Origin of the sequence: Nitrosospira sp. NpAV, assembly GCF_000832065.1 — a bacterium.
Taxonomy (GTDB): Bacteria; Pseudomonadota; Gammaproteobacteria; order Burkholderiales; family Nitrosomonadaceae; genus Nitrosospira.
In genome coordinates, this window is the sequence record NZ_JXQM01000022.1 from 1 (window position 1) to 47,939 (window position 47,939).

General features: G+C 52.2%; 43 protein-coding genes, 1 tRNA gene, 1 other RNA gene, 2 pseudogenes and 1 riboswitch. Of the genes and pseudogenes, 22 read left to right on the forward strand and 25 right to left on the reverse strand.

Annotation, left to right across the window (positions count from 1 at the left end; all coding sequences use genetic code 11):
* The coding region (locus SQ11_RS13895; RefSeq protein WP_041514801.1) for a cytochrome c oxidase subunit 3 at positions 1-267 on the forward strand (267 nt) is incomplete at its 5' end.
* A 56-nt stretch (positions 268-323) separates the two neighbouring features.
* Here the strand turns inward: SQ11_RS13895 and SQ11_RS13900 are convergent.
* Entirely contained in the window at positions 324-515 is a 192-nt protein-coding gene (locus SQ11_RS13900) for a twin transmembrane helix small protein (protein ID WP_041514802.1), read from the reverse strand.
* A gap of 115 nt (positions 516-630) precedes the next feature.
* Here SQ11_RS13900 and SQ11_RS13905 point away from each other — a divergent pair, with 115 nt between their 5' ends.
* From SQ11_RS13905 to SQ11_RS13920, 4 genes are all read left to right on the forward strand, one after another.
* Positions 631-1,299, forward strand: a complete 669-nt coding sequence (locus SQ11_RS13905) for an SURF1 family protein (RefSeq protein WP_269746054.1) — start codon at positions 631-633, stop codon at positions 1,297-1,299.
* Between the two features lie 37 nt (positions 1,300-1,336).
* Entirely contained in the window at positions 1,337-1,882 is a 546-nt protein-coding gene (locus tag SQ11_RS13910) for a hypothetical protein (protein WP_232298017.1), read from the forward strand.
* A 131-nt stretch (positions 1,883-2,013) separates the two neighbouring features.
* Positions 2,014-2,907 (forward strand): heme o synthase, encoded by an 894-nt coding sequence (gene cyoE, locus SQ11_RS13915; protein WP_041514805.1) that lies wholly within the window; start codon positions 2,014-2,016, stop codon positions 2,905-2,907.
* 10 nt (positions 2,908-2,917) lie between these two features.
* Positions 2,918-3,517: an SCO family protein gene (locus tag SQ11_RS13920; RefSeq protein WP_041514806.1), complete on the forward strand. Its 600-nt coding sequence runs from the start codon at positions 2,918-2,920 to the stop codon at positions 3,515-3,517.
* A gap of 75 nt (positions 3,518-3,592) precedes the next feature.
* Here the strand turns inward: SQ11_RS13920 and SQ11_RS13925 are convergent, their stop codons facing one another.
* The 3 genes from SQ11_RS13925 to SQ11_RS13935 form a co-directional block, all read right to left on the reverse strand.
* On the reverse strand, positions 3,593-4,963 hold the full coding sequence (locus SQ11_RS13925) for an FAD-binding oxidoreductase (RefSeq protein ID WP_041514807.1): 1,371 nt from the start codon (positions 4,961-4,963) through the stop codon (positions 3,593-3,595).
* Positions 4,964-5,025: 62 nt separating this feature from the next.
* Positions 5,026-5,613: a BON domain-containing protein gene (locus SQ11_RS13930; RefSeq protein ID WP_041514808.1), complete on the reverse strand. Its 588-nt coding sequence runs from the start codon at positions 5,611-5,613 to the stop codon at positions 5,026-5,028.
* Positions 5,614-5,727: 114 nt separating this feature from the next.
* Complete coding sequence (locus SQ11_RS13935; RefSeq protein ID WP_041514809.1) at positions 5,728-6,066, reverse strand: YraN family protein; 339 nt, start codon at positions 6,064-6,066, stop codon at positions 5,728-5,730.
* A gap of 385 nt (positions 6,067-6,451) precedes the next feature.
* On the opposite strand from SQ11_RS13935, the gene rsmI reads away from it, so the two are divergent.
* The 3 genes from rsmI to sixA all read left to right on the forward strand — a co-directional run bounded on the left by rsmI (position 6,452) and on the right by sixA (position 8,715).
* On the forward strand, positions 6,452-7,306 hold the full coding sequence (rsmI, locus tag SQ11_RS13945; protein WP_041514811.1) for a 16S rRNA (cytidine(1402)-2'-O)-methyltransferase: 855 nt from the start codon (positions 6,452-6,454) through the stop codon (positions 7,304-7,306).
* Between the two features lie 205 nt (positions 7,307-7,511).
* The gene (locus SQ11_RS13950) at positions 7,512-7,751 is read left to right on the forward strand and encodes a thioredoxin (RefSeq protein ID WP_041514812.1); all 240 of its coding nucleotides are present in this window, start codon (positions 7,512-7,514) and stop codon (positions 7,749-7,751) included.
* Between the two features lie 511 nt (positions 7,752-8,262).
* Positions 8,263-8,715: a phosphohistidine phosphatase SixA gene (sixA, locus tag SQ11_RS13955; RefSeq protein ID WP_041514813.1), complete on the forward strand. Its 453-nt coding sequence runs from the start codon at positions 8,263-8,265 to the stop codon at positions 8,713-8,715.
* 44 nt (positions 8,716-8,759) lie between these two features.
* Here sixA and SQ11_RS13960 read toward each other — a convergent pair whose 3' ends face one another.
* Complete coding sequence (locus tag SQ11_RS13960) at positions 8,760-11,282, reverse strand: NAD-dependent epimerase/dehydratase family protein (RefSeq protein ID WP_041514814.1); 2,523 nt, start codon at positions 11,280-11,282, stop codon at positions 8,760-8,762.
* Positions 11,283-12,145: 863 nt separating this feature from the next.
* On the opposite strand from SQ11_RS13960, the gene SQ11_RS13965 reads away from it, so the two are divergent.
* Positions 12,146-14,044: a potassium transporter Kup gene (locus SQ11_RS13965; protein ID WP_041514815.1), complete on the forward strand. Its 1,899-nt coding sequence runs from the start codon at positions 12,146-12,148 to the stop codon at positions 14,042-14,044.
* Between the two features lie 136 nt (positions 14,045-14,180).
* Here SQ11_RS13965 and SQ11_RS13970 read toward each other — a convergent pair whose 3' ends face one another.
* The 3 genes from SQ11_RS13970 to SQ11_RS13980 form a co-directional block, all read right to left on the reverse strand.
* Positions 14,181-16,613 (reverse strand): EAL domain-containing protein, encoded by a 2,433-nt coding sequence (locus SQ11_RS13970; protein WP_052494279.1) that lies wholly within the window; start codon positions 16,611-16,613, stop codon positions 14,181-14,183.
* Positions 16,614-16,762: 149 nt separating this feature from the next.
* Entirely contained in the window at positions 16,763-18,073 is a 1,311-nt protein-coding gene (locus tag SQ11_RS13975) for an OmpP1/FadL family transporter (RefSeq protein WP_232298018.1), read from the reverse strand.
* A 415-nt stretch (positions 18,074-18,488) separates the two neighbouring features.
* A tRNA-Arg gene (locus SQ11_RS13980) sits at positions 18,489-18,565 on the reverse strand.
* 147 nt (positions 18,566-18,712) lie between these two features.
* Here SQ11_RS13980 and SQ11_RS13985 point away from each other — a divergent pair.
* Together SQ11_RS13985 and SQ11_RS13990 are read left to right on the forward strand one after the other, a co-directional pair.
* Positions 18,713-19,264 (forward strand): cytochrome c5 family protein, encoded by a 552-nt coding sequence (locus tag SQ11_RS13985; RefSeq protein ID WP_041514816.1) that lies wholly within the window; start codon positions 18,713-18,715, stop codon positions 19,262-19,264.
* A gap of 177 nt (positions 19,265-19,441) precedes the next feature.
* Positions 19,442-20,269 (forward strand): symmetrical bis(5'-nucleosyl)-tetraphosphatase, encoded by an 828-nt coding sequence (locus SQ11_RS13990; RefSeq protein WP_041514817.1) that lies wholly within the window; start codon positions 19,442-19,444, stop codon positions 20,267-20,269.
* Here the strand turns inward: SQ11_RS13990 and SQ11_RS13995 are convergent.
* The 8 genes from SQ11_RS13995 to gcvT form a co-directional block, all read right to left on the reverse strand.
* A complete protein-coding gene (locus SQ11_RS13995) occupies positions 20,190-20,993 on the reverse strand; it encodes a 1-acyl-sn-glycerol-3-phosphate acyltransferase (RefSeq protein WP_041514818.1) in 804 nt (267 codons plus the stop codon). The two genes, SQ11_RS13990 and SQ11_RS13995, sit on opposite strands and share 80 nt — an antisense overlap.
* A gap of 103 nt (positions 20,994-21,096) precedes the next feature.
* Positions 21,097-21,555, reverse strand: coding sequence for a membrane protein (locus SQ11_RS14000; protein WP_041514819.1), 459 nt, complete (start codon positions 21,553-21,555; stop codon positions 21,097-21,099).
* Between the two features lie 11 nt (positions 21,556-21,566).
* The gene (locus SQ11_RS14005) at positions 21,567-22,502 is read right to left on the reverse strand and encodes a carbohydrate kinase family protein (RefSeq protein WP_041514820.1); all 936 of its coding nucleotides are present in this window, start codon (positions 22,500-22,502) and stop codon (positions 21,567-21,569) included.
* A gap of 57 nt (positions 22,503-22,559) precedes the next feature.
* On the reverse strand, positions 22,560-24,017 hold the full coding sequence (gene gcvPB, locus SQ11_RS14010) for an aminomethyl-transferring glycine dehydrogenase subunit GcvPB (RefSeq protein ID WP_269746056.1): 1,458 nt from the start codon (positions 24,015-24,017) through the stop codon (positions 22,560-22,562).
* Between the two features lie 52 nt (positions 24,018-24,069).
* Entirely contained in the window at positions 24,070-24,564 is a 495-nt protein-coding gene (gene tpx, locus SQ11_RS14015; RefSeq protein ID WP_041514822.1) for a thiol peroxidase, read from the reverse strand.
* Positions 24,565-24,574: 10 nt separating this feature from the next.
* Positions 24,575-25,984, reverse strand: a complete 1,410-nt coding sequence (gene gcvPA, locus SQ11_RS14020; RefSeq protein ID WP_041514823.1) for an aminomethyl-transferring glycine dehydrogenase subunit GcvPA — start codon at positions 25,982-25,984, stop codon at positions 24,575-24,577.
* A gap of 104 nt (positions 25,985-26,088) precedes the next feature.
* Complete coding sequence (gene gcvH / locus SQ11_RS14025; RefSeq protein WP_041514824.1) at positions 26,089-26,478, reverse strand: glycine cleavage system protein GcvH; 390 nt, start codon at positions 26,476-26,478, stop codon at positions 26,089-26,091.
* A gap of 43 nt (positions 26,479-26,521) precedes the next feature.
* A complete protein-coding gene (gene gcvT, locus SQ11_RS14030) occupies positions 26,522-27,610 on the reverse strand; it encodes a glycine cleavage system aminomethyltransferase GcvT (protein ID WP_041514844.1) in 1,089 nt (362 codons plus the stop codon).
* A gap of 45 nt (positions 27,611-27,655) precedes the next feature.
* A riboswitch (glycine riboswitch) is annotated at positions 27,656-27,757 on the reverse strand.
* Between the two features lie 559 nt (positions 27,758-28,316).
* Here gcvT and SQ11_RS16565 point away from each other — a divergent pair.
* From SQ11_RS16565 to SQ11_RS14065, 6 genes are all read left to right on the forward strand, one after another.
* Positions 28,317-29,879, forward strand: a complete 1,563-nt coding sequence (locus SQ11_RS16565) for an AAA family ATPase (protein ID WP_052494280.1) — start codon at positions 28,317-28,319, stop codon at positions 29,877-29,879.
* 483 nt (positions 29,880-30,362) lie between these two features.
* Positions 30,363-31,316 carry a glutathione synthase gene (gene gshB / locus SQ11_RS14040; protein ID WP_041514825.1) on the forward strand — a complete coding sequence of 318 codons (954 nt, stop codon included), beginning with the start codon at positions 30,363-30,365 and terminating at the stop codon, positions 31,314-31,316.
* Between the two features lie 36 nt (positions 31,317-31,352).
* Entirely contained in the window at positions 31,353-31,754 is a 402-nt protein-coding gene (locus SQ11_RS14045) for a PTS sugar transporter subunit IIA (protein ID WP_041514826.1), read from the forward strand.
* On the forward strand, positions 31,744-32,013 hold the full coding sequence (locus tag SQ11_RS14050) for an HPr family phosphocarrier protein (RefSeq protein WP_041514827.1): 270 nt from the start codon (positions 31,744-31,746) through the stop codon (positions 32,011-32,013). The genes SQ11_RS14045 and SQ11_RS14050 overlap by 11 nt, the downstream gene beginning before the upstream one ends.
* A complete protein-coding gene (gene ptsP / locus SQ11_RS14055; protein WP_041514828.1) occupies positions 32,010-33,737 on the forward strand; it encodes a phosphoenolpyruvate--protein phosphotransferase in 1,728 nt (575 codons plus the stop codon). The genes SQ11_RS14050 and ptsP overlap by 4 nt, the downstream gene beginning before the upstream one ends.
* A gap of 331 nt (positions 33,738-34,068) precedes the next feature.
* Positions 34,069-35,196 carry a homoserine O-acetyltransferase gene (locus SQ11_RS14065; RefSeq protein WP_041514830.1) on the forward strand — a complete coding sequence of 376 codons (1,128 nt, stop codon included), beginning with the start codon at positions 34,069-34,071 and terminating at the stop codon, positions 35,194-35,196.
* A gap of 582 nt (positions 35,197-35,778) precedes the next feature.
* Here SQ11_RS14065 and SQ11_RS14070 read toward each other — a convergent pair.
* The 3 genes and pseudogenes from SQ11_RS14070 to SQ11_RS17370 form a co-directional block, all read right to left on the reverse strand.
* On the reverse strand, positions 35,779-36,423 hold the full coding sequence (locus SQ11_RS14070) for a hypothetical protein (RefSeq protein ID WP_041514831.1): 645 nt from the start codon (positions 36,421-36,423) through the stop codon (positions 35,779-35,781).
* A gap of 85 nt (positions 36,424-36,508) precedes the next feature.
* Positions 36,509-37,573: pseudogene (locus SQ11_RS16915) on the reverse strand (transposase); the annotation flags it as partial.
* A 7-nt stretch (positions 37,574-37,580) separates the two neighbouring features.
* Positions 37,581-37,733, reverse strand: coding sequence for a hypothetical protein (locus SQ11_RS17370; RefSeq protein WP_156972520.1), 153 nt, complete (start codon positions 37,731-37,733; stop codon positions 37,581-37,583).
* 102 nt (positions 37,734-37,835) lie between these two features.
* Between SQ11_RS17370 and SQ11_RS14090 the strand changes: the two genes are divergently transcribed.
* Positions 37,836-38,723, forward strand: coding sequence for a LysR family transcriptional regulator (locus tag SQ11_RS14090; RefSeq protein WP_041514834.1), 888 nt, complete (start codon positions 37,836-37,838; stop codon positions 38,721-38,723).
* 539 nt (positions 38,724-39,262) lie between these two features.
* Here SQ11_RS14090 and SQ11_RS17920 read toward each other — a convergent pair.
* Together SQ11_RS17920 and SQ11_RS14100 are read right to left on the reverse strand one after the other, a co-directional pair.
* Positions 39,263-40,189, reverse strand: a pseudogene (locus SQ11_RS17920) (transporter).
* Positions 40,190-40,324: 135 nt separating this feature from the next.
* Positions 40,325-40,843 (reverse strand): hypothetical protein, encoded by a 519-nt coding sequence (locus tag SQ11_RS14100; RefSeq protein ID WP_156972521.1) that lies wholly within the window; start codon positions 40,841-40,843, stop codon positions 40,325-40,327.
* Between the two features lie 195 nt (positions 40,844-41,038).
* Between SQ11_RS14100 and SQ11_RS14105 the strand changes: the two genes are divergently transcribed.
* Positions 41,039-41,734, forward strand: coding sequence for a HugZ family protein (locus SQ11_RS14105; protein ID WP_041514836.1), 696 nt, complete (start codon positions 41,039-41,041; stop codon positions 41,732-41,734).
* A gap of 176 nt (positions 41,735-41,910) precedes the next feature.
* A complete protein-coding gene (gene metW, locus SQ11_RS14110) occupies positions 41,911-42,522 on the forward strand; it encodes a methionine biosynthesis protein MetW (protein WP_041514837.1) in 612 nt (203 codons plus the stop codon).
* A 9-nt stretch (positions 42,523-42,531) separates the two neighbouring features.
* Here metW and SQ11_RS14115 read toward each other — a convergent pair whose 3' ends face one another.
* Positions 42,532-43,920 (reverse strand): MFS transporter, encoded by a 1,389-nt coding sequence (locus tag SQ11_RS14115; RefSeq protein ID WP_041514838.1) that lies wholly within the window; start codon positions 43,918-43,920, stop codon positions 42,532-42,534.
* Positions 43,921-43,989: 69 nt separating this feature from the next.
* Entirely contained in the window at positions 43,990-44,763 is a 774-nt protein-coding gene (locus SQ11_RS14120) for an exodeoxyribonuclease III (protein WP_041514839.1), read from the reverse strand.
* A 29-nt stretch (positions 44,764-44,792) separates the two neighbouring features.
* Between SQ11_RS14120 and pyrE the strand changes: the two genes are divergently transcribed.
* Entirely contained in the window at positions 44,793-45,467 is a 675-nt protein-coding gene (gene pyrE / locus SQ11_RS14125) for an orotate phosphoribosyltransferase (RefSeq protein WP_041514840.1), read from the forward strand.
* 41 nt (positions 45,468-45,508) lie between these two features.
* Here the strand turns inward: pyrE and SQ11_RS14130 are convergent, their stop codons facing one another.
* Positions 45,509-45,982, reverse strand: coding sequence for an LEA type 2 family protein (locus SQ11_RS14130; protein WP_041514841.1), 474 nt, complete (start codon positions 45,980-45,982; stop codon positions 45,509-45,511).
* A 183-nt stretch (positions 45,983-46,165) separates the two neighbouring features.
* Here SQ11_RS14130 and rnpB point away from each other — a divergent pair.
* An RNA gene (gene rnpB, locus SQ11_RS16575) (RNase P RNA component class A) lies at positions 46,166-46,469 on the forward strand.
* 90 nt (positions 46,470-46,559) lie between these two features.
* Here the strand turns inward: rnpB and nirK are convergent.
* Positions 46,560-47,660 carry a copper-containing nitrite reductase gene (gene nirK, locus SQ11_RS14135; protein ID WP_041514846.1) on the reverse strand — a complete coding sequence of 367 codons (1,101 nt, stop codon included), beginning with the start codon at positions 47,658-47,660 and terminating at the stop codon, positions 46,560-46,562.
* Positions 47,661-47,939: the final 279 nt, after the last annotated feature.

The window sequence follows — 47,939 nt, forward strand, 5'->3', positions numbered from 1 at the left end:
CAGGCGTATGAATACGGACATGCCTATTCCGACCTCAACCTCAAGCTGACGACCGGCGCCTATGGTGCGTCGTTTTTCATGCTGACCGGTTTTCACGGCTTCCATGTGACACTGGGCTCCATCATGCTGCTGGTGATATGGTTTCGGGTCATGGCGGGCCACTTCACGCCCGAGAATCACTTTGGCTTTGAAGGGGTCGCCTGGTACTGGCACTTTGTGGACGTGGTCTGGCTGGGACTGTTTATCTTTGTCTACTGGTTGATATAAGGTAGCTGTCCGGACTTGAGGAATCGAGCTTTGCGGCCGTCCTTAAGTCCGGCGAATCACTGCAGCGGTATGAAGCCTAGATAAGTACCCGTCATCAGCAAGGCAAAGAGGAACATTGACAAACCAATGCGAAAGGTCAGGGACCTGACAGTGCGCGTACCCTGTCCCTTGTCCTTGACCAGGTAATACAAAGCGGATGCCAAGCTGGTGAGTATGAAGAACAGAAATAGTGCGACGACGATTTTCAAGGCTAATTCCGGTTGTTGTAGGATTCAGGAACAAGTTTAGCCGAGTTCCACACACTATCCAATGACTATTTCAGGCTGGCGGTTCACGCCGCGATTATGGTCAACAGTGACTGCGATGGTTGTTATAGTAATTATGTTGCAACTTGGTAACTGGCAACTCTCCCGAGCTCGGGAAAAGGAATCAAGGCAGGAGCAGCTGGATTTGCGCTCCCGGCAACCGGCAGTAGCGTTGCCTGCAGTACCTGTCAAGTTTGAGGACATGCAATACCGGCATATAGAGGCTAGTGGCGTTTATGTACCGGAACATACGATTTACCTAGATAATAAGATATATCAGGGAGTTGCAGGTTACCACATTATTACCCCCCTGAGGATCGGCGCAAGTTCCATGCATGTTCTGGTAAATCGTGGCTGGGTAGCCGCGGACCGCGACCGTAGCAAGTTACCGCAGGTATCCACACCTGAGGGTCCGGTAGCGGTTTCAGGGGTAGCAGCATCCGCAACACAGAAAACGCTTGAGCTTTCCGATGAATTGGTATCCGGCCAGGTATGGGAAAATCTCGATCTGGAACGCTACCGCACAGTCACGGGGTTAACACTGCAGCCCGTGATGATATTGCAGCAGGATGATATAAAGGACGGCCTAGCGCGTCAGTGGACCCGGCCGGACTCGGGTGCGAGCAGGAACCTCGGTTATGCGTTTCAATGGTTCGCGATGGCATTCGCCGTATCGATTATTTATTTGGTGTTAAGTGTCAAACGAGAGCGCTCCGAAAGCAAATAGAACAAATAGGCGTACGCTGATCTTGTTGGTGATACTGATGGCTGCGCCGATTATTGCTTCTTATACGCTTTACTTTTGGGAGGTGAAACCTGAGAGCATTAACTATGGTGAATTGCTCGAAGTAAAACCCCTGGCGGGGGATGGTTTGAATCAATCCAACAATACCATTTTCCGCATGCGTGACCTACGCGGGAAATGGGCGCTGATATCAGTAGATTCAGGAAAATGCGATGAGTATTGCCGGAAAAAACTCTACTACATGCGCCAGGTCCGACTGATCCAGAATACCGAAAAAAACCGCATAGAGCGGGTATGGTTAATAGACGATCCGGAAATACCGGCGCCTGAAATTGCGAGCGAATTTGAAGGCACATGGTTGGTTAATGCGAAAAATAGCGAAATACTCACCCAAATTCCGGCGAAAGCATCGCGGCATGATCACATATACCTCATAGATCCCATTGGAAATTTGATGATGCGTTTTCCCAAAAATCCGGATCCTGCACTCATGGCTAAAGATATCAAACGGCTGCTCAAGGTGTCTCAACTGGAACACGCGATGGGGACGGATTCAAAGCATTAAGGCATACCAAGGCTTCAGCTCCATCCGGGAGGTAACGCATTGAGCAATAGATTACAACCGCAAGTAATTTGGTTTTCGTCAGATAGAGCAGGCGGATGTACCTGCGACAGATGAATTAGGAGATAACAATTATGGCTACTACACTGGCTTGGCAACAAACCGCTTCGCGTCTGCAGGAATTTTACCGGCTAACCAAACCGAGGGTCGTGTCACTCATCGTTTTTACCGCGTTCATCGGCATGTTTCTCTCGGTCCCTGGCGCGGTTCCATTAAACGCGCTGATATTCGGTACGCTGGGAATTGCGCTCGTGGCAGGTGCGGCGGCGGCGGTAAACTGCCTGGTGGAACAAAAGCTCGATGCCGTCATGGCACGCACACGTGCCAGGCCGTTACCGCGGGGAAAGGTAACTTCTCCGGAAACCTTATTTTTTCTGGCACTCGTCGGCGGGGCGGGATTGCTGATTCTTCATGAACTGGTAAATCCCTTGACCATGTGGCTTACACTTGGCACATTTGTCGGTTACGCCATCATCTATACCGTCATATTGAAACCAATGACACCGCAGAATATCGTCATTGGCGGTGCTTCCGGTGCGATGCCGCCTGTGCTGGGTTGGGCGGCGGTGACGGGTGAAGTGACTGCCGATGCGCTGCTCCTGTTTCTCATCATCTTCGCATGGACACCTCCCCATTTCTGGGCGCTGGCGCTTTACCGCAAGCTGGAATACGCCAAAGTAGGAATGCCGATGTTGCCGGTAACCCATGGCGACAAATTTACGCGCCTGCATGTTCTCTTGTACACGCTGATACTGATTGGCGTGACGCTCATGCCCTACGCCACGCAAATGAGCGGACTCATCTATCTAATCGGCGCAGGAGTATTGGATGCGGTATTTCTATACTATGCGGTAAAGATCTATCTTGACTATAGCGATCAGCTTGCGCGGAGAACCTTTCGCTACTCGATACTTTATCTGACGGCATTGTTCGCCGTGTTGCTGGTAGATCATTACATCCGATTCTGAAACTATTTGCATGAGGTCTCGTACCTTCTATGCGATCATAATATGGTCGGCGGTCCTTGCGATGGCCGCTTGCGGGAATACCGCAAAGCCAACTTTCCTGGCAACGGATGTCACAGGGGCCGAATTCGGTAGGGATTTCAAACTCGCCGACCATAAGGGTACATCCAGAACTCTCGCTGATTTCAAGGGTAAAGCGGTAGTTCTCTTTTTTGGATATACACACTGTCCCGACATATGTCCCGCCACCATGGGAGAAATTGCCGCCGCCCTGCAGAAGTTGGGTAAAGACGCGGCGCGTGTGCAGGTGTTATTCGTTACCGTTGATCCGGAACGCGATACCCCAGAGCGGTTGGCGCAATATTTATCGGCATTCAGTCCGGCATTCCTGGGACTTCATGGCGATCCGCAAACAACCAAAGATATCGCCGGCGAATTTAAGGTTGTTTATCAGAAACAGATGGGAGATCAACCGGATCACCACACCATGGATCATTCTTCCGGGACCTATATTTTTGATCCGAAAGGAAAACTCAGGTTGTACGTGAGTAACGGCGCGGGCCGCGATGTTTTTGCCCATGACATCACGGAACTATTGAGAACGTCCGCGTAGCGTGCCTGCGTTATGCGGGAGACGCAGGTTCAAAGCGCTTATTTGCATTGTTCCAGAGTGATATGTGATACGTCTTTACCCGGGAAATAATTTTCCCGGGTTAAGAATATTGCGTGGATCAAATACCCGCTTGATATCTTTCATCAGTACCAGTGTTGTCGAGTCGATCTCCTTGCTCACATATGCGCGTTTTTCGCTACCCACTCCATGCTCGCCCGATAATGTGCCATTGAGCCTGATTACCAGATCGAACATCTCATTCAGACATTTTTCCGCCCGGCTCATTTCATCCCCTGCGTCAGGATTTACCAGCAGATTGACATGGATATTGCCGTTGCCGGCATGACCAAAATTGACGTTGGCAATTCCGTACCTGCTGGTTAACTGCGCCAGCTCTTCCAGAAATTCCGGTAATGCCGAAACGGGAACTACAATATCTTCATTAATTTTCTTTGGTGCAATATCGCGCAACAGCGGGGATAGCGTCTTACGCGCCAACCACAAAGTAGCGGCGTCCGCAACTTCCTCCACAAGAATCAGTCCCGTATTGCGGCAGGCTTCGCGGATGGACGCGCTTAATGCCGAAATATAACGAGAAGGTCCATCTACCTCAATCATCAGCATGGCACCGGTATCCGCAGGTACCATGTCGGGAAAGCGTCCGCGTATTAGATTAAGCGCGCCTGCATCCAGGAACTCCAGCGCACTAGGGGTTTCGGGAAGTGCCATAATCCTGACGATGGCTGAAGCGCAGCTTCTGGCATCGCGATAATGCGCGGTAAGCCCGCTACGGGCCTGAGGAAGCGGGGTAAGTTTGAGAGTCGCCTCCGTGATGACAGCCAGCGTGCCCTCGGAACCGACCAGAAGCCGCGTTAAATCGTAGCCTACGACACCTTTAGTGGTATAGCATCCGGTTTTAATAAATTTCCCCGCTCCCGTCACCGCCCTCAGCCCCAGCACATGGTCCCGAGTCGTTCCATACTTCACCGCATGGGGACCCCCTGCGGAGGTAGCAAGATTCCCGCCTATGCTCGAATAGGCGGCACTGGACGGATCGGGAGGCCAAAAAAAACCATGGGGCTTAGCCGCCTCCTGTATTGATTGATTGAGAACGCCCGGCTCGGCGACAATCACCCGATTTGCCGGATCCACCGAAATAACACGCAGCATGCGTTCCAGCGACAATGCCACCCCACCTTGTTCGGGAAGGCTTCCTCCTGACGTACCTGTGCCGCGCCCGCGTGGAGTGAGGGGGACGCAGTGATCGTTGCAAAGCGCTACGATGGCTTGAACTTCCTCTGCTGTCACCGGGAAAGCAACCGCCGCAGGCGGAAATATCTTTCGGCTATTGTCGTAGGCGTAGGTATAACAGTCTACCGGATCCGTAAGCAGCCGATCGGATGGCAGAAGATTCCGGAGCTGAACAATGAAGTCAACGGGAAGCATTCTTAGAAAACAGCTAAACGGCGCCGCCGGTAGCCAACGATTTAATGATAAAAATAGCGGGGTCAACCTTGGTATTCAAAAACTTTCACCACCTTTTTTACGCCACTGGTCGAACTCGCAACTTCCACCGCGCTCTCGGCCTCCTTGCGGCTTACCATGCCCAGAAGGAACACGACACCGTTTTCCGTAACGACTTTTACATGATTAACCTGGAATTTCCCGGCGTCGATAAAGCGTCCTTTAACTTTAGACGTAATCAATGCATCATTACTGCGAGACATGAATGAGCTTATCCCGGCTACGGCTATTTCGTTAGTCACGTTGCGTACATTTTCGACACCCGTGACCAGATCTCCAATTTCCTTTTTTATATTTTCAGACGGAACTTCTCCCGTGAGCAGCACGTTGCGATTAAAGCTTGTCACATTCACGTGAACATTACTCCCAAATTTCTCACTGATGCGCCGCCCACCTTTTATTTCGATGCCCTCGTCTTCGACAAAAATACCTCCAGTACGCCGATCCTGAGATACTGCTACACCTGTTCCAACACCGGATACCACACCGGCCGCGATCAACGCGGCACACCCGGGCAGAAACGGAAACAGCAACGCCAGCAAAAACAGCCATCCTCCACCCAAACTTCTCATCAATACTCTCCTATGTAAAAAACATCTGCCATATTCTCCAGCCGCATCAAGCGGTCTATCGAGGGTTACCGAAAAAAGTACCAGGATGGTAATGTCCCCGACCCGATAATAAAGTTACTCATCAAAGGCATTTTTTATCCACTCTATCTTTCCACCGTTGGAGCCCGACAGCAACACCGCATCAAAACGACAAGGAGGTACCGCCTTTAAGCCGGCAAGATAATGTTGCGCTGTACGTAACAGCTTCGCCTGTTTGAGCGACGTAATGCTAGCCGCCGCCCCACCAAAAACTAAACTCGTACGCAACCGTACTTCGACAAAAACCAGCACTTCCCCATCTCTCATGATGAGATCAATCTCACCAAAGCGGCACCGGTAATTCCGCTCAAGTAATCTAAGGCGCTGATGCAAGAGAAATGTCTCAGCGCACCGTTCGGCTTCGCCGCCCTTCATATCCACATGCCCGCATAATCCCGGCTCATCAAGGTGATAAGCGTATCGCCCTCTTGGCTCTTGCAGCTTCGCATAATGTAAATATAAGGTAGTACGATAGCATAGACTGAGAACATTAAGGGCTTTCGCCATAACCCTCCGCGATAACCAATATTATATTTCACAATGCCCCACAATTCGATCATGGCGCTTTATCGCTAATTTCTTGGATCACCGGTACCCGGGAACTCAGAGGCAGTAACCGAGACCTGCTGTTCATTCCAGAAAAGTTCATGGCGTTTATCTCGTCCGCGTACGCATACCTGTCGTAAAATCAATTCCGTTCAATTAAAAAGCTGGCAAGTTGCCTTATAGCACGCCCATTCATGAAGACAATCCAACTAGCATGAATCCCATCAATACAATATCCGGCGGCACACTCTATATCGTTGCCACCCCCATAGGAAACCTGCGCGACATTAGTTTGCGGGCGTTGGACGTACTCTCTGCGGTGGATATCATCGCTGCCGAGGATACCCGTACGACTGCGCCCCTGTTGACGCATTATTCGATCGCCAAGAAGATAATGGCATTGCATCAGCACAACGAGCGCGCTATGGCGACAAAGGTCATAAATTTGCTCGCGCAGGGAAAATCCATCGCTCTCGTCACCGATGCCGGAACGCCGGGAATTTCCGACCCCGGTGGAGCCCTAGTGAGGCTGGTGCGGGATCAGGGTCATAAGGTTATTCCGATTCCGGGGGCCAATGCGGCAATTTGTGCCTTGTCCGCCTCAGGGATCGATACGCCTCATTTTTTATTTTATGGGTTTCTCCCTGCTAGTTCGGGGCATCGCAAACGCGAACTGGAGGCCTTGAAATCGCAGCCGAGCACGCTGGTATTTTACGAAGCCCCCCATCGCATAGTTGAGTGCGTGGCCGATCTGGCCGACGTGCTGGGCATGCATCGCCAAATCACCATTGCCAGAGAATTGACCAAAGTGTTCGAGACTTTCCACAGCTGTGTCTTGCGCGATGCCTGCGCGTGGCTGCAAGCCGAGCCTAACCGTCAGAAGGGCGAGTTCGTGCTGTTACTCTCTGGCGCTGAAGAAGATAAAGGGGAGGTCAGCGACTGGGCACGACGTACACTGACGCTTCTCCTGGAAGATCTGCCGCTGAAACAGGCTGTCAAACTCGCTGCGGCGATAACCGGCGAAAGTAAAAATACGCTGTATGCGTTGGCCTTGGCGCTAAAAGGGTGAGACAAAATAATGGCACATAGTAAGATAACTGTCATTCGCGGGGACTAAAATGCAAAATACACAATCAATAGAAGCCCACAGTCCCCTATCTTTGATCCCCCGGGGGTCTTCGGTTATAATCGTTGTGTCGCACGGTTGCAGCTTAACTCGTTCTTGCGAACGTGGGTAGTCCCCACTGACATCTAACTATTTGGAGATATCGACTATGAAAACACCCGCTACCTTTTATCATGCTGGTTGTCCTGTATGTGTCGAGGCCGAGCGTCAGATTGCTGACGCCTTGGATCCCGCCCGCTACGATGTGGAACTTGTGCATCTCGGTGAGCACGCGGATCGCATTGCAGCTGCTGAAGCGGCTGGCGTGAAGTCAGTGCCCGCAATCGTCATCAACGGCGCACCTTTCCACATCAACTTCGGCGCCCCGCTTTCAGCGTTGAAGTCTTAATTCCAGCGGACGGCGGGCGGATGCCCGCCATTTCCGGAAGCATTATTTCCTGTCATTCACAATGAATCCAGCTGTCAGGGTTCCCAACCGGCACTCAATATTGGCAAGTCTCCTTTAGAGCGGGCTCATTCGTTGCCAAGACGATTTTACGTGGCACTCCACCCGAGCAAATCCAAGCATTATTCCCTATAGCGCAGTCAATCCTTGCATGCGAATGCGCGAGCGGTTCCGATTTGGCACTTAGAAGCCACATGATCTTAAATCCGTTGACCGCCATTTAATGGATCAGTGTTATGATTAATAATAATATTCCGCATTATTTAGTGCTCACCTTTGGGTGGGGCCGTTACAGCGCGAATGGCAAAGTTTTGATGGCACATGGTTGCGTTGTTCACAATGCCCTGGAATAGAGCGATTATTCCGTTTCTTGGTACCTTGTCCCACCCTAAACACCGCGCACTTCACCCCGATAAACTATCGGATTCAGGATGATTTTATAAGGAGAGCAGATATGGAGCTCATTCTATGGCGTCACGCCGAAGCGGAAGAGGGTATACCCGATAGCGCGCGGGAACTCACGGACAAGGGATCAAAACAAGCGCGCGTTATGGCTGAATGGCTTAAGTCAAAGTTACCGAAGAATACCCGTATCATAGTCAGTCCTACCAAGCGTACCCAGCAGACTGCGGCTGCGCTTGACGACAACTTCGAAACCGTCAGGACAATTGGGCCGGGTGTCTCCGCGAAAGCCATTCTTGCCGCCGCAGGTTGGCCAGATGCCAAAGGCGCGGTAGTGGTAGTGGGCCATCAGCCTACTCTCGGAGAAGTCGCGGCCTTCCTTATGTCAGGCGAGCCTGTGGCGTATAACATCCGGAAAGGTGCAGTATGGTGGTTTAGCAACAAGAAGAAGGGAGATGTGGCCGAAGTGGTCTTGCACACCAGCATTTCTCCGGATATGTTGTAGTTTTGTTCGCAGTGGCTTTCACGCTGTGCACTGGTGCATCCCTTTCACCGTTTCTTCACCAGACTGATCGACATCCAACGATCCCATGCGCCGTAATGGTTGCGGATTGGGCCGAGCGGCAATGCGAGCAGGATCAATAATACGCCGGCAACAACGCTCGCTGCTCCCGCCAGGCCGGAATATCCTGTCAATAACCAGGGTGCCGCAATCAGCCATGCGCCGAATAAAATGTTGACAAAGCGCAGCGGCTGCGCCACCTCGCCCATCGCTATAATCGAGAAGGTAACCACCAGCGCACCGGTCACATGATCGCTGTCGGCGGCCGCGCCTTCGGTATCGAAAATTACGCGCGTGAACATCAGTGCAATGCCAATAACAACACTGACCCACATAGTCCACATAAAGATAACACCGCTGCGCATTATTTCACGCAGCACGGTCATGGGCGGCGCGTCAAAGCCGGCTGATTCATCGGTGCCGCCATTTTCCATAGCATCTCCGTGCCACAATACATGCCATACTGATTTCCCCTTTTGCCGCCGATCTTGCATGAACTGTAGCGTTGCCAGGATCTCATCGAGCGAGTAGGGAATCTGCAGCAGCATGGCTAACGACGCAATCAGGCATGCCGTACACCAGGTGCCGATGACGATGGGTTGGATAATGATGAAGTAAATACTGACCACACCCAGCGGCACAATCAATATACCGAAGAACAGTACCATCCATGGCATGGTGCGCCAGCGCCGTTTGTCGCCAATGATACCCGTGACGATTTCCAGTACATAGACCATAGCGCCCAGGCCTGCATCCGCCACCGGCCATGCTTCTGATACTTCGGAAGTAACAATGCGCACGGTTCCATCGTCAAAGAACGGATCCCAGGCATTCTCAATATGGCCCAACTGGAATGCAGCCATATAACGTGAAAGAAACAGGCCCACAAATGCGAGCGCCACGACGGCAATTCGTTGAATCATTGTGGATGGGTTGCCATTCCAGCCTGGCGGGGCATCCGGCCCTGTCATCCGGGCGATCGGGCTGACGCCAGGCGCTGGCGGTATGCCCACCGCAAAAAGAATGACGAGCATCCCAATCAAGGTGTCATTCGCATATGCTGCCGCGCCCGAAGTCCAGAAAATGAGCGGGGCGAACAACAGCCAGACGCCTAGAAGCGCTGTGATCCAGCGAGCCCAGCCATAATCGCGTGCTAATGATAGCAAGCCGAAAATGATGATCAGCAAGCCCGTGGCGACATCACTTGCTGTCATCCAGGTGGAGGATAGCGCCAGCCCGCGCTGTGTGGGTGTAGTGAGTTCCGTGGGTACCATCCAGGATTCCGCAAACCCTAAGATGAACGGACTCGACGCCAGCCACAAGCCCAGTGCGACGTTGGCAAAATGGCACCACAGGGTTTGCATGTGTTCGCTATGTTCCTGTCTACGGTTTTCGTCAATCAATGTCGAACTTGGAATAGGGCTATCCTCAATATCTTCAAGCCATCGCGGCAAAGGGATTTTGTTGCGCCTATACCAAGCTCCCGGGCTATTTTTTAGGTGACCGACAATTTTTGGCAGTGTTTCTCGCAGCGTATGCCTGGGTCGCCAATTCAACAGTTTCCTGGCGCGTGAAATGTCCAGTTCGAAATGGTCGTCCGACAAGGCCACCATGAATGGTTTGACGAAGGGCTCAATGCCGCGATCAATGGCATCGGGGACGACATCTTCCATTCTGTTCTGCAACCATGCGCCGGCAATCGCAACTGTCTTTGGAACCTGGTGCGTACTCCAGGCTTCACCATGAATCAGTTGCCCCATCAAATTCTGTAGCTCTTCATAGCTTTCGGTGATCGGGTCGCCAATTAGCATCGTGACTTCGTCAGGCAAACCTGCACGCCGCTCGATTGCTTGGAGAAACGCGCGTGCCACGTCATCCAGATGCACGAATGATTGTCCGTGCGATATGTTGCCGGGGAATACATGGCTCTGCATTTGTCGCTCATAAATCCGCTGGAGCTGGTTGGCCAGCGATGGCACTTCACCCCAATCGGTATAGACTCCGGCCAGTCGAAATATCACCATCGGTATGCGTCCGTGGTGTAGACGGACCTCATTTTCCGCAGCCACCTTCGATTGCGGATAAGGCCACTTGGGTTCAAGCGGTCCTTCCTCGTTGATGGGCAAACCCGGCTTGGTAGGCGCGTGCACCAGCATGGTGCTTGCGTAGATGAATTGCCCGACCTCGAACGCTTGCAGGGCCTTCAGCAGGCGCTGTGTTCCCTGAACGTTGACTTTATCGTACAAAGGATTGGGTTCATCGGAGAAATCATAAAAGGCGGCCAGATGAATGACGGATGCAATTCTTTGTCCGTAGCGCTGCCGCAATTGCTCGCATGCACGGGACATTGCTTCATCTGACGAGATATCTGCACTAATGCAAGTATCATTATTGATGCATTCCTGCTCGAAACCGACAATCGCATAGTCATCACCCAGTGCGGCCGCGATTCCCTTGCCGATCCGGCCTTCTGAACCGGTGATGAGGACAAGTGGTCTTTCTGGAGACATGCAATTTTCCGATTCAAATCGCGATGGACGGTTCCCAGGCGCTACGGTGAATTAAGCTTGAATCCGGCGGTTGACCGCTCATAGGTGGCGTTATGATCGACAGAGATTCTTTGCGCTTACTCGGCCTTCACCTTTTGAGTAAGCTTGCTCCCGGCGGATTTGGTTAAAAGGATAAAGGTGAGGAATAATCATGGTCGGTACGGTAAGCCACACACACAGAGAGAGGGTATGTAGTCATCAGCTATAAGAACATCTTCTTATGCAGGTCGATCCTGTCGGATATTTTCTGAATCGTGACGAGATGAGTGCTTTGTGTCGTCAACATACAGGTCGTGTACAATAAGAACGTAATCTCGCACAACTGGGGCGATCATCGACCATTCATTGCCGCAGACACACAGCAATAAGCCATTCAGTACGCTACCCAATGAAAGGGTCTTCAAATTTATAACACTTGTCCATTTCATATTGAACCCAGATAATCCATTAGGTCGCTCTCTGAGCCTACCCAAATGCGGGCGGTTGGTTTGTGGCAAAACTGCCTCGCCTTCATCTCGCGTCCTGATGGATTACCTGGGTTGAAGTAAAGAGGACCGCCGTACTGTATGCGGTTCACTGCTGAAATCTTTTAGCCTCCTATGTGCCGGCTTCAATGCATCCACCTTCTTGATCCCGCGGGCAGGAAATACAAACGTCATACCGGACGAAGCCCGTGTCCCATGGCGTTCTAAATTTGTCCCTGCCGGTTGGCCACTCATTCTCTCGACTTTCTCAGCATCGCACCACATGATCCATAACGACTTTCCGCCGCAACTTAACTTCACCTTGTTGGTGAGTTCACCACCCCTACGGGATTCGGGATCATGACCGGCGAAAATACCGGGATGAAAACAACAGCCGGCCACCACCCTCTGGGCGTTCTAAGCCTGGCCGCACTGGGCGTGGTCTACGGCGACATCGGTACGAGTCCTTTATACGTCATGAAGACGGTTTTCGATCCCATCTACGGGCTTGCTGTCAGCGAGGACAATATAATCGGCATAATCTCGCTTATTTTCTGGGCGATCATGATTGTAGTGTCGCTCAAATACATAACGTTGATCCTGCGCGCGGACAACAAGGGGGAGGGCGGCATCATGGCGTTGCTGTCGCTCGCCAGTTCTTCGGTCGCAAATCATCCGCGACTGCGCAATATGCTGTTTCTCATCGGTGGCTTTGGTGCGGCGCTGTTTTATGGCGATGGGGTTATTACACCGGCCATTTCTGTGCTGAGTGCCGTGGAAGGGCTGGAAGTGGCTACCCCGTTACTCAAGCCGTACGTGGTACCCATCACGTTGACTGTGCTGATCGCACTTTTTGTAATCCAGCAGCGGGGAACCGGGGGAATCGGCGCCATGTTCGGGCCGATCACGCTGATATGGTTCAGTACGCTCGCCCTTGCCGGTCTCGCCAATATTAGCGCCGCGCCGCAGATATTGGCGGCGCTAAATCCGGTTCATGCCATCGCCTTTTGCCTAAGCAATGGGTGGCTGGCATTCGTTGCCTTGGGTGCCGTGGTACTCGCGATTACGGGTGGAGAGGCACTCTATGCGGATATGGGACACTTCGGCGCCAAACCCATCCGCTTTGCCTGGTATGGATGTGTGCTGCCAGCGCTAACCTTGAATTATCTCGGGCAGGGAGCGCTGCTGCTCTCCAATCCGCTAGCGATTTCCAATCCTTTTTATCTTTTGTTTCCCGTCTGGGCGCTTTATCCGGCTGTAGGACTGGCGACCGTGGCTACCGTCATCGCATCGCAAGCCGTTATCTCCGGCGTTTTTTCCATGACCAAGCAGGCCATCCAGCTTGGATTTCTGCCTCGCATGCAGATAAAACATACCTCGGATCGAAAGATCGGTCAGATATATATTCCTTTCGTCAATTGGACACTGCTTGCAGCGGTGATCATGGCGGTGCTGGGCTTTGGTTCATCCTCCAGTCTCGCATCCGCGTATGGTTTTGCCGTGACTGCCACGATGGTCATTGAGACACTGCTTACTTTTTTCGTACTCCGCTACGCCTGGAAATACTCCTGGTTTTTAGCCGTTCTTGCGACAACCATTTTTATCGCCATCGACATGACATTTTTTGCGGCTACCACTCTGAAACTTGCCCAGGGCGGGTGGTTTCCGCTGATAATCGGGGTAATAATTTTTACCATTATGGCTACCTGGCAGCGCGGACGTCAAATCCTGTTCGAGAACTTGCGCTCGGCGGCTATTCCGCTCCAGCCGTTTCTGGAATCGCTGATGGCGCACCCCCCGACGCGCGTCGCCGGTACATCGATCTTTTTGACCGCCGATTTAGATGGAGTGCCTCATGCGCTACTGCATAATCTTGCACATAACCAGGTTTTGCATGAGCGGGTGGTATTTTTGACGGTGGCTCTTTTGGAAACCCCTCGCGTTCTTAAAGACCAGCGAGTATCCGTAAAGCCATTAGACAATAACTGCTACCAGATTACTGTCCGTTACGGTTTCAAAGACGAACCCAATCTGCCCTACGCACTTGAATTGTGCCAGGCACATGGACTTGTATTCGAGCCGCTACAAACATCCTACTTTCTTAGCCGCCAGATTGTCGTACCGAGTTCCGGTGCCGGCATGGCTTTGTGGCGGGAACGGCTTTTTGCAGCGATGATCCGCAATGCCAGCAACGCGGCTGAGTACCTTAAGCTACCCGCTAACCGGGTTCTCGAACTGGGAGCACGGGTTGAGATCTAGCAGCCTGTGGGACTCAAAGGAGATGAAATAGACTCCAAAGGTCGAATGTAAAGCCTCGGGCCGGTTCATATTTCGCTACGGGGTTCAAGAAACCGGTTTGCGGAACTCGTGTCGTGGACGCAAATGAAGGTTAATTTTATTCCTGGAGGCGGGGCACGAGTTTCTGAAAATCCTCAATTGGCATGGGTCTTCCAAACAAATAGCCCTGATAGGTATAACAACCGTTCCGAGCAAGGAAATCACGCTGATCTTCTGTTTCCACACCTTCGGCAATGACTTCCATCCCAAGACTATTGCTCATCACAATAATGGTGCGGACGATTACCTTATCGCTCGGGTCAGTCGCTATATCGTTCACAAAACTCTGGTCAATTTTAATCTGCTCTAGCGGCAGGCGTTTAAGATAGGTCAATGAGGAATGCCCGGTGCCGAAGTCATCCAACGAGAAGCGTATGCCGGCGCCGCACAATATCTCCATTTTTTCGATGCTATGGGCAATGTCTTGCAACACCAGACTTTCCGTAAGCTCAAGCTTGAGCTTGAGCGGATCGGCTCCCGATTTTTCCAATACCTCAAGTACCTCCTCGACAAAATCCGATTGACGGAACTGACGTGCGCTGATGTTGACGGCAAGCTGGAAGTTGCGGGTACCTGGATCATGTTCCCATTGCTTGAGTTGCATACAAGCCATCTGCAACACCCACTTTCCGAGCGGCACAATAAGTCCTGTCTCCTCGGCGATCGGAATGAAAACCATCGGCGAAATCATCCCCCGTTCGGGATGTTGCCAGCGCAGCAGGACCTCGGCGCCGACTACAGTGCCGTCTGCATTGACTTGTTTCTGATAGAGGAGCCTGAACTGTTGACGCGCGATTGCCTGACGCAGTTCAACCGCCATGGCCGTCCGCATCTCCAACGCGATCTGCATGGAAGGATCGAAGAAACTTAGCGCGTTGCGACCTGCTGTCTTAGCCTGATACATTGCAGTATCGGCATGTTTGAGCAAATCATCTATGCTGGTCTCGCCATCATGAAACAAGCGGATACCGATGCTGGAAGAGCCGTGGTATTCAAACCCCTGAAGCTTGAAAGGCTGGGTGATGGAAGCCAGAAATTTTTCGCCGATATCTTTGGCCTGAGCCGCCGCCGGCACGGCATCTTCGCTGAGTCCTTCGATGATTACGACAAATTCGTCGCCACCTAGGCGGGCTACGGTATCGCTGCTACGCACACTCCGCCGGAGACGTCTGGCAACCTCAATCAAAAGCAAATCACCGATATCATGGCCTCGGGTATCGTTAAGTGTCTTGAAGTTATCCAGATCGATGAACAGGATCGCACAATTGGTCTTGTTACGGGTGCTATGAAGCTGCGCCTGTTGTAAACGGTCTAGAAACAAGCGCCGGTTGGGTAGCCCGGTAAGCGGATCATAGAAAGCAAGCTGGTGGATTTGGTCTTCCGCCTGCTTGTGTCCGGTAATGTCCTGTATTACCGCAATGTGATAATCGGGTCTTGTACCCCGTATCCACATGGGCGAAACGGTAAGTTTCACCCAGATTGCCACATCATCCTTGCGGAACAGCCGCTCCTCCATCTCGAATTCGCGTATTTCTCCGGCCTTGAGGTGCTCCATATTGCCCACGGTGGCATTGAGATCATCGGGATGGATAAGGGACTGGAAATCGAGCGAGAGCATCTCTTCCGGTGTATAGCCAACAATGTCGGCATACTTCTGATTGACGCGCACGAAGTGGCCGGTTACGGTATCGATTTGCGCGACGCCCACAGCCGCCTGCTCGAATAGAAATCGAAAGCGCGCTTCGCTTTCTCCCAGCGCACTTGTACGTTCGGCGACAAGCCATTCGAGATTCTGGTTCAGTTGCTGCAAGCGCACTTTGCCCTCTTGCAATGCCTCTTCACGCGCTGATGCCTCGATACGCAGTCTGATGTTCTCGTGGAGAGTACGCCCCACTCGTGACGCGTTTTGCGAAACAACAATTAAAAAAAGCGTAGTCATCATGCCCATGGATAGGGAGATCTCGCTGCCTTCAATCCCGAAACGCACGATCAGCGGTATCAAAATCAGCGATAAGAAGCTAAATACCGATACTTTGTCCACAGACAGCGATGTGATGCCCCCGGCGGTTAAGCCAGACAAGACAAAACAAAGAAATGCCTGGTGGGGTATATTTCCTTCCGGGAATAAGAGAATCCCGCCGACGCCCCAGACCAGTGCGCTGGCGATGACGCCTCCCCGAAAACGGTGCCTCCAAAACAATATGGAAGTTATATCGCATTGGCTGTTGCGTTGCCAACGTACCATTAGAACCGTTCTCCACAACGAGACTATGCTGATCGATACAAGCCAGCCGAACAGCACGATGGGATCTATCATGGATCTCTGTACATAGACTAGAATCAGTGCAAGCACCAGATTTGCGCCGATCGAGGTCGGTAAGTTGGCATAGAGCAGGCGAACGGGCTCGATCCTCAACACATCGGATTGTGCGGTGTTAAAGCTACCTAATGGTTCCGGCTGTAACATGTAGGGGCTTATGAATTTGAGCATGGCTAAGTTCTCAGATCACGGCGTTCGCCCATGAGCGAGATCGTGACACGTTATGAGGTCGATTCTGGTGCGTGATATCAACCATTATTCAGTATAGATTCATTATTGGAATGTTGTTTTTCGAGCTGCCGGTTCATCCTCGCGGTGAATCAGAATCGGTGGTTGAGTTGAACAGAAATAATGTGTACCGAAGTGTCGAAGGAGCCACGGACGATCTGGAGCAATGGATTATTATTCGTTGCCCGATCGATCTCGCTTTTGTCAAAAAAGATATGGGCATATCCCGCATCAATCGATGTCTGTTCGCTGATCTTCTGGTTAAAGCCCACGCTTAACCAGACGCGATCCGAGTCCGGCAGCCGGACGGTTCGATCCGTTGCATTGCGCACCGGCGATTGATCGTAAGCGACTCCTGTTTGTAGTCGAAGGGTATCGCTATATTGGTATTGCACTCCCGCCCCCACGCGATAACTGTCTTTGAAATCCAATGGCTCGTTCGACAGGATAGATCCGGAAGTGCGACTTTTGACCACTAATGCGGGAATACTACTCCAGCCCGTCCATGTTAAATCACCGAGAAGCTGTAACCGGTCATTGACCCTGTGGGACACTGCTATTGATGCAGTATTCGGTAACTCAACAGAGACGGATGCCGGAAGGGTATTGCTGAGCACCCCAAGGTGCCCATCAACTTTTAGGTTCACCGTTGATCGATAAGTCAGACCCACGCGCGTGGACCGGGTCAATTGGAACATGGCGCCAAGGTTATAGCCAAAACCGATATCATCACCGGTCATTTTTGTTCTGGTATCCACCCGTGCAGGTAATAGTGCTGTGACCGGCGACATGCCGCGGAGATCAGCCTCGAATCTCACGACGTTGAAGCCTAAACCGAGCGAGATGGCATCATTCACCCGCCAGGCAATGCTGGGATTGAAATTGATGGCATTTATCTCCGAGAACACACCCTGATACCGGCCGATAAAGGTATTGTTCCACTCAGTGGAGTTGCCAAAGGTTGGCGACACACCCAGCCCGAGGCGCAGCGCCGATGTGACAGGCATAGTCCAATAAACCGCGGGAATTGCGGCCAGACCACCCGCCTGGCCGCCGTTATCACCGAGCGGATATCCCAGTAACGTACTGCTACCCGTATCATTGAATCTCAACGATCGTACCAGTAAGCTCAAGGCCCCAGAAACGTGATGCCGGGCGGTAAGATAGGTCATCCCAGCCGGATTGAAATAGATCGTTGAGGCATCCTGCGCGACTGCCGCCGCCCCGGCATAGGCATAGCCTGTCCCGGCTCCATTCTGGTTTTGTAAGGCAAATCCTGCTGCGACGGCGCTATCAGCAATGGATAGGCTGCCCACCAGCAAAAATAGAAATAATAACCGGACTGATGGATCAGATCTCAACTCAATGGGATACAGATGCGCGCGCGGAGTGAGAAGATTCACGCTTGACTATATGCATAGTATTTCAGGTATCGTATTGAAACAGTGGTTTATTCAAATAGGGAGCGCACGCTTCCTTTAACCCTTTAGCGTCCCATGATGGCGCCATTAGAAACCAAGATTCGGTACCTTGGTAGCTGTATAATTTTACAGGTAGTATCCATCTTTAATTGTTAATACAGATTTATGTGACTGAATTTCCAGATATTTTACTTTTCGGAATTCTTGAAATAGACTTGCCGTGAGTGTTCCCCCAAGGTTCAGGAGACGGTCATCTTGCGGTCATACTGGCGGGTGTTCAATCAACCGAATGGTATTGAAAGGATGAAGTATGCGGTATTTGGGGTGTGGAGAAAGGAAGGCCGGGAATTCGTATTACCGCTCTCCGTCCCTTCCGATCTGATGGAAGCAGATCCAATGGCGCGCCCAACACGATTCGAACGTGTGACCCCCGCCTTCGGAGGGCGGTACTCTATCCAGCTGAGCTATGGGCGCAAATGAAGCGATGTAATCTTTATTGAACAGCCCGATTGGAGGCATAGGATAGCCTTTTTTAAATCCCGCGTCCAACGTAAACGAATCGCGTTTTGCTTCAACACGCATGAATCTATACAATACCCATTTTTTCCTTGGGGAGTTATTGTGAGCGGGACTGAAGATGAAGATGAAGGGCATTCCTCGGCCATCAAGACACCGAAACAATTGATTACGGTCCTTGTGGCCGCCTTCGTGTTTCCAGTCTTGACCATTATGTTGCTGGCACAGCTTGTCACGGGTGATAGGGAGATAAATCAGGATGATCCCATTCATTCGGATGAAGCTGTCGCGAAGCGTTTGAAACCGGTAGGCGGACTGGTACTCGCAAGTGACTCACCGCAGACTGACGAGAACGCCGGCGTAACCAGCCGGATGGAAGCTGCGGCGGCCGCGCCGGTAGCCGCCGCCGATGGCGCAGATAAAATCAAGACCATCTACACGACAAGTTGCGCTGCGTGTCACACAAGCGGCGCGGCGGGTGCTCCCAAGCTCGGCGACAAATCAACATGGGCTCCCCGTATTAAGAGCGGTACGGATACGCTATACAATAGTGCAATCAAGGGCAAAAATGCGATGCCCGCCAAAGGCGGAAATGCCAGCCTGTCCGATGCTGATGTCAAAGCTGTAGTGGATTACATGGTAAGCCAGGCAAAATAATTCCTGGGGCGTGAAAGCAAAAAAAGATAACAGGGCGATAGGAGGGATCCATATCGCCCTTATTTTTTGGCGCGAGTGGTAGTATTAAATAAAAAATGAGGGTCAACCGCCGGATGTAGGATGAATAGAGAAACAGTGAGTCTCCGGCGATTTACGTTTAACGAATTTCTCCAAAGAATGGCCACGTTCGCAATCGGTGATTTGCAAGGGTGTTACAAGGAATTCAGGCAGCTTCTCGACCTGATCGATTTTGACTGCTCAAAAGACCGATTGTGGCTGGTCGGGGATATCGTCAATCGCGGCCCGGATTCATTGTCCGTATTGCGTTTTGTCAGAGGATTGAACGACGCTGTAATCATGGTACTAGGCAACCATGATCTGCATCTGCTCATGGTTGCTGAAGGTTGCGCCAGATTGCATCGCAACGACACGCTACAGGAGATACTCTCTGCACCCGACAGGGACGAGTTGCTCCATTGGTTGCGGCATCAGCGGCTGTTGCATGTGGATGAAAATAATGTCATGGTGCACGCGGGCTTATTGCCGTCATGGAACGTGGGGCAAGCCGTGCAGCTTGCGCAGCTAGTCGAAACCGCGCTGCGCGGCAGAGATTTTCACAAATTATGTTCCCATATGTATGGCAACGAACCCGATCATTGGGATGAGAGCCTTGAGGGTTACGCGCGCCTGCGAGTGATCATCAACGCCATGACGCGGATGCGTGTGTGTACTTCCGGCGGAAAAATGGATTTCGCTCACAAGGGGTTGGTGCGGGACACCCCGGCTGGCTATTTGCCGTGGTTTGAGGTGCCGAATCGCGCCAGCCGCGAAGCCACCATTATTTGCGGCCATTGGTCGGCGCTGGGTTTGCAGATCAGAAGCAATCTGATAGCCCTGGATACAGGTTGCTTATGGGGAGGAAGTCTCACCGCGGTTCGGCTGGAAGATCGAAGGGTCTTCCAGGTGTCTTGTGCGGCAGAGGAAGAAACAAAGCGCTGGCAATAGCATGTTCGGCGTAACGCGCCAGTTCTCGCCGGTTTTTTCCTTTGCTATGGATAGGCTCGGTGAAGATCAGTTCGACGTCAATCCACGGTTCCCGCAATATTTGCCGCAGCGATTCCAGCATCGAGATATTGGCGAACGCCGCCGATTTGCTGATCATTCCTGTGGCATCGGTGTAACGTATCGCAATCGGGCATAATACTGCTGCGACCGTTACCGCCGGTTGCAGTAGCGACGCGTGAAAATGCCGAAGCATGGTACCGTCGCTGGTAGTCCCCTCCGGGAATACCGCAACCCGGTCGCCCATAACCAACGCATTGCCAATGTCTGTGTTAATCCGGGCAGTATCACTGCGCTTAGTACGCTCGATGAATAATGTTCCCGCATTCTGACTCAGCCAGCCGAGTAATGGCCAGCCGCGAATTTCGGATTTGGCCACGAAACGAGCGGGGCACACCGCATTCAGAGAATATACGTCCAGCCAGGAAACATGGTTGGCTGCCAGCATTACCTGCTTCATCTCGGCAGCAGGCACGACACCGCTGTAGCGTAATCGGATGCATAGAATCTTAAGAAGTATCGCGGACCAGTTTCGCGCCATACGCCCTTGCGCTGATTGACTGAGATGCGGATATACCGCAGATTGGGCCAAGCCCGAAATGATATGCAGCAACAAGCGAACGGCACGAAAAAACTGTGTCAACTTGCTCGTAGTGGTGTCTTCCATGCCGTTATTATTGCATTAATAATAACAACTTCTCCAATGAAGACCTCTGGAGGCCTGAAGAGATTTATTCAGAGATATTTTAGTGCTATTACCGATATTTTAATTAGTGCGATACTCGTGAGACTCCCCCGCCGCCGAGAATTCTCACCCGCTCGCCTGGCTTGAATTCCTCATCAGCTGCCTGGGTGATAGACACCATCGAGCCATTGTCCAGTTTGACGGTGATTTCGAGCCCCTTCTGGCTTGTTACACCCTGCTCCAGAGCTTGCCCCAGGAGTCCACCGCCAAGCGCGCCGAGAACCGCTAGAATGGCACCCAGCCTGTCATCGGCTGCGGTGCTGGCCCCGATACCGCCCGCCACGCCTCCCGCGATCGCGCCGATGCCGCTACGCGTACCTTCGATCTTCACCTCCCGGACGCTTTCCACCACGCCAGTGCGTACGCTTTGCTCTTGCCGAGCCTGTCCACGCGAATAATCACTACCCGATAAGCCCGCCGCACAACCGCTTAAAACGGTTGCTGATAAGTATATCAACGTCACCGCGAAAATATTCGTCCGCATATTTCGCCTCTTTATAGAATGCGATTGCCGAAAATTTCAAAATATCGTTGATCAATTTCATTTCGGTTGAAACTGTGGTTCTGCCCGCCACGCTGGGCGATTTTCAGCGCCCCCATGAGCGAGGCAAGCTGTCCGGTGCTCTGCCAATCCATTTCGTTCGCGAGACCGTAAAGTAGCCCCGCGCGGTAAGCATCGCCACAGCCGGTCGGATCGATCAGCCTATCAGGCTTAACGCTCTGAATCACAATTTGTTGACCCTCGGCATAGATCACCGATCCTTCCGCGCCCTTCGTGACTATCAAACCTTTTACGAGTTTTGCCAATGCTTCCAGCGTGCGCCCGGTACGTTCATGCAGTAATTGCCCTTCGTAGTCGTTGACGGCGACGTAATCGGCCTTGTGGATAAAGTCCAGCAGTTCTTCACCATTGAACATGGGCAGTCCTTGCCCGGGATCGAACATGAATGGGATGCCTGCTTCATGAAATTCCCTGGCATGCTGCACCATGCCATCACGTCCATCCGGAGCGATGATACCGAGGTTTACCTCTTTCGCATCGCTGACATGGTTTTCGTGCGCAAAATTCATTGCGCCGGGATGGAATGCGGTGATCTGGTTATCCGCCAGGTCGGTGGTGATGAACGCTTGCGCGGTGAATGTGCCATCCACGTGGCGTATATGAGTCTGTGCCAGCTCCAGATTGCTCAAGCGACTGGCATAGGGGTGATGGTCGTCGCCCACCGTAGCCATGATGAGTGGATTGCCACCCATCATTTGCAAATTGTAGGCAATATTTCCGGCGCAGCCGCCGAATTCCCGGCGCATATCCGGAACCAGAAAAGCGACGTTCAGAATATGAATTTTTTCCGGCAGGATATGGTTTTTGAAATGGTCTTTGAACACCATGATGGTGTCATAGGCCATGGAGCCGCAAATGAGTGTATGCATATGACCGGCGTGTTATATGAGGCTGTCTTTTGGCAGCCGGTTAACTCAGGCTGGCGCTCAAGTCTGTTTCCAGGCTAAGTCCAGTTCCCGCGCAGCTTTTACGTCATCCAGCTTGCGTACCGGCGTATTATAGGGTGCGCCCTTTACCATTTCCGGCTGGGTGTGGGCTTCTTCCAGGATTTCCTTCATGGATACGACAAACGCATCGAGCGTTTCCTTGGATTCGGTTTCGGCAGGCTCAATCAGCAGGCATTCCGGTACCAGTAGCGGAAAATAGGTGGTAGGCGCGTGATAACCCTTGTCCAGCAGCCGTTTGGCTACGTTCATTGCGGTGACGCCGGTTTTTTCCTTCAGGTCTTTTAGCGTGACGATAAACTCATGGCTGGCGCGGCGGGTCGGGTAGGCGATTTCAAAACCCGCTTTGCTCAGTTCCGCCATCAGATAATTGGCATTGAGTGCCGCGAAGTCTGCCACGCGGTGCATACCTTCCGCCCCTAGCAGGCGAACATAGACGTACGCTCGCAGCAGCACACCCGCATTGCCCATATGCGCCGAAAGCCTACCGATGGATTGAGGTATCTCCTTTTCCGTTAGCCAGCGATATACGCCGTTTTCAGAAGCCACCACCGGCACAGGCATGAATGGCAATAAACGTTCGGCAACACCCACAGGCGCTGAACCCGGCCCTCCACCGCCATGGGGTGTTGAGAAAGTCTTATGCAGATTGATGTGAATGACGTCAAAACCCATGTCACCGGGCTTTACCTTGCCAAGTATCGCATTAAGGTTCGCACCGTCGTAATACAGCAATCCCCCCGCCTGGTGAACAATTTTGCTCATCTCGGCCACATTCTTCTCAAACACGCCGAGCGTGGAAGGATTGGTCAGCATCAATCCGGCTGTTTGTGGACCAACGGCCGCTTTAAGCGCGTCCATATCCACGTCACCTTCCTTATCCGTGGCGATCTCCACTACCTTGTAGCCGCACATGACCGCTGTCGCGGGATTGGTGCCATGGGCGGCATCGGGAACGATGATCTCGGTACGAGCCGAGTCTCCACGCGATTCATGATAGGCGCGTATCATCGCTATGCCGATTAATTCACCCTGCGCCCCGGCCATCGGCGTAAGGCTCACGCCCGCCATGCCGGTTACATCTTTCAATATCTCCTGCAATTCATACATGCATGCAAGAAATCCCTGCCCGGTACTTTCCGGCGCCCTTGGATGCCGCGCCAGGAATTGTGGCAACATGGCCAGGGAATTGCACGCACGCGGGTTGTACTTCATCGTACAGGAGCCAAGCGGATAGAATTGCGTATCAATCGAGAAGTTCTTTTGCGACAATCGCGTGTAATGGCGCACCGCATCCATTTCAGACACTTCCGGCAGCAGCAGCGGCACCTTACGTAACAGATTCTGGGGAATGTCATCGATTTTAGCGGCTGCCGCAGGGGATTGCGAATAATTGCGCCGGCCGGGGCGCGCGTGTTCAAATATCAACATTGTTGTAATCCGGGTTTTGCAGTTGGTGTCGTTTATAGGGCGTTTTTACAGTTTGCCGGACTTATTTCAGAGCAGCCAATGCGGCATCATAGTTGGGCTCGTCCTTAATTTCCGGCACCAGTTCAGCATGAATCACGTTGTCGCTTTCATCCAGCACCACCACGGCACGAGCGGTAATGCCAGCCAGTGGACTATCAGTGATGGCAACGCCATAGTTTTTCATGAATTCCGAACCCCGCATGGTAGACAATACCACCACTTTATCCAACCCTTCGGTATCACAGAATCGGCTCATTGCAAAAGGCAAGTCAGCGGCAATTATCAGCACGGCGGTATTTTCCATGTTACTGGCTTTTTCGTTGAACTTGCGGGTAGAAATGGCGCAGACAGGGGTGTCTAGGCTGGGCACAATGTTGAGGACTTTTTTCTTGCCGGCAAAATCGGCCAGGGTGACGTCCTTCAAATCCTTGTTTACCAGCGAGAATGCCGGCGCCTTTTCACCTTTTTTGGGGAAGGTTCCTTCAATTTTGATGGGGTTGCCTGCAAGCGTGACCATGCTATTCTCCTTAAGTTGAGAGTGATTCAATTGAGGACGGTTGAGCGTCGGCTGAAGCTGCGCTTACTTTATCCAGAGCCTGTCCTAGACGCTCCGAGAAATTTTTCAGATCCGCGGGTGTTTTGGTTTCGGTGGCGCATACCAGTATTGCATTGCCGAGCTCCGGGTAATAATCTTTCAAGTTCAGTCCACCTAATATCTGCTGACTTTTTAGTGTCTGCAATATATTGTCAACCGGCCCTGGTAGCGAAACCACTGTTTCGTGAAATAACGATCCATTGAAAATTCTCTTTACCCCTTTCAAAGCTTCCAGTTTTTCCAACAGAGTCAAGGTATTGGTATGGGACTGAGCGGCAATTCGCCGCAACCCTTCCGGACCCGTCAGAGCCATATAAATAGTGGCGGCGGTGACCATCAATCCTTGATTAGTGCAGATGTTGGAAGTCGCCTTCGAGCGCCGGATATGCTGTTCACGCGCCTGCAGCGTAAGAACAAAGCCAGGCTTGCCATCCTGGTCTGTAGTGCGGCCAATGATACGGCCGGGCATTTGACGCACCAGCGCCTGTTTGCAGGCCATGAACCCGAAATAGGGTCCACCGCTCGAAAGCGGAATTCCCAACGGCTGGCCTTCACCCACCGCTACATCCGCTCCTTTTGCTCCCCATTCGCCGGGCGGGTTGAGCAATGCCAGCGCCATGGGATTGACCACGCCGATCGCCAGCGCATTCTTGCTATGCGCCCAATCGGTAAGCGCATCAACTGGTTCAAGTATACCGAAGAAGTTGGGTTGGGGAATGACTAGCGCCGCAAACTCTTCTTTACCAAATGCATCCAGAAACTCGGGCAATGTCTGGCCAGATTCCTTGCAATAAGGGATTTCGACCACCTCGATACCCTGATTTTTGACGATGGCACGTACCACGCTGCGGTAAACAGGGTGCACCGTTGCTGGCATCAGAATACGGCGCGAGGTTTTATGCGAGCGCACCGCCATCAATGCCGCCTCAGCCAGCGCGGAAGCGCCATCGTACATGCTCGCATTGGAAACATCCATTCCGGTCAGGGATGCCATCATGGTCTGATATTCGTAGAGCAGTTGCAGCGTGCCTTGGCTCGCTTCCGCCTGATAGGGGGTGTACGAGGAATAAAACTCGCCACGAGTGGTTATCTGCCACACTGCCGCCGGAATATGGTGCTCATAGGCACCCGCGCCGATGAAACTGAGATAGCGTCCATCCGCTTCGGCCCGTTCCAGCATCAATCGCGAAATTTCCATTTCGCTCAAACCGGAGGGTACTCGTTTCAGGCTGCCGCCCTTCAGGGCAGGGGGAATTTCATCGAACAGGTCATCAATGGTTTTTGCACCGATGCTTGCAAGCATCGCTTGTATATCTTCTTCAGTATGGGGAATGAACGGCATGGTTTGTTCCGCGAATCATCGAGTGTCAAAGGTAAAGAAATGAGAGAAAGTGGCAAGACTGGAAAATGCTATTCCAGCATAATCTGCGAAGATCATGAATTTTATTAATCTTCCTCGCTTTCAAGTATTTTTTGATAGCCCGCGGCATCGAGCAGATTATTCAAGTCCGCGGTATTTACGGGCCTTAGCTTAAAAAGCCATGCTGCGTAAGCATCCTGATTGATTTTTTCTGGCGCCGATTCAAGATCAGGGTTGACCGCAGTGACTTCTCCCGCAATAGGGGCATACACGTCAGCCGCTGCCTTGACCGATTCCACTACAGCGCATTCTTCTCCCTGTTTAAGCTTGCGTCCGGCATCCGGGGTTTCTACGAATACCATATCACCCAATAACTCCTGCGCGTGTTGGGTGATACCGATTGTCACTGTCCCGTCGTCTTCAAGCCTGACCCATTCGTGGGATTTGGTGTATTTCAGATTGCTTGGGATAATCATTTGTTTTGCTCCAGAATTAAAGGATATTGCTCTGCTGTCCAAATTAAATCAAGCTCTTGCCGTTCCGCACGAAAGGATGCTTCACCACTTTCGCTCGCAGCATCTTGTCCCGCACCAATACTTGCACTTCATCTCCCGCGGATACCGTCAATGGTAAGCGCGCCAGCGCGATAGACTGATTAAGCGTCGGAGAAAATCCGCCACTGGTGATCTCGCCGTCGCCTTCGTTATCGTCATGTTGCGTAGCGACTTTCTGGTGGCTGCGTAGCACGCCCCGCTCCAGTAAAATCAAGCCAATCAATTGCTGTTTAACAGGTTTCTCCAGCAGCGCCGATTTACCGATAAAGTCACGGTCACTTTTCAAATCAACTGTCCAACCCAATCCGGATTCCAATGGGCTTGTTGTCTCGTCCATATCCTGGCCGTAAAGATTCATTCCAGCCTCGAGCCGTAAGGTGTCGCGTGCACCGAGCCCCGCTGGCGTCACGCCTGCGTCATGGAGTGCATGCCAGAAATCTGGTGCATCCTGCGAGGGAAGCATGATCTCAAAGCCGTCCTCTCCGGTATAGCCGGTACGGGCAATAAAAAATTTATCATACATTGTTGCCTGGAACAGTTTCAGGTTCTCTGTTTCCGCTTGCGCTCCGGCAATAACCTGCCAAACCTTGGCGCGGGCGTTAGGTCCTTGTACCGCGATCATGGCCAGATCATGCCGGGGGATAATTTCCAGTCCCGGTGCGATTTCATCACGTTGCGCCAGCATCCACGCCAAATCCTTGGCGGCTGTACCCGCATTCACCACCATGCGGAAATGCGATTCCGTCAAAAAATAAATGATCAGATCATCGATGACTCCCCCTTGGGGATTGAGCATGCACGTATAAAGCGCTTTTCCGGGTTGCGTCAGTTTATCCACATTGTTGGCAACCAGCCGCCGCAAAAAACTACGCGCAAGCCCGCCCTTGATATCCACCGCCAACATATGAGATACATCGAACATGCCAGCATCGCTGCGAACCTTGTGATGCTCATCAAGCTGCGAACCATAATGCAGGGGCATGTCCCAGCCACCGAAATCGACCATCTTGGCCTTCATCTCGCGGTGGGTTTGATTAAGAGAGGTTGTTTTCACAGATAGGCGTCCCAAAAATAAAAAAGGCGAAGTCACATCATATGACCTCACCCCTCTGTCCTTTTTACCTGAGAGATTACGGATTGTCTATTCCGCGTGCCCCTTCGGTGGCCGGATATAATGCCAGCACTCTCCAGATTGCCTGTCGCAAGCGGTTCTTAAGGGATCAAGATCGATCTGATCTACGCCTGAGCGATTCCGGGGGGTTGCGCCTTCGGCGGCGACGATGAAACCGGCGCGCTCTTCCGCTTGGATATAAATAGCAGACTCGTACTATACCTCAGCAACGGGGGTCAAGACAAGGTAAATAGCGTGCTAAAAGTACCCCTTCCTCGATAGGAATCAGGAAATTCTGCATTTATAGTAATATCTTATTCAGAGCAATGGAACCCGGAAAAGGATTTTTATGCTGCTCAGAGAAGATGCCGCTCTTTTCCGAACGATAGGCAGAGATATGAGCCGCCGCGACAGACAGCAAGTGAACAGAATAGCACCAGACATCTTGCATGGCGATGTAGAGCCCGGCTAAGACCGCCTGCGAACTTACCGGCAGATTTCTGAACTCAAGAGGTATCGGTCCTAATTCGATGGTTGGCCGCTCATTTTTTACTTAATTCTTAGCCTGGGCTATGACAAATAAACACTATGCGGATTATTTGACTTTTGCCTGTGTGGTGAGTCCTCTACAACTGCCGGATTAGGAATAATGTATTTTGGCCACTTAGGGCTTTCTGAACAGCCATTCGCCCACACAGCAACCAGCGATTCTTTTTACGAGGGGGGAGGTCGAGGCGCGACCCTGGACGCGCTCATCTATGTGCTTACACATGGTGAAGGGATCGAAGGCATTATCAAGCTCACTGGAGAATCGGGTAGTGGAAAAACTGCCTTATGCCAGGTACTGATGAAACGGTTACCCGCCGGAATGAAAACTTTTTATCTGGACAGACAGAATATGTCACGAGATGAACTTTTTCATTCAGTTGCCCGCGAGCTGAAGTTTGAGTTGGCCGAAAGCGCGATGATTGAAGCACGCACTATCGTCGCGATGTGTGATCTGCAAAATGCGCTGATCGAAAAATATGCTGATGGCAAACAGGTGGTGTTATTGGTGGATGAAGCCCACACCTTGCCGGTGGAGACACTGGAGGCCCTGCGATTGCTCTACGAACTTGAATCGTCCCATCACAAGCTGTTGCAAATTATTCTGTTTGGCCGGCCTGAGCTGGAGCATACGCTCGCTTTGCCGCCCATGCGCCAGCTGAAGGATCGCATCACGCATCATTTAGTAATGCAACCATTCAACGATAAGGCGGTGAGCGACTATCTCATGTTCCGTATGCGCGCCGCTGGATATCGCGGTCCGGATATTTTTAATTCCGAAGCGGTAAGATTGATCACCATGGCCTCCGGCGGGCTCATTCACCAAATAAACCTGCTTGCCGATAAATCCCTGCTGGCGGCGTATGCAGCCCATGATCGCGACATAGACGCCCATCATGTCAGAACGGCCATTAACGACTTAGGGATCAAGCGTCACCATCCGCCAAATCGCCGTATAGCGAGTGTGGGTGCCATGTTTGCAGTCGTAGGATTGGGCGTGCTGGGCTGGCAAGCTCTGGACTTTACGCCAACCAACGTGACCCCCACTGCTGCCTCAGTATCCATTGAAGCGGCAACTTCAGCGCCATTCTCGGCCCCCATATCCCCCCCGGCGGTTGTACCGACTGCTCCGAGCGTTTCTTCTGCGGCATCAGCGCCCGCTTCCAGATCCGCCGTTCCACCCGTCCTTCCAGAGTTGCCCCCATCGACAGCATCTGTGCCCCCGAAATCATCTGTGCCGCCAGAACCACCGGCGAAGGGAACGGTTGCGTCCACCCAGGATGGATTAACGGCCACTCCCCCCGCGGCCGCCAAGCTGGATTTTGGTGGGATCAAGTTGGCCGGTCACAAGCTGTTAGAACAGCGAATCACGGCAACCAAGGACATGATGGCGACTATGGATAAAAATTACTACAGTATTCAGTTATTTGAGACTCAAAATGTTCAACCCGACCGGATGGAGCGTTTCTTGACTCGTGCTCAGAGTTTAGTCAATTTATCCGATCTTTATATACATCTGGTAACGAATAACGGCCAAGCCAAATTCAGGGTCACGTACGGAATTTATTCTAGTCGCGACCGAGCCAGCGTAGCGGAGACTGAACTCCCCCAAAAATACAGAACCGATTTTCAAACGGAGCTATATACGATGAATGAATTACGCTAATCGTGGTTACCACACGATTTTCAATATTCACGGGTTACGCCAACACGTGATGCTACAATGTAAATTACTAGTAAATATCATCTTTATGCAGATCCGTGCCTGAGCTTGCCGCCGTTCTGAATGACCCGATCTTAAATTTGGAAAGATACGGCATGTTGCTGATTCCGGAAAGTAACCCGTGCTTAACGAGCACACGTCGCCCGGTGCCGTACGAAATAGCCCATCAAATGCGGAGATTTAGCTGTGTTTGCAATATGCCTGAATCCTGCTCATTTGTCGGTCTAGCATTATGATTCGTAGGGAATCTAAGTGCCATTTGATTCTCACCTTTTGGGTGAGTCCGCGACGGGACGGCTTAGACGGTTTTGCGGCACATGGCTCGTTGTTCGCGCCTTGGAATGGGGCACCGCAGCGTCGTTGCGCCTTGCCTTGTACCCTGGAAACCCGGCATTTTACCCCTCCCAGCCACCGGACTTGGCATAAATGAAACTCGCCTTCGTTCTCGATCAGCTGGACTCCATCAAAACTTATAAGGATTCGAGTTTTGCCATGATGCGTGAAGCCGCCGCGCGCGGTCATCAGCTGTTCACCATGCAACAGGGTGATCTGGTGTGGAAGCGCGGCGAGACGGTCGGATTTGTACGTGAGCTTGAATTAGCAGGCATGGAGGGGACAAATGGACATCGCTGGTATCGCAGCGGAGAAACTGAAGAGACAGCACTTCAAGCATTTGACGCGATCCTGATGCGCAAGGACCCTCCATTCGATATGGAGTATGTCTACAGTACCTATTTACTGGAACTGGCGGAAAGCCAGGGTGCTCGTGTCATTAATAGTCCGCGGGCGGTGCGGGATCATAATGAAAAGCTTGCCATAGCGAAGTTTCCGCAATTTACCGCTCCGACTTTGGTGACAAGACAGGAATATCTGATTCGCCATTTTCTGGCTGAACACGGCGACATCGTACTGAAACCGCTCGACGGTATGGGCGGGGCCAGCGTATTTCGCATTCATAGTGCTGATCACAATATCAGCGTGATTCTGGAAACGCTCACGCATTACGGTACGCGTACGATCATGGCGCAGCGCTATATTCCCGAAATCATACAAGGTGATAAACGTATTCTGCTGATAGCCGGCGAACCCGTGCCTTACGCGCTTGCACGTATTCCCAAGGCAGGTGAATCGCGCGGCAATCTTAATGTGGGCGGCACAGGGGTGGCGCAACCGCTCACCCGGCGTGACCATGAAATCGCTGAAGCGCTGGGACCCTCATTATATGATAAGGGATTATTGCTGGTAGGATTGGATGTGATCGGGAATTATCTTACTGAAATTAATGTTACGAGCCCAACTTGCATGCGGGAAATAGCCGATCAAACCGGTTTTAATGTCGCTGGAATGATGATGGATGCACTTGAAAAGATGCTTGATTAATGTATTTGTTTTGATTATGGAGTGGCAGGACCGAATATGATCGGAATTCTAATTATTGCCCATGGCAATCTGGGTGACAGCCTTATCCATTGTGCCAACCATGTCATGGGAGAAAAGTCGCAGCACCTGAGGCAGCTGAGTATTACCAATAGGGATGACCCGGACGTTGTTGTGCCCAAAGCGCTGGAATTGATTCGGCAGGTCGATTGTGGTGCCGGTGTGCTTGTATTGAGTGACATCTGTGGGGCAACGCCCTGCAATATCGCTACCCGATTGGTTAACCCCGGCAACGTGGAGTGTCTTGCCGGAGTCAATCTGCCCATGTTGGTGCGCGCGCTCACTTATCGCAATGAATCGCTTGCAGTCGTTGCGGATAAGGCGTTGACGGGTGGAAGGGAAGGTGTCATGCGCATTGCGGGGCTGAACAGTGCAATATAGGGAGATAGAAATCATAAATAAACTGGGACTGCATGCGCGTGCTTCCGCCAGGTTAACCCAGTTGGCCAGCAAATTTAAGAGCGAGGTGTGGTTATCGCGGAATGACCGCAGAGTAAATGCGAAAAGCATTATGGGGGTGATGATGCTGGCCGCGAGCAAGGGAGTCGTTTTGGGTATCGAGACAACCGGTGCGGACGAAGCCGAAGCCATGGAGGCGCTGGTAAACCTTATCGAAGATTATTTTGGGGAGAGTGAATGAGCTTCGCTTTGCATGGTGTAGGCGTTTCCGGCGGTATTGCCATAGGGCACGCCTATCTTGCTTCCCATGCCGCGCTAGAGGTGGCGCACCATATCGTGCCGGAGGACCAGGTCAACAATGAAATATCTCGACTCGATACCGCCTTTACAGCGGTTCGTGAGGAACTTGAGGCGCTGCATACTTCCGTTGTCAATGGTCCCGCGGCTGCGGAATATGGGGCATTCCTTGATTTGCACCGGATGATTCTGGACGATCCCACACTTTCCACCGCCGCTAAAACTTATATTTCCCAGAATCAGTGCAATGCTGAATGGGCGGTTACGCAACAGATGGATGTACTGATGGCGCAGTTTGAAGAGATTGAAGATCCTTATCTGCGCGAACGCAAAACCGATGTGATTCAGGTTGTGGAACGAGTACTGAAAGTCCTGCTGGGGCATCCAGGGTATGTGCCTACCTCGCTAAAGCGGGATGGCGATGCCATTCTGGTGGCCCATGATTTAAGTCCCGCCGATGTCATTCAATACAAGCAGCACCGGTTTAGCGCGTTTCTTACCGATCTGGGCGGTTTGACTTCCCACACCGCCATCGTCGCGCGCAGTCTCAACATTCCTTCTATCGTGGCATTGCATCAAGCTCGCCGCCTGATTCGCGATAATGACATTCTAATTGTGGACGGCAATCAGGGCGTCGTAATTGTTGATCCCGACAAGCAAGTGCTATCGGAATACCGATTGCGCCAAAGCCAATTCGAGTTGGAAAAGCAGAAGCTGAAGCGCCTCAAAACAATTGCCGCTACCACGCTCGATGGCACTACGGTGGAGTTGCATGCCAATATCGAACTACCTCAGGATATGGAACAGGTCAAAGAGAGTGGTGCCACCGGCATCGGCTTGTTTCGCAGTGAATTTTTATTTCTCAATCGTGACACCTTGCCTGACGAGGAAGAGCAATTCGAAGCTTATCGCAGCGTGGCGCGAAAAATGCGAGGCCTGCCGGTGACGATTCGCACATTCGACCTGGGCGCCGATAAGAATCTTGATAGCGCCAAGCGCGTAGCAGCCAATCCGGCACTCGGGTTGCGTGCCATCCGTTTGTGCCTCGCCGAACCGCAATTGTTCAATACTCAGTTGCGAGCCATTTTACGCGCTTCGCGTTTTGGTCAGATTCGTATATTGGTGCCGATGCTTTCCAGTGTTACCGAAATTACGCAGACACTGCACCTGATCGAGAATGCCAAGCAAAGTTTGCGTCATGAAAGGGTTCCATTCGACGAAAAAATTCAGATTGGCGGTATGATTGAGGTCCCCGCCGCCGCATTGTGTCTCGATATTTTTATGCGCAAGCTGGATTTTCTGTCCATTGGCACCAATGATCTGATTCAGTATACCTTGGCCATAGACCGTGCTGATGATTCGGTGGCGCACCTCTACGATTCGTTGCACCCGGCAGTGTTGCGGCTGGTTGCGCATATCATTCGCAGCGCCAATCGAACCGGAGTGCCTGTGGCGGTCTGCGGCGAACTGGCGGGGGATATATTGTTTACCCGGTTGCTGCTGGGCTTCGGGTTACGGCTTTTCTCCATGCATCCGGCACAACTATTGACTGTGAAAAGAGAAGTGTTGAGGAGTAGTTTGTCGGATATCATCCCGCTTGCGCAGAAGATGCTCAAGGCCGATGATCCAGCAAAAATTCAGGCATTATTGACGAAGCTGAATAGTTGATTGATAGCCATTCGAGACAATAGGGCCGTGTGAACTTGTTCGCCAACTTGTTCTCCAATTGAGTGCCAAACGAGAGCGGAAGAAAATACGGCGCGGCATGATACTTGGATAAGTGGATATTTTTTCAGCAACGGAGTATACGGGTGGAAGCGGAGCAAGTACTTTGCCCAAATTGACTTATGCGCAAGGATTGTTAACGGTGGATTTGACTAAAATGGTAGGTTATGGACTGCAAGAATGCCAGCCGCGGATGCGGCTGGCATTCTTGCGAAGCCCGGTTTATTTTGGCGTGCTGCCAAGCGTAGCGTTTTTTTCATGAACGACCTTTCTGATGCAAGATTCCAGTTCGATTGACATCGTCGCGCCGCAAAGCGCACGCTTCGACGCGCCGCTGTATTTAAAGAGCGGTGCTGTGCTTGAAGGCTACGAGTTGGTATATGAAACCTATGGCGACCTCAACGCGGCCAAATCCAATGCCGTGCTGGTGTGTCATGCGCTTTCCGGCAATCATCATTTGGCAGGCTGTTACGCGGACAGTCCCAAGAGTGCAGGCTGGTGGAACAACATGATTGGTCCTGGCAAGTCTATCGATACACGCAAATTTTTTGTGATAGGCGTAAATAACCTTGGTGGTTGCCATGGCTCCACCGGGCCGGCCAGCATTAATCCAAAGACCGGCAAATGCTATGGTCCGGCTTTTCCGGTAGTGACCGTGGAGGACTGGGTGCAAACCCAAGTAAGGTTGGCAGATCTTCTTGGTATCGACCAATTCGCCGCAGTCGCGGGCGGCAGTCTTGGCGGGATGCAGGCATTGCAATGGACGCTCGATTTTCCGGAAAGGGTGCGCCATGCGCTGGTTATTGCCGCTGCCGCCAAATTGACTGCGCAGAATATTGCATTCAACGACGTGGCGCGCCAAGCCATCATCACCGATCCGGATTTCCATGGTGGAGATTATTATTTGCATAGCGTGGTGCCGAGGCGCGGTTTAAGGCTCGCTCGCATGCTGGGACACATTACCTATTTATCGGATGATGCAATGGCTGCAAAATTCGGACGGGAACTGCGTAACGGAGCGCTTGCATTCGGTTTCGACGTGGAGTTCGAGATTGAGTCGTATCTGCGCTACCAGGGCGATAAATTCGCCGACCAGTTCGATGCTAATACCTATTTGCTGATGACCAAGGCACTGGACTATTTTGACCCCGCATACCTGCACAATAATGATTTGAGCGCGGCATTCCGTGCCGCCAGGGCGAAATTCCTGGTGCTGTCATTCACGACGGACTGGCGTTTTTCGCCTGAGCGCTCGCGCGCCATTGTCAGGGCATTACTGGATAATGAGCTCGACGTGAGTTATGCGGAAATCACTTCCAGTCATGGCCACGACTCTTTCCTGATGGAAGACCGCCACTATCACAGGCTGATGCGGGCCTATATGGACAACATTGTCATATAGCGAAGATAGTTGTCATGGATGCCCTTGAGATTCTACAAACCGCACCTTCGAGGGATGGCCCAGCCAATTCACCGCAATGGTGGATGAGCAGATGAGCCCGATTTTACTTAATGACTTGCTTCTGATGTATTGAATCAGGATTAATGTATCTTCTATTATCGATAAAATACGTTATTAGATAGTGTTCTAAACACTAGAACCGCAGTGTGGAAAAACTATTCTCATAACCTTGCGTGAATTTGATGGACGCTTCTATTCTGCACAGTTGAAATATTCGAATGACGGAGGCGCATCCTGGAGTACGTCACAACGATTGATGGAGTCCTCTGGAGCGACGGACTTCCCATACCGTTAATTGACAAAAGAAAAGTGGTAATAGTGTGGAATACAGCAACAGAAGGTTTACGTGTTCTGCAGTTTGAGCGAGGAATCGCTGTCTCCGCAAGATGATCGGCTTTAAGAAGATTAATAACATCAGCAGTTTTGGCTTTTGTAAGCTTTTTTACATTTACTTGAATCATGAATTTTTCCTGGCGCGTAGCGTGCAGTCTGATTTGGCCAGCTTGTCACCAGCTATTACGGCTACCCTGACGGTTTCTTTGGGTTCCAGCGATGGATGATGCCGCCGACGAGTCCTGCAAGGGCAACCACCATCAGCAGAAATCCCCAGCCGGTGCCCTTGCCGGTGTGAACGAAGTCCCCCGCCCGCCTGATCTCCAGCGGAATGGTAACAAGCGTCTCAGGATGACCTGCCTCATTATTTCCAATCAGTAGGATGTTGTACTTCGCCAGCGGTTCCAGATCAACTGCAATGGAGATGTTCCCCGATCCATATTCCTGTGCGGGAACGGACAATACCTCGCGCTCCTCTCCACCTTCCACCTTCATCAGCCGTACCGCGAGCGGAAATTCCCGGATTTCCGGCGCGAACAGATCCATCACGATGTTTAGGGGACCGGCAGGCACAGGGGAGCAAAATGGCGGATAGGAAGGATGATCCCCATCCGGCACTACATAGGCGTTGAATCCCACGGGGAAGGCGCCCGATTCCACGACGCACGCGCCGCTGGAGACAGACTCCTTCTGTCGGGTGCGATTTTCGGGGCGGGGGGCACGCAACGAGTTACTGAAATCTTCTGCCTCCTGTGCGTTCGAAACTGTGGAACATATTGCCAGGGCTACGCCCCCCCAGTAGAGCGTTATGACCAGCATGGTACGAAATATCATTATGGAGTTGTCCCTATTAAATCGAACAGGATATGGTTAGCTGCGGCTGAAACTGTCTTGTGACTTCACCTTCAGCCCCTGTGGAATGGCATTCATTGTAATCTTCGAACCAGTAAGCAAGCTAATGCCATAACTGTTTTTGCGTTGGGACGATGATGCCCATAGACGCGATCCCGTTTGACATTCTTGACGAAGGTTTCGGCCATGCCGTTGGATTCGGGGACTTGGATCGGAGTGAAACAGCCGAGAAAGCCCATATCCTAGGCAAACGTTCTTGTTTCTGTGGAGGGATGGCAGTTGCCATTGTCGCTGCGCCATTCCACCCTATGCGGGAGCCTGTTATGGTTCCGAAGCACCGCTCGACGGATTCAATCATCAGATCTCGCCCCATCTCTCCGGTAATGCCGCTGGTGGTGGCCACATGACTGATGATTTCACGGTCACAGCAATCTAGGGCAAAGACCCGCACCACTTGCCCATTCCAGCAGGGAATCTCAAACCTATCCGAACAACAGCGCAGATTGGAGCGCAACGTTACCACCTCGCCTTCATGCGACCGTTGCGGTTGCTTGCCGGTATGCCGGGTTAGTAGCAAACCATTCTGACGCATGATGCGATAGATCCACCTGTGATTGACCGCAGGCTGACAGTGTTTTCGTCTGCATCCGTTCCACCAGATGGGATCGTGCCACACCCAGCGTTTCGGTAGTAATGGCTTTCATGGGATATTGTCCTGTGGCAGCAAGGACATGCGCGAGATCAGTTTTCTTCATGAGCAAGCTTCATCGCTTCGGTGAAAATCTCATTCTACTGGGTAGCCCAGCACCCGCTCCAATTCGTGGATGCGCTTCTTCAGCTCCCGGACCTCGGCCGCAGACACGATGGCATCATCGCTGCGCGCTGCTTCCTGTCCTCCTTCAGCCATGAGTTTTCTCCAGCGGGATAATAAAGTGGGAGCAACACCATATTTCCGCGCTACATACGAGACACTCACTCCCGGCAACCGGGATTCTTCAACAGCTTTCAATTTCTCACCCAGGCTCCAGCGCCTGCGGTGCTCAACTGTGAGGACCACTTCGATGCGATCAAAACCAGACGCGCCATGCCTAGTACTAGGCGTATGCCTATCTCTTATTATTAGTGCATCCATGCCCGATTCAATTGAAAGCTGCTACACGGCCAGCTTCGAAGCAATGTTGGCCGATCTGGCCGCGTGGGTGACTCCGATGGTTCAGGATCAGTGCGCGCCTCCAGGGCTTAAAAATATTGGCCGGCAACTGTCCGTCGTTCCAACCCTCGTTCTTCGTCATGATGATTTCCTCGAAATTTCCAGAGTGGAATCATCCACTGCTTTTTATATAGAATAAAGACTATTTTTTGGATAACATTGCTCTGTCAATGGAGCAATTAGTATGGAATTTTTGAATGACATGGCCCTGTTCGTAGAAGTTGTCAAGGCCAAGGGCTTTCGTGGTGCTGCCGACACCATCGGAATGCCGAACTCAACCCTGTCGCGACGGATCAGTACGCTGGAGAAGACGATTGGGCTGCGCCTCTTGCATCGCACAACTCGCAAGATCGAGCTAACTGAGGCTGGTCAGATTTATTACGAGCGCTGCAAGCGCATCGTCGATGAAGCCAGGCTTGCGCACGAACAACTTGGCGAAATGCTCGCACAGCCCAGCGGCGTACTGCGCGCTTCGCTGCCTGTGGATTTTGCCATCGCCTACATGGCGCCTTTGGTCGCCGAGTTCGCAAGCCTCTATCCCGGTATCACCTTCGATTTCGATCTCACATCACGGCGGGTCGATCTGGTGAGCGAGCCTTTCGACGTGGCGATCCGTATAGGAGAGCTTGAGAATTCACAACTGATTGCGCGTCCACTGGCTGCGCTCCCTGCGTACCTTTACGCTTCGCCCCGTTATCTCGACCGCTTGGGAGAACCTGCCGAGCCTGCTGATCTGGAGCGCCATGAGTGCCTTGGCATCCTGAAGGCTGGTGCGTGGACACTGCACGATGGGACGCATACCACCAAAGTTTCTATTGGTGGCCGGTTTACGCTCAACAGTGTCGGCATGATTCGCCGCCTGGCAACACTCGACATGGGCATCATCATGATGATGGAGGCAATTGTCGCCGATGATCTTGCCAGCGGGCGGTTGCGTCGCATCCTGCCCAAATGGCATGGCGCTCCGATATCCGTCTACGCCGTCACTGAGACTCGGTTATTGCCTGCAAAGACACAGCGCTTCATTGAGTTCCTACAGGAGCATCTGGGGCAAGGTTTAACAGGAGGTTGAAATTTCCCCTGATGCCGTCGGCTAGCCGCCAGCGGATTTCGCTCTATGCCGTATTCAGCCGCTAGCGTTTTTCAAGTACATGCCACGTCGTGCGCCCATCGATGGCACTATTGGGGATCTTCGGCGCCACATGTGGCGTCACGCGTCGGCCGAGCATGGCAAAAAGACGAACTGGACCATGTCATAATTCCTGTCCGCTTCCAAAGTCGAACCTCGTTTGATCAAGCGCTCCACCGTGCCAGTGACCAGTGCGGTTCTCCATCAGGGAGCATGGCTCAGGCTTCGATCAGAGTGTCATCCACCGTGAAATGCTCCGAGGATACCAGCCCCTGCCATTCCGATACCTGAACATCGCGGCTTGGGTGGCGTCGGCACATCGCATGGAATCCTCTATTTTATCGAATTCAACAGGTCCTAATTATACCACCTGCATGAATCGATTTGCCGTGTAGCATGGAAAATCCATCCGCCCGGGAGTGGCTGTTCACTTTGGTGGACGTCAATATTGATAAAGTTTTCCGCGCGTTAGTGCCTGAGCATTAGAAGGGCATGATCAACCTCAACCAGGCCGTGTAACCCTGGAAACGATTCTTGACGTGCATTTCATGCTGCCACTGTGCAATGAATATCGTTCCGGTCGGGCTATTGTAGCTCGCGCTGGGCCCGATCGCGAACACTTCGCCTTTGCGCCCAGAGGACCATGGGCCGAACGCCGACGAGATTGTCTGCCCATCGAGTTTGTCGTTGGTCGTCTGCTTTAGGTAATAGCCCGAAAGTCCGACGCCCCACGGGCCTAAACGTTTGCCAACAAGAAAGTCAATGTGGAATTCGTCACCGGACGCGTAGTCCATTTTTGGTTCACCTATGGCGGAGCGAAACTCCTTATTCTTGCTCTTGATGTTATACATGAACTTGCTGGAGATCTCCCAACCTTTTTCAGAGAGCCAGGTTACCGCGAAGAGTGGTTAGATGCTCCAGTAATTGGTGCCGATGCTCTTACGCGGATCGCCAGCCTTATACTGGCCGGTGGGCATGCGAATATCCAGTGCCGCTACCCAGTGCCAGTTACCCAAATGCCAGACCAGGCTGGCCGGACTAATGGTTATATCACCTAGACCTACGACTGAGGAGGCATGGTCTCCGAGCTTCATCCTTTGATGCACTATCGGCACGATGATGTGCACACCGTAGTTGCCCCCCAGAATACGCATTTCGGTGATGTGAATAAGGCGGAATGCGTTGAACCAGGCGCTGACTGCGGCCGCGGCCTTGTCGCCGTCGCCATTGTGCAGGGTGCCGTTGTAGTGACCGAGATAGTTGAGGAAGTGGTTGCCCGGCGATGGCGCCGCGCCCGCCAGCCAGTTTTCGGCACCGTTCGGATACTGATCGTTGCCTTCCTTGGCAATTGTGTCCCCCGCAGCCAGCTCCAACAAGGCCAGCGCAAGGCCGAACAGCTTGATGTTCATGCTTCCCTCTTGATGCTATTAACAGGAGATTGAAATTTCCGTGATGCCTTTGGCTACCAGCTGGTAAATGGCAGTGATTGGATTCGATAAGCCCATTGCCGGGGATGAAATTCGGATTTCCGGCGCTTTTTTGGCTCATTTGGAGTCCTGGTCGTTTTCCGGCCAGTCTTGGAGCAGTCGCCCAATCTGGTCGCATGGGTGACCCGGATGGTTCAGGTTTGGTGCGCACTTCCAGAGCTTGCAAATATTGGCCAGCAGCCATTCGTCGTTCTTGTTCTTCTTTATGATGATTCCTCCAAATTTCCAGAGTGGAATCATCCACTGTTCTTTATATAGAATAAAGGCCATTTTTTGGATAACATTGCTCCATTGATAGAGCAATTTTATGAAAATGATTTGCGCGGCTTCAAGACTTGTCCAGCTGCGGTGCAAATAAAAACTTACCCAGAGCCTCTCGCGGGCAGCCAGCCTGATGAAATCGTAGCTTTCCCGCAACGTTGTTCTCCCTTTGCAAAAAGAGACACGCTTTACTTGATTGCATTTAAAACTCTCGCTAGAGTCTTCCATGCCTGCATCTCGCCTTTCCGTAGCTGCATTCCTTATCGTGCTTTGATTACTCGGATTGGGACCTGCGATGACTACGATAACAACCATTTACGTACCTCTTCTCGATGAGGGTACCGGGAGGTCACCACCTTCGATAGTGGCACACCCAGCCAGACGCATTCTTGTCGTCGGGTTGCAGAAGCCTGAATCAAAGCGCATCATCGAAGCATGGCGACGCGACTATAATGCTCCTAGCGAATACGTTAAAACGTTAAATCCAACCAGGTCAGACAGAGAAGCTCCATGAATAATGCGCGCGCAGCCCGTCGGATGTTGCGCACTCACCGCTACGGTGTCTTGAGTACCTTGTCGGAGAAGTTCGATGGCCATCCGTTCGCCTCGATTTTGTACTATCTGGTGGACCACGACGGCAGCCTGCTTATCCTTATCAGCATGTTGGCGGAACATACTAAAAATATCCGCCATGACGCTCGTGTAAGCCTTCTTACACATGATCACAGCGACTTGAACATCCAGTCCCAAGGGCGCGTCACGGTGGTGGGGACGGCCCAACCTGTGGAGGACAACCTCCGTATTGCTGTGCGCTATCTGCGCTATTTTCCGGAAGCGGAAACCTATCTCGCCATGCGCGATTTCTCTTTCTATCGCATCGTTCCGCAGACACTGCGCTACATTGGCGGTTTCGGTAAGATTCATTGGGTCTCGGCGGCCAGCTATCTGGTGCCGGCTTATCCGTTGATTGGGCAGGAGGACGATGTCATTGCGCATATGAATGCGGATCATCGCGATACTTTGCGCCGATACTGTGAACATTTTCACCAATGCGTGGCATTGGATGTCGAAATGTTGGGGATCGACTGCGACGGTTTCGATATACGCGCCGATGGCAGGCATCTGCGTATCGATTTTGAGGAGATGGCATTCGACGCGCAGCAGGCTCGACATGCCTTGGTTGAAATGGCGCTAAGAACGAGATGACTCTGATTTCAATCGCAATCCGGCCACTGGGTGAGACGGAGGATGCGGTCCATGGGGTGTGGAGCAAGGCATTGCACGCAGCCATGTGCAGTAAAAACTGCGTACTTCACCCCGTTCGACTACCAGATTTAGGATAATATATTCGCCAACGAATACATCCCGCAAATATTGAAGACGTGACCAGCACTGCTACCCCATACACTGCCACCCGGCCCGATTTTGCCGCCATTGCCGCATGGGTGAAGCCCGGTGCAAAGGTGCTCGATTTAGGTTGCGGCGATGGCTCGCTCCTATGTTTCCTGCGCGATGCGCGCAACATTCATGGCTATGGAGTGGAAATCGACGATGACAATGTCCTTGCGTGCTTCAATAATGGAGTCAATGTGATTCAGAGTGATCTGGAATCCGGGCTGCTGAGCTTCGAATCGGGATCGTTCGATTATGTGGTTCTCTCGCAAACGTTGCAAGCGGTAAAACACACCGAGGGAATCATCAGGGAAATGTTGCGCGTAAGCAAGGAGGGGATTGTGTCGTTTCCTAATTTTGGCTACTGGAAAAACCGGCTACAGGTGATGTCTGGTCACATGCCTGTTTCGGAAACGCTACCTTATCAGTGGTTCGACACACCTAACATTCACAACTGTACACTCGGCGATTTTGAAGAGTTCTGCAGTCAGCATGGCGCGCGTATTCTTGAGCGCAGGGTAATGAGTGGAGATCATCAAATCACGTTCCTGCCCAACTTACTGGGGACGTTGGCATTTTATCGGTTTGAGCAGCAAAAGTAGCCATCAGAATCACTTGGCATGCGCCTGGGAATCCGCTGTCTCGAATTTTGCCTGTCCCGCCAGCCATACCAATACCAATACCGGAAGGCCGAGTAACGCCGTGCCGGTAAAAAAACTGGCGTAACCGTAAGCATCGACGAATTCGCCGCTGAACCCGGCGATAAACTTTGGCAATAACAGCATCACCGAACTGAACAACGCGTATTGTGTGGCAGAGTAGGCGGAATTCGTCAGACCAGAAAGATAGGCTATAAAAGCGGAAGAAGCGATGCCGGCGGACAGATTGTCTGCGGAAATGGTGAATATGAGGCCGGTTATATCGTGACCGCGCCCGCTTAGCCAGACAAATAGCAAATTGGTTGCCGCAGACAATACCGCTCCCAGAAACAATGTGCGCATGACCCCGATTTTTGCCGTGAGCACTCCGCCGATGGCTGCACCGGCAATCGTCATGATGACCCCATAGATTTTGGATATTGTTGCCACTTCATCCTTGGTGTAACCCATATCCACGTAAAAAGGATTGCTCATTACACCCATCACCACATCCGAGATGCGATAAAGTGCGATCAATGCCAGAATTACCAGCGCTTGCCGACCATGACGCACAATAAAATCCCGGAAGGGCGCAATCATTGCTCCATATAGCCAAGCCAGTGTTTGCGCGAGTCGTACGTTCAAATTCCAGTGTGCAATGACCTCCCGGGCATGGCCTTCATTTTCGGCGATGAGACGCGTGACAGGAACTTCCGGCTCGCGAATGATAAGCGTGGTGATAATGCCCACAGCCATGCATGCGGCCATCGCCAGATAGGCAGTGCGCCACGGCGCATAGTCATAACTGGCTTCCGAAGGGTCTACCGCCGCGGCTATCCACAATACGCCAGCGGAAGCCAGGATCATGGCCACACGATAACCTGCCTGATAAGTGGCGGCCATGGCCCCTTGGAGTCTGGGTGCTACCGCTTCGATTCGATAGGCGTCCAGCGCGATATCCTGAGTAGCGGATGCGAAAGCGACAGCAAGGGCAAAAAAAACCATATACGTCAAGTTCTCGATCGGATCGGTACTTGCCATACCGGCAAGCGCGATGGCGATAACAATTTGCGAGAGTAATAGCCACGCGCGCCGCCGGCCTAGAATACGGGTTAATATCGGCAATGAGAGACGATCCACCAGCGGCGACCACAGCCATTTGAAGCCATATGCCAATCCGATCCAGCTCAAGTGACCGATGGTGGAGCGGTCGATGCCCGCTTCCCTTAACCAGAACGATAAAGTGCCCAGTATCAACAACAGCGGCAATCCGGCAGAAAAACCGAGTGACAGCATCCCCAACACCCGTGGATGGGTGTAAATGCGAAAAGCATGTAGCCAACCGGATAAGGCAGTGGACATTATCCTAGGTCCGGCATTCGGGCGAGACGGCTATACCGTAAGAGGAAGGATCAACTATCGAATACAGGGTCATAGGCTGTAATCATAGTCGATGGTGAGCGGTGAATGATCGGAGAAACGCTCCTCCTTGTAAATCGAAACTTTAGTCGCCTTGGCCGCAATGTGCGGTGTCGCAATCTGATAATCGATGCGCCAGCCTACATTCTTGGCCCAGGCTTGCCCTCGATTGGACCACCATGTGTATTGCTCAGGCTCGGCGTTGATTTGACGGAAAACATCGACAAATTCAAGATCATCAAAAACTCCACTAAGCCAGATGCGTTCTTCGGGCAGAAACCCGGAGTTTTTCTGATTGGAGCGCCAGTTCTTCAGATCGATTTCCTTGTGAGCGATATTCCAGTCACCGCATAATATGATCTCCCTGCCGCAACCCGCGAGTTCTTTGAGCATGGGGAGGAATCGCTCAAGGAAAAAGAATTTGGCAGCTTGCCGATGCTCACCACTGGAGCCGGAGGGAAAATAGATTGATACTATAGTCAATGGGCCAAAGTCAGCGCGTAGAAAGCGCCCTTCCGCATCGATCTCCGCAATGCCAAGACCTTCGATGATATTGTCGGGCTTTTGCCGGCTGTAAATACCTACTCCGCTGTATCCCTTCTTTTCAGCGCAGTGGAAATAACCATGGTAGCCATCGGGTGACAACATTTCTCCCGTGATGTCGGTCTTCTGAGCTTTCAATTCCTGCACACATACGATATCGGCCCCCTGCATCGGCAGCCACCGGAAAAAACCCTTGCTTGTGGCAGAGCGCACTCCGTTCAGGTTAAGCGTTATAATTCTCACGTCTATTTTTTCCAGTTGGTCATGTAGAGATGTCCGATTTCCGGCAGGAATTCATTGAATTTGCCATTGACCGTAGTGTGCTGTGCTTCGGCGAATTTAAAACTAAAGCGGGACGGCTGTCGCCATATTTTTTCAATGCGGGGTTGTTCAACGACGGCGATTCTCTTCGGAAACTGGGGCAATTTTACGCCAAAGCCATTCGTGATGCCCGGCTTCCGTTTGATATGCTATTTGGTCCCGCCTACAAGGGCATCCCGCTGGTAAGTGCTATCGCCATTGCGCTGGCCGAGAACGGGGATAACTACCCCTTCTGTTTCAATCGTAAAGAAGTAAAGGATCACGGCGAAGGAGGAAATCTCGTGGGCGCCCCCCTTGCCGGACGTGTGCTGATTGTTGACGACGTCATTTCTGCCGGTATTTCAGTGCAGGAATCCGTCGGCCACATTCAAGCTTCTGGTGCCATACCTTGTGGCGTCATTATTGCACTTGACCGGATGGAGCGCGGTAACGGAGAACTTTCCGCTACGCAGGAAGTTCATCATGCCTGCGGAATTCAGGTTGCCAGCATCGTTAATCTGGATGACATTGCAAATTATCTGCGGGACAGAAAGAGTCTGCGACACAATCTTCAGGCGATAGAAAGCTACCGTGCACAATATGGGGTCCCTGACCCTGGAGAACTCCGGAGTGGGCACGTACTATAGCAGACGGGCAAACCATTCAATAACCATTCAATAATTGAAGGTCAAGGCATCTTCTCCGGTGGTAGGGTCGACAACGTAATTTCTCCTTTCGAATCGAAGCGGCGCCCGATGGCAAATCCCTGTCCGCCAAGGTGGCCACGCAAGTGATAATCGGCCTTGGTATGATCGCCAGCGGCCAGTCCAAAGGCATGACGGATAATTGTTGTCGCCGGCACTGTTACCGGCACCGTGATGACCGCTTCTCCAAAGCGGGGTATCGTGCCCTGCTGATCGCTTACTCCACTCGCGAAGCTCATTCCGCGTAAATCCAGATCGAGCGCGACACCATCGTAATCGAGGGGTCTGCCGTCATGATTCTGAATTCGGAGGTGGACCGCGAAGCGTGCCTCCATACCTCTCCCTTCCAGCGGCTCAACTCCAGCTAAAGAGACACGAAGCGGCTCATGCATTCCTAGCGCTGCGCACCCGGATAAGAGGAAAGCGAATGCGTAAATAAGCAGTATGCGAGGGTTCATCAGGGTACACCGGATTGTGAATCTGAAATCATAACTTGATTATCCTAAATCCGGTAGTTGGACAGGGTGGCGTGTGCGATTTTGGAAGGCAGGGCAAGAGGATTTGGCGCTCTCAGAATCAATGAGTGGAAATTCGTAAGGGAGTTTGTTTCGTGCGTTTGGTTTGGTGATACTATCTCTATCGAAGCTGGCTAGACAGTCGCCGCCCACCTTTCGGTTATGGAAGGCAGGGGGGAGGAAAGTCCGGGCTCCACAGAGCAGGATGCCGGTTAATGGCCGGCCACCGTGAGGTGAGGAAGAGGGCCACAGAGACGAGCGTATTAAGTTACGGTGAAACGCGGTAACCTCCATCCGGAGCAAGACCAAATAGGCAGGCGATGATGCTGCTCGCTGAGCCTGCGGGTAGGTTGCTTGAGCGTACGGGTAACCGTACGTCTAGAGGAATGATTGTCCAAGACAGAACCCGGCTTATCGGCCAGCTTCATTCTTATTCATATTTCAGATCGGTATCCCGCGCATAAAAACGCGGCTTCAACGTAACATTGAAGCCGCGCGGATAGGATGCTAATGGATTTTCTTAGTGATCCATCGCCGGGGTTGAATTCTCATTGGGTTTCTTGAGCTGGATCATGAGATCGTCGTCCCATTTGCCCTCGACATTCATGTGGGCCGCGGCACCCAGCAATACGGCTTCCAGCAGGTTATGGCTCAGATACACATAGAGGCCGGGTTGCTTGAATTCATACAAGGCCACTCCTGTGCCGCCCCCTGCCACAAACCAGGTTTCCTGATTGGTGAGAGGAGGATCGCTGAACTTGCCACCCTGCCATACCAGATCGCCATGGCCGCCAATCAGGTGGGGACGGGAATCGCGGTTGGCCTGCGCGTGAATGAACAGCACTTTCTCTCCAACCTTGGCCTTGAGCGCATTGTCGCCCGTCAGCGCACCTACCGCGCCATTGAAGACGACGTGCGTCGGGATCAAACCCTTGCCGACTTCGAGCATTTCAGCCATGCCTTCGGCGGGCTGGGAATACGACTTGTATTTCCCGTCCTTGTCCTTGGGCAGGTACAGATCCTGTTCGCCTATGTAGTAGGCCCGGTCATAGCGCACCGGCTTGCCTTTGTTGTCCTTCAGGCCATCCCGCGGCAATACCATGATGGCGCCATTCATGCCCGATATGACGTGGAACGGAATCATGGTTCCGCCCGGGGCACAGTGGTAGATAAATACGCCGGCTTTGGTTGCCTTCCAGCGCACCACCACATCTTCGCCAGGAGCCACCAGCGTCAGGCCGGCGCTACCCAGCGCACCGGTTGACGCATGAAAGTCAACATTGTGCGCCATGGTGCTGGTCTTGGGGTTGACCAGTGTCAGCTCGACATAGTCGCCCTCATGCACGACGATCAGCGGACCCGGAACGGTGCCATTGAAGGTCAACGCCCACATCTTGGTGCCATCCGGTGCAATCTGCACCAGCTTTTCTATGGTCTCCATGCGCACCTTGACAACCTTGGGACCCCCTTTGGCTACCTGGTCGTGCTTGGGTAAAAAAGGCGGAGCCACCAGTTCCTGGGTGACCACCGGCAATTTGGAAATGTCCGGCGCCGCCATGGCCGGACCCGCACCCATACACAGCAATCCGAACCCGATTGCCCCTTGAACAACTTTGTTCATGTTACCCTCCATAAATGTTTTATTCACCGCGCATATCCATGCGCCATTTCTTTCCGCCCGGCATTCAATGGCTGACATCTCATCCTTTTCTGAAGAGCATCTCTAAGAATTCAGCGGGCGCACAAACAGCCTCCCGCCTGCCTATCCGGCAGGCGGGAAATACTCTCATTTAGGCGACCGAGGAGCAACTATGCATTGCAGCAAATTTCGAATTCTTAGAGATGCCCTAAAGAACGAAGGCCCGGCAACTATACAGCTTTAACATATACCTGTCCATGC

What these genes read in the sequence shown, in the direction of transcription:
- SQ11_RS13905 (WP_269746054.1), top strand. Translation starts at nt 631, where the DNA reads ATGGTTGTTATAGTAATTATGTTGCAACTTGGTAACTGGCAACTCTCC.
- SQ11_RS13910 (WP_232298017.1), top strand. Translation starts at nt 1,337, where the DNA reads ATGGCTGCGCCGATTATTGCTTCTTATACGCTTTACTTTTGGGAGGTG.
- cyoE (WP_041514805.1), top strand. Translation starts at nt 2,014, where the DNA reads ATGGCTACTACACTGGCTTGGCAACAAACCGCTTCGCGTCTGCAGGAA.
- SQ11_RS13920 (WP_041514806.1), top strand. Translation starts at nt 2,918, where the DNA reads ATGAGGTCTCGTACCTTCTATGCGATCATAATATGGTCGGCGGTCCTT.
- SQ11_RS13925 (WP_041514807.1), bottom strand. Translation starts at nt 4,963, where the DNA reads ATGCTTCCCGTTGACTTCATTGTTCAGCTCCGGAATCTTCTGCCATCC.
- SQ11_RS13930 (WP_041514808.1), bottom strand. Translation starts at nt 5,613, where the DNA reads ATGAGAAGTTTGGGTGGAGGATGGCTGTTTTTGCTGGCGTTGCTGTTT.
- SQ11_RS13935 (WP_041514809.1), bottom strand. Translation starts at nt 6,066, where the DNA reads ATGAAGGGCGGCGAAGCCGAACGGTGCGCTGAGACATTTCTCTTGCAT.
- rsmI (WP_041514811.1), top strand. Translation starts at nt 6,452, where the DNA reads ATGAATCCCATCAATACAATATCCGGCGGCACACTCTATATCGTTGCC.
- SQ11_RS13950 (WP_041514812.1), top strand. Translation starts at nt 7,512, where the DNA reads ATGAAAACACCCGCTACCTTTTATCATGCTGGTTGTCCTGTATGTGTC.
- sixA (WP_041514813.1), top strand. Translation starts at nt 8,263, where the DNA reads ATGGAGCTCATTCTATGGCGTCACGCCGAAGCGGAAGAGGGTATACCC.
- SQ11_RS13960 (WP_041514814.1), bottom strand. Translation starts at nt 11,282, where the DNA reads ATGTCTCCAGAAAGACCACTTGTCCTCATCACCGGTTCAGAAGGCCGG.
- SQ11_RS13965 (WP_041514815.1), top strand. Translation starts at nt 12,146, where the DNA reads ATGACCGGCGAAAATACCGGGATGAAAACAACAGCCGGCCACCACCCT.
- SQ11_RS13970 (WP_052494279.1), bottom strand. Translation starts at nt 16,613, where the DNA reads ATGCTCAAATTCATAAGCCCCTACATGTTACAGCCGGAACCATTAGGT.
- SQ11_RS13990 (WP_041514817.1), top strand. Translation starts at nt 19,442, where the DNA reads ATGGCCACGTTCGCAATCGGTGATTTGCAAGGGTGTTACAAGGAATTC.
- SQ11_RS13995 (WP_041514818.1), bottom strand. Translation starts at nt 20,993, where the DNA reads ATGGAAGACACCACTACGAGCAAGTTGACACAGTTTTTTCGTGCCGTT.
- SQ11_RS14000 (WP_041514819.1), bottom strand. Translation starts at nt 21,555, where the DNA reads ATGCGGACGAATATTTTCGCGGTGACGTTGATATACTTATCAGCAACC.
- SQ11_RS14005 (WP_041514820.1), bottom strand. Translation starts at nt 22,502, where the DNA reads ATGCATACACTCATTTGCGGCTCCATGGCCTATGACACCATCATGGTG.
- tpx (WP_041514822.1), bottom strand. Translation starts at nt 24,564, where the DNA reads ATGGTCACGCTTGCAGGCAACCCCATCAAAATTGAAGGAACCTTCCCC.
- gcvPA (WP_041514823.1), bottom strand. Translation starts at nt 25,984, where the DNA reads ATGCCGTTCATTCCCCATACTGAAGAAGATATACAAGCGATGCTTGCA.
- gcvH (WP_041514824.1), bottom strand. Translation starts at nt 26,478, where the DNA reads ATGATTATCCCAAGCAATCTGAAATACACCAAATCCCACGAATGGGTC.
- SQ11_RS16565 (WP_052494280.1), top strand. Translation starts at nt 28,317, where the DNA reads ATGTATTTTGGCCACTTAGGGCTTTCTGAACAGCCATTCGCCCACACA.
- gshB (WP_041514825.1), top strand. Translation starts at nt 30,363, where the DNA reads ATGAAACTCGCCTTCGTTCTCGATCAGCTGGACTCCATCAAAACTTAT.
- SQ11_RS14045 (WP_041514826.1), top strand. Translation starts at nt 31,353, where the DNA reads ATGATCGGAATTCTAATTATTGCCCATGGCAATCTGGGTGACAGCCTT.
- ptsP (WP_041514828.1), top strand. Translation starts at nt 32,010, where the DNA reads ATGAGCTTCGCTTTGCATGGTGTAGGCGTTTCCGGCGGTATTGCCATA.
- SQ11_RS14065 (WP_041514830.1), top strand. Translation starts at nt 34,069, where the DNA reads ATGCAAGATTCCAGTTCGATTGACATCGTCGCGCCGCAAAGCGCACGC.
- SQ11_RS14070 (WP_041514831.1), bottom strand. Translation starts at nt 36,423, where the DNA reads ATGATATTTCGTACCATGCTGGTCATAACGCTCTACTGGGGGGGCGTA.
- SQ11_RS17370 (WP_156972520.1), bottom strand. Translation starts at nt 37,733, where the DNA reads ATGACGAAGAACGAGGGTTGGAACGACGGACAGTTGCCGGCCAATATT.
- SQ11_RS14090 (WP_041514834.1), top strand. Translation starts at nt 37,836, where the DNA reads ATGGAATTTTTGAATGACATGGCCCTGTTCGTAGAAGTTGTCAAGGCC.
- SQ11_RS14100 (WP_156972521.1), bottom strand. Translation starts at nt 40,843, where the DNA reads ATGGTTGTTATCGTAGTCATCGCAGGTCCCAATCCGAGTAATCAAAGC.
- SQ11_RS14105 (WP_041514836.1), top strand. Translation starts at nt 41,039, where the DNA reads ATGAATAATGCGCGCGCAGCCCGTCGGATGTTGCGCACTCACCGCTAC.
- SQ11_RS14115 (WP_041514838.1), bottom strand. Translation starts at nt 43,920, where the DNA reads ATGTCCACTGCCTTATCCGGTTGGCTACATGCTTTTCGCATTTACACC.
- pyrE (WP_041514840.1), top strand. Translation starts at nt 44,793, where the DNA reads ATGTCCGATTTCCGGCAGGAATTCATTGAATTTGCCATTGACCGTAGT.
- SQ11_RS14130 (WP_041514841.1), bottom strand. Translation starts at nt 45,982, where the DNA reads ATGAACCCTCGCATACTGCTTATTTACGCATTCGCTTTCCTCTTATCC.
- nirK (WP_041514846.1), bottom strand. Translation starts at nt 47,660, where the DNA reads ATGAACAAAGTTGTTCAAGGGGCAATCGGGTTCGGATTGCTGTGTATG.